This window comes from Paenibacillus xylanilyticus, from assembly GCF_013359935.1.
In the GTDB taxonomy this organism is placed as follows: domain Bacteria; phylum Bacillota; class Bacilli; order Paenibacillales; family Paenibacillaceae; genus Paenibacillus; species Paenibacillus xylanilyticus.
Genome location: NZ_JABMCB010000192.1, coordinates 288,358 through 346,028 on the forward strand (window position 1 = coordinate 288,358; position 57,671 = coordinate 346,028).

49 protein-coding genes (2 of these 49 only partly in view) are annotated in these 57,671 nt (G+C 47.8%); 35 read left to right on the plus strand and 14 right to left on the minus strand.

The genetic code is table 11. The features are described 5' to 3' along the window. Window positions 1-1,036: the beginning of a cation-translocating P-type ATPase gene (locus tag HP552_RS21215; RefSeq protein WP_175397377.1), read on the minus strand. It extends 1,616 nt beyond the left edge of the window; 1,036 of the gene's 2,652 nt are visible here — the first part of the coding sequence; its start codon is at window positions 1,034-1,036; its stop codon lies off the left edge, out of view. A 372-nt stretch (window positions 1,037-1,408) separates the two neighbouring features. Between HP552_RS21215 and hcp the strand changes: the two genes are divergently transcribed. The 3 genes from hcp (at window position 1,409) to HP552_RS35455 (ending at window position 5,371) form a co-directional block, all read left to right on the plus strand. Then, a complete protein-coding gene (gene hcp / locus HP552_RS21220; protein ID WP_175397378.1) occupies window positions 1,409-2,701 on the plus strand; it encodes a hydroxylamine reductase in 1,293 nt (430 codons plus the stop codon). Between the two features lie 220 nt (window positions 2,702-2,921). Then, entirely contained in the window at window positions 2,922-4,313 is a 1,392-nt protein-coding gene (locus tag HP552_RS21225) for a PTS sugar transporter subunit IIC (RefSeq protein WP_175397379.1), read from the plus strand. Between the two features lie 335 nt (window positions 4,314-4,648). Then, window positions 4,649-5,371, plus strand: coding sequence for a collagen-like domain-containing protein (locus HP552_RS35455; RefSeq protein WP_312884326.1), 723 nt, complete (start codon window positions 4,649-4,651; stop codon window positions 5,369-5,371). 526 nt (window positions 5,372-5,897) lie between these two features. Here the strand turns inward: HP552_RS35455 and uppS are convergent. Beyond that, complete coding sequence (uppS, locus tag HP552_RS21235; protein WP_175397381.1) at window positions 5,898-6,647, minus strand: undecaprenyl pyrophosphate synthase; 750 nt, start codon at window positions 6,645-6,647, stop codon at window positions 5,898-5,900. 441 nt (window positions 6,648-7,088) lie between these two features. Between uppS and HP552_RS21240 the strand changes: the two genes are divergently transcribed. Next, window positions 7,089-7,859 (plus strand): SDR family NAD(P)-dependent oxidoreductase, encoded by a 771-nt coding sequence (locus HP552_RS21240; protein ID WP_175397382.1) that lies wholly within the window; start codon window positions 7,089-7,091, stop codon window positions 7,857-7,859. Window positions 7,860-7,926: 67 nt separating this feature from the next. Here HP552_RS21240 and HP552_RS21245 read toward each other — a convergent pair whose 3' ends face one another. Continuing rightward, a complete protein-coding gene (locus tag HP552_RS21245) occupies window positions 7,927-8,571 on the minus strand; it encodes a TetR/AcrR family transcriptional regulator (RefSeq protein WP_175397383.1) in 645 nt (214 codons plus the stop codon). A gap of 163 nt (window positions 8,572-8,734) precedes the next feature. On the opposite strand from HP552_RS21245, the gene HP552_RS21250 reads away from it, so the two are divergent. The 3 genes from HP552_RS21250 to HP552_RS21260 all read left to right on the plus strand — a co-directional run bounded on the left by HP552_RS21250 (window position 8,735) and on the right by HP552_RS21260 (window position 12,535). Then, complete coding sequence (locus HP552_RS21250; RefSeq protein ID WP_175397384.1) at window positions 8,735-9,277, plus strand: CueP family metal-binding protein; 543 nt, start codon at window positions 8,735-8,737, stop codon at window positions 9,275-9,277. A gap of 196 nt (window positions 9,278-9,473) precedes the next feature. Continuing rightward, window positions 9,474-10,490, plus strand: a complete 1,017-nt coding sequence (locus HP552_RS21255) for an ABC transporter substrate-binding protein (protein WP_175397385.1) — start codon at window positions 9,474-9,476, stop codon at window positions 10,488-10,490. Next, complete coding sequence (locus HP552_RS21260) at window positions 10,487-12,535, plus strand: iron ABC transporter permease (protein ID WP_175397386.1); 2,049 nt, start codon at window positions 10,487-10,489, stop codon at window positions 12,533-12,535. The genes HP552_RS21255 and HP552_RS21260 overlap by 4 nt, the downstream gene beginning before the upstream one ends. A 77-nt stretch (window positions 12,536-12,612) precedes the next feature. On the opposite strand, the gene HP552_RS21265 is transcribed toward HP552_RS21260, so the two are convergent. Further along, the gene (locus HP552_RS21265; protein ID WP_175397387.1) at window positions 12,613-16,071 is read right to left on the minus strand and encodes an S-layer homology domain-containing protein; all 3,459 of its coding nucleotides are present in this window, start codon (window positions 16,069-16,071) and stop codon (window positions 12,613-12,615) included. 164 nt (window positions 16,072-16,235) lie between these two features. Here HP552_RS21265 and HP552_RS21270 point away from each other — a divergent pair, with 164 nt between their 5' ends. Continuing rightward, complete coding sequence (locus tag HP552_RS21270; protein ID WP_175397388.1) at window positions 16,236-18,329, plus strand: bacterio-opsin activator; 2,094 nt, start codon at window positions 16,236-16,238, stop codon at window positions 18,327-18,329. Window positions 18,330-18,483: 154 nt separating this feature from the next. On the opposite strand, the gene HP552_RS21275 is transcribed toward HP552_RS21270, so the two are convergent. After that, window positions 18,484-19,656, minus strand: a complete 1,173-nt coding sequence (locus HP552_RS21275) for an aminotransferase class I/II-fold pyridoxal phosphate-dependent enzyme (RefSeq protein WP_175397389.1) — start codon at window positions 19,654-19,656, stop codon at window positions 18,484-18,486. 165 nt (window positions 19,657-19,821) lie between these two features. Here HP552_RS21275 and HP552_RS21280 point away from each other — a divergent pair, with 165 nt between their 5' ends. Beyond that, on the plus strand, window positions 19,822-20,847 hold the full coding sequence (locus HP552_RS21280; RefSeq protein ID WP_175397390.1) for a leucine-rich repeat domain-containing protein: 1,026 nt from the start codon (window positions 19,822-19,824) through the stop codon (window positions 20,845-20,847). A gap of 79 nt (window positions 20,848-20,926) precedes the next feature. Here the strand turns inward: HP552_RS21280 and HP552_RS21285 are convergent, their stop codons facing one another. After that, the gene (locus HP552_RS21285; RefSeq protein ID WP_175397391.1) at window positions 20,927-23,215 is read right to left on the minus strand and encodes a helix-turn-helix transcriptional regulator; all 2,289 of its coding nucleotides are present in this window, start codon (window positions 23,213-23,215) and stop codon (window positions 20,927-20,929) included. A gap of 337 nt (window positions 23,216-23,552) precedes the next feature. Here HP552_RS21285 and HP552_RS21290 point away from each other — a divergent pair, with 337 nt between their 5' ends. The 7 genes from HP552_RS21290 (at window position 23,553) to HP552_RS35115 (ending at window position 34,717) form a co-directional block, all read left to right on the plus strand. After that, window positions 23,553-24,449 (plus strand): ABC transporter permease, encoded by an 897-nt coding sequence (locus HP552_RS21290; protein ID WP_246311009.1) that lies wholly within the window; start codon window positions 23,553-23,555, stop codon window positions 24,447-24,449. 13 nt (window positions 24,450-24,462) lie between these two features. Beyond that, window positions 24,463-25,332, plus strand: a complete 870-nt coding sequence (locus HP552_RS21295) for a carbohydrate ABC transporter permease (protein ID WP_260871059.1) — start codon at window positions 24,463-24,465, stop codon at window positions 25,330-25,332. A gap of 53 nt (window positions 25,333-25,385) precedes the next feature. Next, complete coding sequence (locus HP552_RS21300; protein WP_175397393.1) at window positions 25,386-26,945, plus strand: extracellular solute-binding protein; 1,560 nt, start codon at window positions 25,386-25,388, stop codon at window positions 26,943-26,945. A gap of 63 nt (window positions 26,946-27,008) precedes the next feature. Next, on the plus strand, window positions 27,009-29,285 hold the full coding sequence (locus HP552_RS21305) for an Ig-like domain-containing protein (protein WP_175397394.1): 2,277 nt from the start codon (window positions 27,009-27,011) through the stop codon (window positions 29,283-29,285). 29 nt (window positions 29,286-29,314) lie between these two features. Next, window positions 29,315-30,106, plus strand: a complete 792-nt coding sequence (locus tag HP552_RS21310; protein WP_246310994.1) for a glucosamine-6-phosphate deaminase — start codon at window positions 29,315-29,317, stop codon at window positions 30,104-30,106. Continuing rightward, window positions 30,103-31,266 (plus strand): N-acetylglucosamine-6-phosphate deacetylase, encoded by a 1,164-nt coding sequence (locus HP552_RS21315; protein ID WP_312884327.1) that lies wholly within the window; start codon window positions 30,103-30,105, stop codon window positions 31,264-31,266. Before HP552_RS21310 ends, HP552_RS21315 begins: the two co-directional genes overlap by 4 nt. A 10-nt stretch (window positions 31,267-31,276) precedes the next feature. Beyond that, entirely contained in the window at window positions 31,277-34,717 is a 3,441-nt protein-coding gene (locus HP552_RS35115) for a glycoside hydrolase family 3 N-terminal domain-containing protein (RefSeq protein ID WP_246310995.1), read from the plus strand. A 216-nt stretch (window positions 34,718-34,933) separates the two neighbouring features. Here HP552_RS35115 and HP552_RS21330 read toward each other — a convergent pair whose 3' ends face one another. Together HP552_RS21330 and HP552_RS21335 are read right to left on the minus strand one after the other, a co-directional pair. Continuing rightward, entirely contained in the window at window positions 34,934-35,653 is a 720-nt protein-coding gene (locus HP552_RS21330) for an SDR family NAD(P)-dependent oxidoreductase (protein ID WP_175397396.1), read from the minus strand. Between the two features lie 48 nt (window positions 35,654-35,701). Further along, window positions 35,702-36,064 (minus strand): winged helix-turn-helix transcriptional regulator, encoded by a 363-nt coding sequence (locus HP552_RS21335; protein ID WP_175397397.1) that lies wholly within the window; start codon window positions 36,062-36,064, stop codon window positions 35,702-35,704. Between the two features lie 199 nt (window positions 36,065-36,263). Here HP552_RS21335 and HP552_RS21340 point away from each other — a divergent pair, with 199 nt between their 5' ends. Then, entirely contained in the window at window positions 36,264-36,818 is a 555-nt protein-coding gene (locus tag HP552_RS21340; protein ID WP_175397398.1) for an NAD(P)H-dependent oxidoreductase, read from the plus strand. A gap of 22 nt (window positions 36,819-36,840) precedes the next feature. Here HP552_RS21340 and HP552_RS21345 read toward each other — a convergent pair whose 3' ends face one another. Next, window positions 36,841-37,194 carry a DoxX family protein gene (locus HP552_RS21345; protein ID WP_175397399.1) on the minus strand — a complete coding sequence of 118 codons (354 nt, stop codon included), beginning with the start codon at window positions 37,192-37,194 and terminating at the stop codon, window positions 36,841-36,843. A 141-nt stretch (window positions 37,195-37,335) separates the two neighbouring features. Here HP552_RS21345 and HP552_RS21350 point away from each other — a divergent pair, with 141 nt between their 5' ends. Further along, window positions 37,336-37,710: a winged helix-turn-helix transcriptional regulator gene (locus tag HP552_RS21350; RefSeq protein ID WP_175397400.1), complete on the plus strand. Its 375-nt coding sequence runs from the start codon at window positions 37,336-37,338 to the stop codon at window positions 37,708-37,710. Between the two features lie 85 nt (window positions 37,711-37,795). On the opposite strand, the gene HP552_RS21355 is transcribed toward HP552_RS21350, so the two are convergent. Beyond that, window positions 37,796-38,635, minus strand: coding sequence for a sulfurtransferase (locus HP552_RS21355; RefSeq protein ID WP_175397401.1), 840 nt, complete (start codon window positions 38,633-38,635; stop codon window positions 37,796-37,798). 99 nt (window positions 38,636-38,734) lie between these two features. Next, complete coding sequence (locus HP552_RS21360; RefSeq protein ID WP_175397402.1) at window positions 38,735-39,679, minus strand: DMT family transporter; 945 nt, start codon at window positions 39,677-39,679, stop codon at window positions 38,735-38,737. Between the two features lie 222 nt (window positions 39,680-39,901). Between HP552_RS21360 and HP552_RS21365 the strand changes: the two genes are divergently transcribed. From HP552_RS21365 to HP552_RS21375, 3 genes are all read left to right on the plus strand, one after another. After that, window positions 39,902-40,804, plus strand: coding sequence for a polysaccharide deacetylase family protein (locus tag HP552_RS21365; protein WP_312884328.1), 903 nt, complete (start codon window positions 39,902-39,904; stop codon window positions 40,802-40,804). 39 nt (window positions 40,805-40,843) lie between these two features. Further along, on the plus strand, window positions 40,844-41,497 hold the full coding sequence (locus HP552_RS21370; protein ID WP_175397403.1) for a YkyA family protein: 654 nt from the start codon (window positions 40,844-40,846) through the stop codon (window positions 41,495-41,497). Window positions 41,498-41,629: 132 nt separating this feature from the next. After that, window positions 41,630-42,532 carry a DUF8580 domain-containing lipoprotein gene (locus HP552_RS21375; RefSeq protein ID WP_175397404.1) on the plus strand — a complete coding sequence of 301 codons (903 nt, stop codon included), beginning with the start codon at window positions 41,630-41,632 and terminating at the stop codon, window positions 42,530-42,532. Between the two features lie 99 nt (window positions 42,533-42,631). Here HP552_RS21375 and HP552_RS21380 read toward each other — a convergent pair whose 3' ends face one another. Together HP552_RS21380 and HP552_RS21385 are read right to left on the minus strand one after the other, a co-directional pair. After that, window positions 42,632-43,804, minus strand: coding sequence for a mannitol-1-phosphate 5-dehydrogenase (locus tag HP552_RS21380; RefSeq protein ID WP_175397405.1), 1,173 nt, complete (start codon window positions 43,802-43,804; stop codon window positions 42,632-42,634). Between the two features lie 46 nt (window positions 43,805-43,850). Continuing rightward, the gene (locus HP552_RS21385) at window positions 43,851-44,519 is read right to left on the minus strand and encodes an HAD family hydrolase (RefSeq protein ID WP_175397406.1); all 669 of its coding nucleotides are present in this window, start codon (window positions 44,517-44,519) and stop codon (window positions 43,851-43,853) included. A gap of 518 nt (window positions 44,520-45,037) precedes the next feature. On the opposite strand from HP552_RS21385, the gene HP552_RS21390 reads away from it, so the two are divergent. The 14 genes from HP552_RS21390 to HP552_RS21455 all read left to right on the plus strand — a co-directional run bounded on the left by HP552_RS21390 (window position 45,038) and on the right by HP552_RS21455 (window position 56,920). Continuing rightward, the gene (locus HP552_RS21390) at window positions 45,038-45,970 is read left to right on the plus strand and encodes an ADP-ribosylglycohydrolase family protein (protein WP_175397407.1); all 933 of its coding nucleotides are present in this window, start codon (window positions 45,038-45,040) and stop codon (window positions 45,968-45,970) included. 66 nt (window positions 45,971-46,036) lie between these two features. Continuing rightward, window positions 46,037-47,272 (plus strand): MFS transporter, encoded by a 1,236-nt coding sequence (locus HP552_RS21395; RefSeq protein ID WP_175397408.1) that lies wholly within the window; start codon window positions 46,037-46,039, stop codon window positions 47,270-47,272. A gap of 343 nt (window positions 47,273-47,615) precedes the next feature. After that, window positions 47,616-47,828: a hypothetical protein gene (locus HP552_RS21400; protein ID WP_175397409.1), complete on the plus strand. Its 213-nt coding sequence runs from the start codon at window positions 47,616-47,618 to the stop codon at window positions 47,826-47,828. 119 nt (window positions 47,829-47,947) lie between these two features. Then, on the plus strand, window positions 47,948-48,844 hold the full coding sequence (locus tag HP552_RS21405; RefSeq protein ID WP_175397410.1) for an RCC1 domain-containing protein: 897 nt from the start codon (window positions 47,948-47,950) through the stop codon (window positions 48,842-48,844). A gap of 142 nt (window positions 48,845-48,986) precedes the next feature. Continuing rightward, a complete protein-coding gene (locus HP552_RS21410) occupies window positions 48,987-49,652 on the plus strand; it encodes a tetratricopeptide repeat protein (protein ID WP_175397411.1) in 666 nt (221 codons plus the stop codon). A 216-nt stretch (window positions 49,653-49,868) separates the two neighbouring features. Then, window positions 49,869-50,576 (plus strand): peroxide stress protein YaaA, encoded by a 708-nt coding sequence (gene yaaA, locus HP552_RS21415; RefSeq protein ID WP_175397412.1) that lies wholly within the window; start codon window positions 49,869-49,871, stop codon window positions 50,574-50,576. Between the two features lie 196 nt (window positions 50,577-50,772). After that, the gene (locus HP552_RS21420; protein ID WP_175397413.1) at window positions 50,773-51,288 is read left to right on the plus strand and encodes a hypothetical protein; all 516 of its coding nucleotides are present in this window, start codon (window positions 50,773-50,775) and stop codon (window positions 51,286-51,288) included. Between the two features lie 231 nt (window positions 51,289-51,519). Continuing rightward, window positions 51,520-52,080 (plus strand): DUF3885 domain-containing protein, encoded by a 561-nt coding sequence (locus HP552_RS35930; protein ID WP_446686456.1) that lies wholly within the window; start codon window positions 51,520-51,522, stop codon window positions 52,078-52,080. Between the two features lie 222 nt (window positions 52,081-52,302). Then, a complete protein-coding gene (locus HP552_RS21430; protein ID WP_175397415.1) occupies window positions 52,303-53,022 on the plus strand; it encodes an IS3 family transposase in 720 nt (239 codons plus the stop codon). Between the two features lie 46 nt (window positions 53,023-53,068). Continuing rightward, entirely contained in the window at window positions 53,069-53,416 is a 348-nt protein-coding gene (locus HP552_RS21435; protein ID WP_175397416.1) for a hypothetical protein, read from the plus strand. Between the two features lie 30 nt (window positions 53,417-53,446). After that, entirely contained in the window at window positions 53,447-53,626 is a 180-nt protein-coding gene (locus HP552_RS21440; protein WP_175397417.1) for a hypothetical protein, read from the plus strand. A gap of 203 nt (window positions 53,627-53,829) precedes the next feature. Then, window positions 53,830-54,528: an RNA polymerase sporulation sigma factor SigK gene (gene sigK / locus HP552_RS21445; RefSeq protein WP_095289757.1), complete on the plus strand. Its 699-nt coding sequence runs from the start codon at window positions 53,830-53,832 to the stop codon at window positions 54,526-54,528. 162 nt (window positions 54,529-54,690) lie between these two features. Continuing rightward, window positions 54,691-56,052: an amino acid permease gene (locus HP552_RS21450; RefSeq protein WP_175397418.1), complete on the plus strand. Its 1,362-nt coding sequence runs from the start codon at window positions 54,691-54,693 to the stop codon at window positions 56,050-56,052. Window positions 56,053-56,326: 274 nt separating this feature from the next. Next, the gene (locus HP552_RS21455; RefSeq protein WP_217506514.1) at window positions 56,327-56,920 is read left to right on the plus strand and encodes a GNAT family N-acetyltransferase; all 594 of its coding nucleotides are present in this window, start codon (window positions 56,327-56,329) and stop codon (window positions 56,918-56,920) included. Window positions 56,921-57,062: 142 nt separating this feature from the next. Here HP552_RS21455 and HP552_RS21460 read toward each other — a convergent pair whose 3' ends face one another. Continuing rightward, window positions 57,063-57,671: the 3' portion of an alpha/beta hydrolase gene (locus HP552_RS21460; RefSeq protein WP_175397419.1), read on the minus strand. The gene runs 231 nt beyond the window's last position; the window shows 609 of its 840 coding nt (coding positions 232-840); its start codon lies beyond the right edge, outside the window; the stop codon is at window positions 57,063-57,065.

The window sequence follows — 57,671 nt, forward strand, 5'->3', positions numbered from 1 at the left end:
CCGTCATCTTGTTTTGAGTAAGAGTCCCTGTTTTGTCTGTGCAGATAATGCTGGCAGAACCGAGTGCCTCCACGGCAGGCAAACGGCGTATAATGGCATGCTGCTTGGCCATTTTATTCGTTCCCAGTGACAGCACAATCGTCACAATGGAGGAGAGGGCTTCAGGAATGGCGGCGACCGCGACAGCAACGGCAAACATCAGAGCATTGATGATCGAAGGACCCAAGTTGTCCGTGCCTTCCGTTAACCAGACACGTCCTGCCTCAATGGCAAAAATAAGAATGGACAGACCCAGGATGAAGAAGCCCAGTTTTTTGCTGAAGGCTTCCAATTTGCGCTGCAGCGGAGTTTCTTTGGCTTCTGCATTTTCAATCAGTTCGGCGATTTTGCCTATTTCGGTTTTTAACGCGGTGCCGGTAATTACTAGAGTGCCCCGCCCATATACAACCAGTGAGCCGCTGAAGGCCATATTGCGCCGGTCACCGATGGGAGCTTCCTCCGGAATGGCATCCGCATGTTTTTCCGCTGCTTCGGATTCCCCGGTGAGCATGCCTTCATTGATTCTCAGGCTTCCGGATTCCAAAATGCGACCGTCTGCCGGCACGTAATCCCCCGCATCCAATAAAACGATATCGCCGGGAACAAGCTCCCTGGCCGGAATGGTCTTTTTCTCGCCATCACGGATCACTTTGGCTTCAGGCGCAGACATCTGCCTTAGGGCGTCGAGTGAGCTTTCCGCTTTTTTGGTTTGTACGACACTGATCACGGCATTCAACAGGATGACCAAAAAGATGATTAGTGATTCAATCAGATGTCCTAGTACAACCTGTACACCTGCTGCAATGAGCAGCACGATGACCATGGGATCTTTAAAGTTTTCGAGAAACAGCTTCCAAACAGGTGTTGCATTTTTACCTTTTAATTCGTTATATCCTTCTGTCTCAAGTCTTTTTGCAGCTTCGGAGGCAGTGAGTCCCTTCGCGGAACTATCCAACTCTTGAAGTGTCTCCTCTGCACTGTGTCTATAGTGTTGCAATTGACCAGCTCCTTGATTAAATGGATTTCTTCTGTGTATTACCCTTACGGGCAAAATATAGAATCGTTTCATTTCCATATTTTTTATGTTCACAGTATTTTTCATAAGGAGCTTAGATATGCCTCATTTTTAATTTTATTATTTTTAGTAATGCACAGAAATAATACGCATCACTGAAATGTTTATGGACCACGCCAGCGAGTCTGACAAATCAGATTGTTCTGGAGTGAAGATTAGAGGTTCATATGGTTTGTGAATTTTAAAATAAAGTGTGAAATGTTAGAACTGTGTCCGTCATCACACTTGGTCTCCCGAGGGTTTGTTACGCTATTACCAGCGAATCATTCAGAAACAGGTGTGGGAGGAATGGATATGTTTTGTTATCAGTGTGAACAGACACCAAGTGGCGGGTGTACCGTTGTCGGGGTCTGTGGTAAAAATGAAACCGTGGCCAGTCTGCAGGATACCATGATTTTTGCGTTAAAAGGCATAGCCGCTTATGCGACACATGCACGGCAGCTTGGATATCATGATCCGGAAGTGGATCGAATTACACATGAAGCCCTGTACATGACATTGACCAATTCGAATTTTAATGTTCAGGAACATCTGGATATGGCCATGCAAGTGGGAAACGCAGCGATCCGAATCATGGATGTGCTGGACCGGGCACACACGGAGAGATTTGGTATTCCAGAGCCCATCACCGTCACACAGAACCAGATTGAGGGACAATGCATTGTAGTGACTGGACACAATTTGTATGCACTGGAAGAGCTGCTTCGCCAGACAGAAGGGAAGGGTATCAATGTGTATACTCATTCCGAGATGCTGCCTGCTCATGGTTATCCGGCACTCAAGAAATATGCTCATCTGAAAGGTAATATCGGTAAAGCCTGGTACGATCAGCGCCGATTGTTTGAACAATTCCCTGGTGCCATTCTAGCGACCACAAACTGTGTTATGCCCATCAAAGGTACATATGCCGACCGATTCTTCTCGTACGAAGTGGCCGGACTGGAGGGTGTAGCCAAGATTATAGACGATGATTTCTCGCCCCTCATTGAACGTGCATTGTCGTTGCCTGCGGCTGATATACAGTCCGAGCAGGTATTAACGACCGGATACCACCATGAGACTGTCATTGGACTGGCGCCAGAGATTATACAGGCTGTGAAAGACGGACATATCCGTCGTTTCTTCGTCATTGCAGGCTGTGATGCACCGGGCAAAGGCGGAAACTACTATCGCGAACTGGCGACATCCCTGCCTAACGACACAGTGATTTTAACTACATCCTGCGGCAAGTTCCGCTTCAATGATGTGGACTATGGTACGGTCGGAGACACCGGTATCCCACGTTATATCGATCTGGGGCAGTGCAACAACTCTGGTTCGACTGTGAAAATTGCCCTGGCTCTCGCAGACGCTTTTGGTTGTACGGTGAATGAGCTGCCTGTCAGCATTGTGTTGTCGTGGTTTGAGCAGAAAGCGGTAGCCATCCTGCTTGGGCTGTTCAGCCTGGGCATTCAGGACATTCGTATTGGACCCAAACCGCCGGAGTTTATATCATCTGGTGTATTGGACGTATTAGTGGATTTGTTCGGACTGAAGTTGATTACAACTGCAGAGGAAGACATGAATGCCATGCTGGCATTGTCATAAGGGATTGTAAGGAGAATTAAATAAAAGGATATGGGGAGCCGGCGGAAGCGGGCTCTTTGTTGTACTATGAGAAGTTTAGGTCCATATACCTTGCCTAATTCGTAATGAAATGAAAGGAAAATTAGTTTGAATATCCTATTGAAGTTTGTTCATGGAAATGGGTATATAGAAAGGGCACATTATAAAACTCGGGTTACCGCAGCATAAGGAGAAGGTACATATGATGGACAGGAAAATGAAAGAGATCTTAAAACTCGCAGGTGGAAAGGAAAACATAAAGCAGCTCACACGGGAAGACCAAGTGACAAGAATGATCTTGGAAGATAGCAGAAAAGTGGATATGTCGGTTCCTGCTGCCACTGACCTTGATGCAACAATTCGTATAACAGGTGGAGAATGTTTCTTGACCCTTAGAGATGATTCCTCCGATTATTATCGTCTGTTAAGGGACATGAGCACAGGGGAGATATCGCATGATCACCCACAACGGGAAACAAAGCGTACATACCAAAAGTCATTGTCAATCTTACATTTCATATCTGAGGTGTTCAAACCGTTAATGCCTGCCATTCTGGGAGCCGCAGTCTTGAAGATCGTGCTGGCCTTCATTGCTTTGATTAACATTTACAACTCTTCGGACCTCTCATCATTGCTGCAGAGTCAGACGTATATGATATTCAAATCCATTGGAGACAGTGCTTTTTATCTGCTGCCGATCCTGGTAGCTGTGAGTACGGCGTATCGGTTAAAGAGCAATATGTATGTTGCTGCCGCCATCGGCGGATTGATGTTTCACCCGCAAATAAGCTATATCCTGTCGGGTGAAGAGGAAGTTCAATTTATGGGTGTACCAATGGTTTCGCAGGCTGCCTTTTTCTCTGCGACCCTCTGGATAATTATGACGATCTTGGCGGCGTCCTATGTAGAAAGAGTCGTTGAACGAATCAGCCCTAAGGGGCTGAAGGGAATTTTTGCTCCAGCGTTAACGTTCGGAATCTTCGTTCCATTGGTTCTGATGGTGCTTGGTCCAATTGGTGCATGGATTGACAAGCGGATGCCGGTTGCCGTCAATTCCTTGCTTGGTGATGCGCCGGTTGTAGCTGTGATGCTGCTTGGAGCAGTATTTGCATTAATGCTGCTTGCCGGATTACATTATTGGCTCTTTCCCCTGATCCTTAATGAATTAATGGTTAACGGGTTCTCCGTTATTATTCCTGCTATGCTTGTTGCCTACATAGCTCAGGCAGGGGCGGCACTGGCTGCCGGGCTGCGCAGCAGAGAGCCCGAGTTCAGAAAACTGGCTTTTTGGGCAGCAGGAACTGCCCTTTTGGGTGTGCCGGAGCCTGCAATCTATGCCGTCAATATGAGAAGGAGAGCTTCTTTTTACGCAGCACTGATTGGTGGCGCTATAGGCGGCCTGTATTTCGGGGTTTTGTCTGTAAAATCATTCGCCTTAAGCGAATCGGCAAGTCTTCTGGAAATCCCATCCTTCATGGAAGACGGCACACTGAATGTACTGCATACCTGTATAGGTTTGCTCCTGGCATTCTGTGCTTCTGGGCTGCTTGCATATTGGATGGCAGGCAGGGCAGCGAAAAGCAAACAAGTGTAAAAAACGATAGCCCACACCATATGGTGCGGGCTATCTCTGCGTTCTTGATTCGGATTTTCAATACAAAATGGTATTTGAGAATCATTAAAATGCCAGGGAGTTGGACATTGAACAGCAGAAGGATGAGATGTCTAGCAATAGTTTAATATAGAACTCTTTCTCATAATGGGCACTATGATTTTCTGGAATATAGTTAGTTGTCTATGCCTTCAGTGATTGTTACACATAGTATGTGGAGAAATATCACGGAGGTGAGTTGATTGATAAATCGTCATGGGAAACAAATTTGTAGACGTAAATTTAAAAAACATTTGCATTGTGGTGTTAAGGTAAAAGTGGTAAAGGTTAAACCTAAAGTTGTTGTTAATGCACCACAAGGTGCTCCAGGGATTCCTGGCCCACTAGGACCGATAGGTCCCAAAGGGGCGACAGGAGCTCAAGGGATACCGGGGCCGATCGGACCGCAAGGAATTCCTGGTATACAAGGACCAGTTGGTCCTGCTGGTGCGATCGGTGCGGTAGGCCCAGCTGGCCCCGTAGGTGCAGTAGGCCCAGCCGGCCCCGTAGGTGCAGTAGGCCCAGCTGGCCCTGCAGGTGCAGTAGGCCCAGCCGGTCCAGCTGGAGCAACAGGGCCTGCCGGCCCTGCAGGGGCTGGAATATCCGATTTCCTTAGTGTTTTTCGGGCAGATCCCGGCACAGGTACTGACACAGTTCCAGGAAACGCACCAATAACTTTAACCGGGGTTTTGTCTAATGTTGGAGGTGCATTTACCTTCGTGCCGCCATCCTCAACGATAACAATCAATGAAACAGGAAGTTACTTTATCTCTTTTTCCATTCATAATCAGGGCAATGCTGATTTCAACCTTACAGTGAATGGAACCCCCATTACACCAGTGCCATTCACCGGTAATGGAGGAGGACCCATATCTGCAGAAGTTATTATTACGGTCACAACAGTTCCAACGACGATCCAGCTGGTAAATGCGAATGCAACTCCTGCACAGTTGCATAACAATTTAAATACCACTGTGACAATACTAAAACTGACTCCTTAATTCCGATTCTCAATATAGTTTATGTCATTATAAAATAAAAGTTTATGTCTTTTATCCAGTCAATAAGTCTATTTATTCCGAATGGTAGTTTGAATTACCGTGGGCTGGGGAGCAGCGGGACGATGAAGTTAAAGAACATCGCCGCTGTTCTCTCTGTTTCCGAAGCCAAGCTCCCAAAGTCTTAGTAAGAGAATCAGGATGCTTGTAGCAACATGGGGAATTGAACTTGAACCAAGAAGGACAAGGACAAGCCTCAATAAACTCGGAGCAGAAATGCCCGGAAGGGGTCAGCTGGGATAATAATTTCAAGAACAGATGAGTATCCCAAGATTGCTTTTACGGGTGAGAAAGATACCATAGGATATGGTAAAGAGTTTGGAAATGTGACCGTGGATACTGCTGGATAGCTGCATTGGTATAAGCAGATGCTTGAGAGCCTCGGATGGGACGTTGAAATGATCAGAGGAGAGGGCATAGACCACACCCAATCGAAGCAGTCGATTACCTTTCTCTAGGTGTACTTGTCCTAAGCGTCTAATGCTCGCAGCTTGCGTTGTTGATAGTCATGGATAGCTGCATATAACAGTTGCTCGTTGAAGTCCGGCCACATCACATCCGTAAACCACAACTCAGCGTAGGCAGCCTGCCATAACAAAAAGTTGCTTAAACGTTTCTCTCCACTTGTTCGGATCAGCAAATCGGGGGCAGGATTGTGGCCTGTGTATAGAAACTTTTCAAATTCTGCTTCCGAGATCTTCGAGACATCATTGTGTTCTTCCACACACAGTTTGATGGCTTGAACAATATCGCTTTTTCCACCATAGTTCATGGCGAAGTAGACGGTCATTCCGCTATTGGCTTGGGTTAGATCAACCACTTTACGCATGGCTTCCTGTGTATCAAGGGGGAACTTGGATATATCGCCAATGAATTCGACCTTGATATTATTTTGATTCAATTCGAGAACGGTAGCATCCTCTACAAATTCAATGACCAGATTAATGATATAGTCAACTTCCTCTTTGGGTCTTTTCCAATTTTCCGTTGAAAATGCATAAAGGGTGAGAGAGGCGATTCCGTTCCGGTGGCACATGCTGATCGTTTCACGCATCGTCTGCATTCCCGCATAATGCCCGGCACTTCGGGGGAGTCCTCGTCTCGTAGCCCAGCGCCCATTTCCATCCATCATAATCGCAATATGTTTAGGGAGGTAACCGTTCCAGTCTATGGTTTTCCTGATATCATGGTCTTCCTTATGTACACAGAGCCATTTCAATGTATATTCCTCCTACATGATCCGCTTGGCGAACAGGTTCAGTCTGGCTGGATGTAATACATCGGATGTTTACTACGGTTTCCAGAATTTATAATGATTATATAGGAATGGATTGAAAGTTTAAACGAAAATTGTTAGAAAGGAATATGCCTGTATGCCCACATGGACTGGTCTTTTTGAAGAAAGAACACATTTGCTAGTCCTGTACCCGCGCCCTTCAGACCAATATTCGTAGATTGGATGTCAAAACAACATATCTCGTCCATATTGTGGATTATCATCTAGGAAGTAAACAGATCCCTATCTATCTATTGGTTATCCCACAAAAGCCTGCCCATTTGCTGATTGAAAGAGCTTTCATTTCATCCGTATACTAAAGGGGTCTACTAGTTGAATGCCTTCATTAGGCGTTCATCTTCAAATAGGAAAGGATGATATGAAATGGGCAGATTAACTGGAAAAGTTGCAATTATAACAGGTGCGGCGAGCGGCATGGGATTGGCAGGGGCTCAATTGTTTGCCAGAGAAGGGGCTAAGGTTGTCGCTACTGATGTGGCTATTGAAGCTCTGGAAGAGCAGGTGCAGCACATCGTGGCAAGTGGCGGAGAAGCCATCGCGCTTAAGCTTGATGTGTCGAGTCCCGAGTCGTGGAACGCGGTTGTGAAAGAAACAGTAGCGAAATACGGAAAAATAGATATTTTGGTCAACAATGCCGGAATTCATATAGCGAAGGGGATTTTGGAGGCCGAGCTGGAAGATTGGGAGAAGGTCATGTCCATAAATGGCACAGGGGTATGGCTAGGTATGAAAGCCGTTATTCCTTACATGCAAAAGAATGGACAAGGCTCTATTGTTAATACATCGTCCATCGCTGCCATTATTGGCGGAATTGCAGACGCGCAGGGCGCAGCCTATAGTGCTTCCAAAGGCTCCGTACGTTCACTGACCAAACATGGTGCACAGTGGTTTGCGAAAGACAACATCCGGGTTAACTCTGTACATCCAGGTGCTGTATTTACCGGCATGGTGGAAAAAGCAGGCATCAAGTCACAAGTGGAGATGGGTGAGCATTACAAAAATCTCGCGCCTTTGCCTCCGCATGCCGGAGAATCCATGGACATCGCGAATGCCTATCTGTTCCTGGCTTCAGATGAATCGAAATTTATTACAGGCGTTGAGCTCCCCGTCGATGGGGGCTGGATTAGCAACTAGACTACATGATAATATGGCAGCTATTCGGAGGTACCACTCTCATGTTGAATGAGAGCTGGTACCTTTTTTATATGGGCAAGCCTGGTTTATGATCATGGGCCAGGGCCAGATTCGAGCGGTAAACCTCATTCGAGCGATTCATACGAGTAAATTCCAATAGCTGCTCAGCCATGTAAGTGGAACTGTATTTGAAATTGCTCTGTACCCAGCCCGTAATAAGACCCAGAACGGCATTAGCCTGATAGCAGGCAAGGAGTTCCTTGTCGATCCTGGGATCTGGAGATATATCCGTTAAGTCCTGCAGATACAGGGTAATGAGCGTTTCATAGAGAGTGTCCCGAAATCCCATAGGCATATGGGAATGAATAAGCAAGGTATAAAAGCTGGAATTGACAAGAACATGGTCGAAGATTTTGATGGCCGAAGCGTTCAAATCCTTGATCTCAAAATCATGGTAATGCTCATAAGGAGCCCGGTAGGCGGCGATCAGGTCATTGATCACATCGGTCAAAATCTCACGCAGCAAGTCTTCTTTGTATACATAATGTTTGTAAAATGTACTGCGATTCAAATCGGCAGATTTGACAATATCGGTAATGGTAATGCTATCCAGCGGTTTGCGTGACATCCATTCCAGCAAGGAACCCTTTAGCGCCTGTTTGGATTTGTAAATTCTTCGATCTGTGTCTGATTCGGAAGCAGATTTATGCATTACACACCCTCCTTTGCTTATCAATAATATTTCTAATATGAAGCTGATTTTTTTTGCTACAAGACAAATATGTGAAAATCTGGTGACTTTAATGGTGTATATAGCCCATGGCGTGGCATTCTCCATTATAATAAACCAAAACGGACGAGGAGATGAACTCCAGTTGAGAAAAGGGATACTTATTGCTGCCTTATTTATTATAGTGGTTGGCTTAGGAATATATCTGATTGCTGACAATGTGCTAACCAAAGAAGCAGGTTCTCCTGGATCAACCAATGTCAAGGAGCTTGTATACGATATCAGTACGGGCAAAGTCGAGACAAAATCGGCCTCGATTAATGCTACCCAGTTGGTTGTAACCGGTAAGGATGATCAAACGACAACCTATAATCTGCCTGATGAGGAGTTCTTTCTTTCCATCGCACCGTATGTGGAGCAGACTCATCCCTGTGCCATCCATAGCTTGACCGGTTGTCAGGGCGAGATGAAGAACGAGGAGTTCCAGGTCACGCTCCATGATTCCGAAGGCAATACCTATATGAAGGATGAACCGATGAAGACCGGAAAGAACGGGTTTATGGACCTGTGGGTACCGAGGAACCGCACATACCTGATTCGGGTCGTACATGATGGGAAGGTCGCTGAATCTCAGCTTTCGACCTATGAACAGGATAATACGTGCATTACCACGATGGAACTGAAATAGCTGTTTCAAGAAGAGTCCAGGGCAGAACCTGGGCTCTTTTTTTGGTTCACCCAGATGGATACCCAAGGACATAACTAAATGCCAACGCATTATCGCTTTTTAATTGACAAAATGTGATTTCTGTCGCATAATCCAAAAAGGTGATAATGATAATTATTATCAGATCAATACATACAAACAGGGGAGATTACAGTACATGAAAAAAAGCTTGAACGGACTTCTATTATTGTTGGTTTTTGCTCTTACATTAGCAGGATGCGGTTCTGCAAGCACTACTTCGAACGGAGCATCTTCGGATGCAGGTGAAGGTACAGCCTCTGACAGCTCACAAACAGAAGCAGCAGCTGGTCCTGTAACGGTTAAGCACAAACGCGGGGAGCTTACGCTGGACAAGCCGGCAGAGCGTGTTGTTACATTGGAATGGACATATACCGAAGATGTGGTTGCACTTGGCGTTCAACCAGTAGGTAATGCAGACAATGCCAACTATAAAGTCTATGTAACATCCGAAGCAGGTTTGGATGACAGCGTAACGGATATCGGAACACGGAGTGAGCCGAATCTGGAAGCTATTGCTGCCTTGAAGCCTGACCTCATCATCGCTAATGCGGATAACAATAATGCGGTCTATGATCAACTTAATGCGATTGCACCAACGATGGAATTCGATCCTTACGATGGCGACGGCTATAATTATGACAAGATGACTGAGATTTTTAATAACATAGCAATTGCCCTTGGCAAAGAGGACAAAGCAAAGCAAGTATTGGATGAACTTGATCAGCATTATGTAGAAGCGAAAGAAAAACTGGCAGCTGCGGGTAAAGAAGATTTCCACTTTGCTCTGACACAAGCATTCACGTATCAAAATGCGGCCAGCCTGCGCATGTTTACCGATAACTCCGTCGTTATTGGCACACTGGACAAGATCGGCCTGGTTAACGATTGGCAGCCCGAAAAGCTGGAAGGATACGGTTTCTCCACAGTGGGGATTGAATCCTTATCCGATGTACAGGACAGCAACTTCATTTATATTACACAGCCGGACGATGACGTTTTTGGCACAGCCATGAAAGATAACTCGGTTTGGAACGGATTGAATTTTGTAAAGGAAAACCGCATATATCAACTGGATAGCACAACATGGACATTTGGTGGACCGATTTCCTCCAAAGTGTTGGTTGATGGGGTTGTAGAGGCGATTACCAAATGAGTTCGATTCAGGGAACTAGGCCAGCTATGAACTGGCGCACAATAAGCATATATGGGGGCGGTTTATCCGCTCTCATCGTGCTTTTTTTTGTAAGCCTTTGTTATGGTGAGGCAGCCATACCATTGCACACCGTTTGGGATGCACTAACGGGAAGACAGGATACATTAGAGCACAATATGATCTGGGATCTGCGAATGCCACGTACGGTGATCGGTATTATTGCAGGAGGGGCACTGGCTGTTGCTGGAGCACTGCTGCAAACGATTACCCGTAATCCACTGGCTGCGTCAGACACGCTGGGCATTAATGCAGGAGCCTATTTTATCGTGGTGCTGGGAGCCATTCTCTTTCCGGGCTTGCTGAGTCAATCTCCTTTTTTATTTGCTGCTCTGGGTGGTTTGCTGGCTGCATTCGCAGCTTATTTCATGGGCGGCGGACGGAAATCAAGCCCGGTTCGACTGGCATTGTCGGGTATGATTATATCAATGGTGCTTGGTTCCTTTACAAGCGCACTGCATATTTTCTTCTCCATGGAGACGCAGGGACTGTTTCTATGGGGTTCCGGAACACTCGTCCAGAATGACTGGAGCGGTGTCGCTTATGCTTGGCCTTGGGTGGTCGGCATAACCATTCTGGCGTTAATTTTGTCCAGACAGTGGGATATGCTGGAGCTGGATGAATCAACGGCGTCCTCATTGGGGCAAAAGGTTGGACTCGCTCGTGCCGGTGGTTTGATCATCGCGGTATTGCTGGCAGCAGTGATCGTCAGTGTCATCGGGCCAATCGGTTTCGTGGGTCTGGTAGCACCCCATCTGGTCCGGTTGAGTGGAGTACGTTCCAACCGATTGCTGTTACCAGGTGTTTTTATCTGGGGAGCGGCTCTCCTGGTTGGTGCAGATGTACTCGCCAAGATGGTACATAACTCCAGCATGGAGCTGCCGACAGGGGCCGTAATGGCAATTATAGGTGCGCCGTGGCTGATCTGGCTTGTTCTCACGCGCATGAAGGCAGCGAACGGGGGCATGTCATCTTCAATGAGCACGGGAGCACCTTCGCGTCGCTTTGCATTTGGCCCCATGGCAGTATTATTTTCGGTTATAACCGTAGCACTAATTTTACTTAGTACAATGTTTGGTGGTATGCGAATTCCACTGGCTGATCTGCTGCCGAGTCTATTCCGATCGGATGGGCTGTTCTCCGGGATCGTTCAGCTTCGAATTCCGCGTACGCTTGTTGCTGCAGGCGCAGGGGCAGCACTGGCGATCAGTGGTGTTCTTATTCAGATGGCAGTACGGAATCCACTGGCCGATGCTTCAATTGTCGGTGTGTCCTCTGGCGCAGGACTTGGAGCAATGATGGTCATCATTTTGTGGCCAGGTCTTCCAATTTATCTGCTGCCGATAGCGGCAATCATCGGAGCAGCCGTTGCTGCAATAATTGTATTCTCCCTTTCGTGGAAGAAAGGGCTAAACCCTTCTGCGGTAGTGTTGCTGGGGATCGCGATGTCCGCTATCGCTGGCGCAGGTATTCAGATTCTGATTGTCCGTGGTGCGGTTTACGGCAGCAGCGGATATATTTGGCTGACCGGAAGTACCTATGCCCGTACCTGGGAACAGGTGAAGACTATCGGCATATTCTTAGTTATTCTGGTTCCGGTGGCCTGGTGGTTGGCTCGCCGATTCGAACTGTTGGTATTCGACGACAATAGTGCCTCAGGACTTGGACTGGGTGTGCGCCGTACAAGATTGCTGGCCATGACCACAGGTGTCCTACTTGCAGCGGGTGCTGTCGCTTGCGTCGGGACCGTCGGGTTTATCGGCCTGATTGCACCACATATGGTTCGGCTGCTAACGGGACATAAGTTAAGACGATCGATGTTTTTGTCCGCACTCGCCGGTGCAGTTATGCTGGTGCTGGCTGATACGATCGGCAGAACGGTCATGGCACCGACAGAGATTCCATCAGGAATACTTATTGCACTCATTGGAACACCATACTTCCTTTATTTAATGTACCGCTCTAACTGGCGCAGAACGTTAAAGTAAAAACGAATTTCAGTCGCGAAATACGATTGAAAGCAGCAAAAAAGCCCGCTGATGCAGCGGGCTTTTTTGGTGTTTATTTATTGATCGCTTGGATAGGAGTCAATAAACTTCAAATATTGCAGCATTCGGTTCAATACACTCGCCGCCTGAGCTCGGGTCGCCATATCTTTAGGAGAAAACATGTGGGCTGGAGTACCTTCCATCAAGCCGGCTTCCTTTAAAATGGACACAGGTCCGGAAGCCCACTCTGAGAGAGTTGCTTGATCGGCTAGCCCAGCCAGTGTATCAATGTTCGGCTGAGACGTGATCCCTGCAAACTCCAATGCACGCACGATGACTGCGGCCATCTGTTCACGGGTAATCGATGCATCCGGTCTAAACAATCCATCACTAAAACCGTTGATTAAACCTGCAGCCTGTGCAGTGCCTACGGCTCCAGCATACCATTGCTCTGATGTGATATCGGTAAATACGGATGCTGTCTGTTGCTCAGGCAACCCCATGGAACGGACAAGCAATGCCGTGAATTCGGCACGTGTAACCTGTTTCTCTGGCGCAAAAGTTTCATTGTTTACACCCTCGACAATGAATTTGTTCGCAAGCCTTTCGACGTCTGAGCGTGCCCAGTGATCCTTCAAGTCCGCGAAGACATGATTTGAAGAGAGGACTGCAAATGTGCTGTTTTGAGGTGTAGCAATGATTGCTCGAACCTGCTGGGCGTCATTTGTGAACAGGGAAGGAGCAAAGTGCATCTGATGCCCTGTATCAATCCACACGGCTGTTGTTTTATCGGGATCAACCTGCCAAGGAAGTTGAAGGGTCCGTTTGCTATATCCGTTATTGAAGCCCTCTACCTGCTTCCCATCGATGTAAAGGATGAAATCCATGGGGCTGCCTATAAGTTCAAATCCCTGCTCTCTCGCGGCAGTAATCAGGGTGCTGACCGTGCCGGGAGAGGATTTTCCAATCCCTAGAGTAACCGTCATGTCATCAGCCAGTGAGGGTAACGTAAGGAGGGGCAGCTCATAGCTTCCGCCATTGACTTCAAAGGTTACGCTAGATCCTGCTTCCTTCTGCAGCATACTTCGCAGTAATTCTCCCGGCAGTTCCAGGAAAACGACAGGTAATTTCGTATCGAAGCGAATCAGCATTCCTGACCTTGCACTGTCGAATGCTTGCACAAGAAGAGCCGCATCAGGCTGGAGTCGAATCGCGGCCTGACCGTCAGGAGCGGTCTCTGTCAAAGCTTTTACCTGCATATCCAGTCCGTTAACTTCCAGCTTGGCTGCAGCTGAATTTGCGACTGGCGCCGGAGTACTTGAGGTACCGGATGTTGATCCAGATCCTGAAGATGGTGAGGATGATGGAAGAGGGACGGGTGACGGTTCAGGCTCAGGCTGCTGGACTGCAATGGGATTTAACGTAATCTTGTCCGTATCCACGGTCTGCTCTGCCAGTACGTCTACGCTATGTTCTGCGGCTTCATAGCCCTCTGCGCTTATGATGAGAGTTCGGGTACCGACAGGAACCTGATCCAGCTTAAAACGTCCCTGACTGTCTGTTAGTACACGAATACTATCCCCAGAAACGGAGGCACCCTCCAGTGGTGTCATTGCTGTACCATATACAGAGCCAGTAACGGTTCCCACCTGGGAAAATACAGTGATGGTTGCCGTTGCCGTAAGGGAGCCATCTTCGGATGTAACCGTAATAATAGCCGTACCTTCAGCCACAGGCTGAACCACCCCGTTCTCGTCAACGGTGGCGATAGACTCATCGCTGGTGCTCCAGTAGAGTGTCTGGTTGGTCGCGTCTTTCGGATCAAAGACAGCGATCAATTTAGCCGAAGATCCACCTGAGGTCATATCCAGTCTGGATGGCTCCAGATGAATACCACTGACAGGGACGAACTGGCGAATATGCTTTTGCTCCAGCACGAAGCGCTGCCACGCCTGAATGCGATAGTCTCCCTTATTTTCATCGTCTGTCACTTCAAAAAGGATCACAACCTGCCCTGGACTTGCGGCAGGAATATCGGTACCGGAAATATAGGGTACTGCATCCTCGGGCAACGCATCCCCAACCAATGGAGGATTAGTTCCCTTAGGGTTTAACACGTAGGCAAAGGTATGACCTTCTTGTATAGGAGCTATTGTAATGCTTGTTGCTCCTACTTCCAGTCCGGGCTGAACCGATACATCCGCAATTCCTGGAGCCTTCGTTACAACGACAAGCTGCATAGAGCGTTCAATTGTGGCTGTTCCGCCATCCGACAGCGAGAAGTTTACGGTGTACGTGCCAGATTGTGTCGGTGTCCCTTCCAGCTCACCGGAAGGGCTTAAGCTTAATCCTTGGGGAAGTCCGGAGGCAGTCCAGGTAAGTCCTGCACGCGCTCCGTCATAGCCCGCCAGAGCGGTAGAATAGGATTCATTCCGAACCGCCTGCGGCAGTTCGGTTGTCAGGATTTTGGGGCGCAGATAAGGATAACTGTTGTTGATCGCAGGATGAATGTTCCAGGTATCTGTAAAATCCCATCCTGTATAAGTAGCCTGCTGCTTCATTTCTCCTGTTGTTTTCCCATAGATCTCTACTGTGCTCTGATATGGATCACTTGCTCCCACACTCATACCCGTTGTCATTGTGTCGTAGTATGTATCCGTTATGTTTGTTTTGTACACATATCCACCGATCGCACCCCATCCAGAGTAAGATCTGGGATTCAGCGTAGAGATTTCGCCAGTCGAATAAGTATTTTTAACTACATTCCGTTGATCTGACGTGCTTAACTGATAACCTACAATTCCTCCAGCATACACATGGGAGAGGGGAAAGTTTTCGACAGGATCGTTACTTAGATTTCCGGTAAAGTAAGATTCGCTGATGCTACTCGTACTCAGGGAACCTACAAGTCCACCTCCATGTAAGTTGTAAGATTCGCTTATACTGATGGAAGCAGCAGAGGAAGAATGAGACAGAAGTGCATTGTTCAGTACTCCTACGATGCCGCCTCCAATGCTGACATCATTAGAGAACTGCCCGCTTATAATGGTTCCTTCGGTATAAACATAATCAATGCTTCCTCCGGATTGGTGGCCAACAAGTCCACCTGTATAGGTGCCCCCTTTTATATTTACCTTCAGGTTAATATTTTGAATGTGACCCTTGGCCTCCCCCAAGAAGCCGTTCAATAGTCGGGTGTCGTCGTCTATGGCCAAGCCTGTGATCCAATGACCCTGTCCGTCCAATGTCCCACTGAACGGCGCGTAATCGTTGCCGCCAAAAGGAATCCAGTTTATCCCCAACAGGTCGATATCCGCGGCCAGGCGAATGTTTTCCGTCAGATAAAGTTCCTGATTTTGGTTGATATATACGAGCTGCTCTCTGGTAGATACCTGGACCCAGCCGTTCTCAACAGGAGGGATGTCAGTTGGCCCGTCATGTTTTCCTTCTGCATTCACAGAGGTGTACACTCCCATATGTCCCGCAATTATGATGATGGCAAGCAGGATTTTCATCACGGTTAAGCTTTTCTTCATTAAATTTCACTTCCCCTTTAGTATCCAGTAATAAAATTTAGTTGTAACCGACAAGAATTGTAGAATCGTGACAATTCTGTGTCAATCAAAAACTAGTATAATATATTTAAAGTAACATGCTGTCTCGTTATTGTCTCAAAATTGAAACGGAAAGTAGTGTCTGCATGAATCCAAAATCAGAGAACAAAAATCTGCCTGCGCCATACATTGTCGGTTTTGCTCAGGAATTGCAGATGTTGACCAATTGGCTTGCTTCGTTTAATGTCGAATCGCAAATTTTTTCGATTTCGGGAATTGGAGGTATTGGCAAGACGACACTGCTCACGGAGATGGCGGCAGAGGCCAGGCGATGTTCAACAGTTACGTTGTGGTTGGACGGACAAATCTGCCTACAGACTCCAGGTGCTTTCCTGTCTCATGTGGAGATGAGTTTGGAGACGGAGTATGGCCGAACACGTCCGGCAGATACCCCACTTCTTGCACATGTTGTTGCAGAGTTGACCCATCAACGCACCGTAGTGGTAATCGATAATTGTGAAAAGATAGATCGGATTGATAGCTGGCTGTTATCCAGGCTGCTTCCCCTGCTTGCAGCAAGCGAATTCTTGCTTATTGTGGCTTCCCGGGCAGGGCTGCCCGTTCAGTGGAATACAAATCCTTTATGGGTCAATCGCATTCATTCATTTTCTCTGGAGCTTCTTACCCGTCAGGAAGTTCACGAATATGTTCAATCAAGCGGTTTGCCACTTCAAGTACAGAAGGATATCGTACATAAAATAGATGGGCACCCACTGCTGCTTGCGCTGACAGTGGATATGCTGCGCCGTAAGGGGAGGGAGCGAGAGGAGTACGAGCATCAGCTTCCCCGCATTTTGAGCGCAGAGATACTCAAGGAAGCGACCTCTCCCTATATGTACGAGGCTTTACAGATGCTGTCGCTGTTTCCGGCAGCGGATCAGACGATGTTGAATCAGTTGTTGGATCATCCTCTTAGTGCAGTAGATTACATGGCATTGAGTACGTTATCCTGTGTCCGCCCAGGAGCCGGAGGTCTTTCTCTGCACCAACTGGTGTCCCGGATGTTAAGGGAGGATTACAAGACGCGCGATCCCGGCCATTATCAGTTGATGCGTTCACGGGCACTGGAATTGCTTGCGGAGCGATACCCTTCCGTCAACAAGCTGCTGCAAATGCAGATTGCGGCTCACACGTTGGAGCTGTACCGTGAACAATTGCCTACCGCCCATTCTTATGCGGATTTCTCAATTGCACGTCAGCGGGAACAGGAACAGCAGATGGTGTTTGAGTCTGATGACCTTCCTTACCTGCAACGATTTCTCGCAGCATCACTATCACGTTCGGATTGGCAATCGGAGCTTATCGAGAACGGACAGTATTCCTCATTATTGGATGATATCGCCAAGCATGTGCCAGAGGGCATACGGGTTATACGGAATGCAGACAGGGTGCCTTTGGCATTCTGTGCTGGACTTTGGCTGCATGCCAAAACGGTGTCTATATTGGAGCAATATGCCCCTAATGAAATGAAAATGTTGGGTGAGGCAATCCACTTGGCACGCAGTCTCCCCCCTGAAGCAGCTGATACGATATGCATACTGCTAGCTGCGGTAGACGTAGAACAGGCGTCTTATCGCCCTGAGGAACTGGGTGGCATGCTGTTTCAATCCTGGCTAATTGATGCGATGAACGGGCTTCGTTCAATAATCCCCACTGCGGACAGACAGCTAAACACACTACTGCCTCATTTGGGATTTGAAGAGCTGACGATGACAGCTCAACCTAATGCTTGGGATGATATGCACATATGGGAACTGGATTTCAGGCAGGCGTCCTTTGAGGTCTGGGTTCGGCGTATTCTTCGACAAAAAGTCCAGACTTCAGGCTTCATCGCTCAGGAGGTACCTCGTGTCTTGTCCTGGAATGAAGTCAGACAAATGCTTCAACATATATATGATGATACGCTTCTTGAAGAGATGGCTACCTTAAAAGCAATGGGATGCGGAGGAGTAATGGTACGGGAGTTGGTTGTGAGTATCCTTTATGCTGATCAGCCAACCGATCCGCTTACTGCACTGGGGCAACGCATACTTAGAGAAAGCTACTTGCATAATAACTATCGCAAGACCGAGTTGGCAGAAGCTTTACATATGAGCCGTGCAACGTTCTACCGGCATTTGCGGCAGGCTTACAAACAATTGGGCCATGTGATTATGCAGAGATGGATGGAACTGAAATGAAAGGAAGGCTGTAGCCATTTTCAGATGATGCCGAACGGTTCAACTCGGTTCCTTCATACCTAATCCAGTGGATGAATTTTAACTATTATATCCAACTAAAAAACGCGAGCATGCTCCTAATCCAATCGGTTGCAGCTCGCGTTATTCACTTATCCTAGATTGCGATGAGAATCCCACTGTCTCCAACTGACGTCACTGCTCGGTGAAGATGCTCATTATCCTGCACCAGTGCAAGTCTGACATATCCTTCACCTGAAGGACCAAATGCACTTCCAGGCGTAACGATGACGCCCGCCCGGCCAACCAGATCCATGGCAAATTGCTCGGAACTGTCATAATGAGCGGGAATCCGTGTCCAGATAAACATCGTGGCATCAGGTTTCGTTATATCCCACCCGAGTCTGCTGAATCCTTCGCACAGAATGTCCCGCCGTTCCTCATAGATTGCCCGCACCCGTTCAACATCACTCTGATCACCTGTAATGGCAGCAATCGCTGCCTTCTGAATCGGGAGAAACATGCCGTAATCCATGTTGGATTTCAGCTTTTTCAACATGGATACGATCGTTGCGTTGCCCATGCAAAATCCGATTCGGGCCCCGGCGAGCCCGTAGGTTTTGGACAGCGAGTTGAATTCTACACCGACATCCATGGCACCAGGGAAGGCAAGAAAACTTCCGCATAATTTCCCGTCGAACACGAGCTCGCTGTACGCATTGTCATGGAGGACGATGATGTCATGTTTTTTGGCAAACGCGATCAGGTCCAGGTAGAACTGCTCCGGTGCCATTGCTGTTGTTGGATTGTTGGGATAGGAGACCAGCATGAATTTGGCTCTCTGCGCTATGTCCTCGGGTATCTCTTCCAGCTGAATGACATAATGATGTTCTTCCTTTTGAGGCATGTAATACAGCTCTGCTCCCGCCAGAAGCGGCCCGTCCGCGAAAACCGGATAACAGGGATCCGGAACAAGGACAAGATCGCCTTCATCCACGATGGATAATGAGATATGTGCCAGACCCTCCTGTGAGCCAAGCAGGGAGCATACTTCGGTTTTGGGGTCCAGATCGACATTGTACCTGCGTTGATACCACTCACTGACAGCCTTCAGCAGCTCACTCTGGTCATTGATGGCATAAGTATAATTCTGTACATCTGCTGCAGCCTCACATAAAGCCTGAATAATATGTTGCGCTGGCGGGGTGTTGGGTGCGCCTACGCTAAGATCGATGACGCCCAATCCCTGTTCCAGACGTTGTCTCTTAATTTCAGATAATCGGGTAAATATGCCTTCATTAAAATGGTTCATTCGTTTGGCAAATTGCATGCTGCGTATCCTCCAGTCTGTTCAAACGCTTATATCTATAATAGATGGGCGAGCAGCAAATGAGAAGAGACGCTTACGAACTCTGTTTATGTAGGGTAAATCGCACTTCTCATGCCGGTCTTCTTCATTTACAATTACAGGAAAACCAGATGGAGGGGATCCGAGATGAGTGAACCTTGGACTGCATCGATGAGTGGCGTTCCCTGGAACGCGGAGAAAATGGACAATGCCGTGAAGCAGCTGCGGAATCGGGCTACCGTTTCGTTTGTAGTCGGAGCAGATGGAATGGAAGATGTCGTGGACTTGGACGAGCGGGTGTTTTCCAAACGACCTGATCTGATCCTGAAGATTACGAATGTGGAGGAGAAGGGACGTTACACGGAAGAGTTTTTGAAGATGCTTGCGGGATTGAAATATGTTAGGGCTCTGGAATTGGATCTGAAACAGAAACAGGATTTGAATGTACTTGGTGCGCTGCAAGGAATGGAATTTCTGAATATACGGGCAGCCAAAACGCAATGTCTGGAGTTCATCCGGAACTACAAACAGCTGCAGTACCTCTCTCTTAGCGGGAAATTTGATGATTTGGCTCCGATTGAGGACTGTATTCGGCTGAGTACATTGGTGTTAAACTGCAACATCGAGACGCTGAACTTTGTTGTGGATCTGCCGTTCATCGAATACCTGGCCATCGATAATTGCGCATTAAATGGACCACTGGATGTGCTCGCTGACTCAAACATCCGCATGCTGAGATTGTCGTCTGTACGGAACCTGACCGATATTGATGAGCTGAGCGCATTACAGCGTTTGGATTTTCTGCACCTGTCACTGCCCAAAGTCGAGCGTCTGTGTGACTTTTCAAGTATGCATAACCTGCGTCAGCTGGAATTGGATTTTATGAAATCATTACAGGAGATCGACAACCTGTGGACTGCGGAGCAGCTAGAGATGTTGGAACTGAAGGAGATACATACAAGGATTAAGGCGGAAGACTTTTCGGGTTTATTAAAAATGGATTCTTTGAAGCAGATTGATTTCCGCTTTATTGATCACAGCAAAGGCCGTATTGCTGCCATGTACAGACAAATGACTGATGCGGGGAAAGGGCATCTTCTCTATGAAAATATTCCTGAAGAACACCGGATCCCCTCCATGGCTCATGTGCATCTGTCCAAATTTCTGATGTAGAAAAATAATGAACAAGCCCGCTGTCCGAGCGGGCTTTTTGTGTATTGAGCACCATCCAGCTTCTCTTTCTAGCGCTTGATTAGCCATGACCGGAGGAGAAGAACGGGTCATCACCCGCATGACGCTTGCGATACTCTCCGGGGGTCAGCCCGTATCGACGCTTGAACATACGGATGAACGAGTTCGCATTTTGATAACCGACCTGCATGGCGATATCCTGAATCCGCAGTTCCACATTCACAAGCAGTTCCTTGGCCCGTTCAACCCGCAGATTATTCAGATACTCGCTGAAGTTGATGTTGGTTTTTTCCTTAAAAATACTGGAGAGATACCCCGGGGTTAAATTCAACTTGTCGGCAACGATATTCAAATTAATATCTTCCCCATAGTGATGGTCCAAATAGTCCAGCACAAAGCTGATGACCGGATCGCGCGTTTCCGACTGACTGCGGACTGCCGCAAGTACTGGTTGAACGAGCTCCCGAAGCCATTGCCTGTACTGCTGCACGGAATGAAAACCCGCAAATGGCTCACCCAGTGGAGAAGGATGAAGCTCAGACCCCATGGAACTCAAATTCAGCTTCATCACGGTTTTGCCGATTTGTTCCACTGCGCCAAGAGCAAAGGTGCGGAAGTCCTCTGCAGCCGCATCCTTGTGCTGCAGCTGTTCCAGCTGGCGATCCACCCAAGCGAAAACGGCCTCCTCATTACCTGATTGCAGCAGATTGTGCAGCTCTTCCCCATAGGTTACCTTCACATGGAAGGCATTGGAGGAGGAAGCGCGCGGCTCTACAATAATCTGCGTTTCCCCATTCAGTCTCCGCTCTTTCAACAGGATGGACAGGTTGCTGTACGCATCGGTAAACGGGATTTCTCCGGAATATACTGGACTCACTGCGATGGTCAGGTAGAGGGATTCTTCGGTAGCGAGCAATTCCTTCAGTGTATCCAGCGCCTGTAGTATACCGCTCTGCGGACCCGGATCGAACATCAGCAGTAACAGCTGATCCTGCTCGGGCTGAAGGGCAACACTGTTGTTTTGGCTGCTGCTGAACAGGCTCTGGATCAGCTTCCATAATAATAGGGTATGCTGCCCGAATTCATCTGGCAGGGATTTGAAACCAACCTTAAACAGAATGGAGACATAGGGCTGCTCGGGTTGCCGAACATCCTCAAGCTCCGCCAGGTAGGAGCTGAGCGGGATATTTTTCACTTTATGGGTATAAGCATACTGGCGTACAAGAGAGTTCTTCTGCGCAAGGTCGCTTTGAATGTAGCGGTTATTCTCCAAAATAGAGCTCAAACGGTCACCGATCATGGCGAATTCCTTTACACTGCTCAACTTGTCTGGCCCGCTGCCGGAATCTCGGTCAAGAGCGGCAATGAGGCGCTGAAGCGGCTGATTTAATCGCAGGCTGAAAAACAGGGACGAGAGCACGCTGATCAGTACAGCGGCTCCGAGCAGGAGCGCCAGCAGCAGCTGCATGCCGCGCATTTCCGCGCCAATGACCGCGGCCTGGGTTACCTGGACATAGGTAAACCCGGTTTGCTTGCCTTTTTCATAGAAGTAATACTGATCCCCAACGCGTTCATGTCTGCTTCCCTCTGCAGGAAGCGGAGGATTATGCATTTCCTCTTCTGACGTAGAGAACAACAGACGCCCCTCATTGTCCAGAATGTAGAACGGATTATTACCGGCATCACCATAGGTGTCCTGCATGCGCTGCGGATTCAGCATAACGATGCCGTACACGTCCTCGTAAGGAATGGCTTTCATCATGACCGGCAGCAGTTGTCCGAGGGAGCGGGAAGAATGAACGGTGTTTTCCGTAAAAGCGGCCGCAGGCATTACTTTGAGGAACTGGTTGTTCATGGTTTGAGTTTTCCAGTAGTCCGGTGGATATTCCTTACTGTAATAATATTTACCGAACATATCGCTGGCACTGCTGAGACCTTCCTTCTCCAGTACATAGTCTTCTTGCTTGAAATAGAGGATGAAATTATCGATATGCAAAAATGGATTGGCATACAGGGTGGAGAGGTCCGATTTGACCTCTGTGGGAACATCGTAACGGCGATTCTCCTTAATGTGGCTCAAAATGCCCAGATTGGCTGTCCAGGTGTCCGATTGAGTGAGGGCCAGAATCATGTTCTGGGTCAGCCGAAAGTGGTTCTCATATCCTTCGACGGTCTGTGCAAGGCCCAATTCATTTTGTCTGACCATCTCCTGGTAAACTTTGTTGCTCAAGTACAGATGGGAGAACAAATTAAATGAAGCCAAAATTAGGATGACACTGAGAAAGCTCAGCATTAGCTTGGCAAACAGGCCATTCAGCGCAAATTTGCTTGTAAGCAGTCCCTTCATCATGACATTCCCCCTTGGATACAGCCGAAAATCGTTTGGTCTAATCCTATCATAGCGGCATAAAGCTGACACAAACAATATGCACTTTTACTGATTTATACGCGGATATCTGGAAAATAGGAGTAAAGGCGAAAAGTTATATAACATGTAGATAGCGCTTTCTTAGGATTAATCGTTATAATTCGGAGACAAACCCGGGACCTTCAGGGGAAGTTATCTGACATTCAAGTCGATTTGCAATCATCTCTAATAAAGAGGGGGCATGCTGATGGCTGATGCTGGCTTAATGCAAGACAAACTGCGAAAAAAAGTGAACCATCCACCTCGGCGGAAGGCGCGGATGGTCCGAATCTGGAACAAGAACAAGGCGCTATGGCTGCTCTTCCTGCCATGCCTCCTGTATTATTTGATCTTCCGCTATGCGCCGATGTTTGGGCTGGTCATTACCTTCAAGGATTACAATCTGTTCAAAGGAATTTGGGCCAGTGATTGGGTGGGATTCAAATATTACCGGATGTTTCTGGAGAATCCCGATTTTTGGCCCTTGATGAAGAATACGTTTCTGCTGGGACTATATAAGCTGGTGTTCGGCTTCCCGGCCCCGATCCTACTCGCGATTCTGCTAAATGAGGTGCGCAGGGCCGCATTCAAGCGTTTTGTGCAGACGGTCAGTTATCTGCCGCATTTCATCTCGAATGTGATTGTGGCAAGTATGGTGATTATGTTTCTGTCTCCGACCGGAGGACTGATTAACAATCTGCTGGCAGGGATCGGCATCGACCCCATCAATTTTATGAATGAGCCAGGATTGTTTCGTGGCATCTATGTTCTGTCGGAAATCTGGCAGCATATCGGCTGGGAGACCATTATTTATCTGGCTGCACTGACGACCATCGACCCGCAGCTGTATGAGGCCGCTGATATGGACGGAGCAAGTCGATTACGCAAAATCTGGCATGTCACACTGCCCGGTATATCACCCGCCATCGTCATTACGCTGATTCTGAATATTGGCAAAGTGCTGGAGATTGGTTTCGAGAAGGTCTTTCTGATGCAGAATCCGGCAATCTACGATACGGCGGACATTATTAGCACATATGTCTACAGGGTGGGCATGGTACAGGGGAACTTCAGCTATGGTGCGTCCATTGATTTGTTCATGGGAGTCATCAGTCTGATTTTCATTTATACGGCCAACTGGCTCAGCCGCCGATTAAGCGAGACCAGTTTATGGTAGAAAGAGGTGTGGCGTGAAATCATTCCAATTTTCCTGGTTTAACGTTGTGGCATCCCTGATCCTGCTGCTGGTTGTGGTGGTCACACTCTATCCGTTTCTTCATATGCTGGCGGTCTCCCTCAGCAGCAACGTAAACGTCATCCAAAACAATATTTCCTTCTGGCCCAAGGGCTTCAATCTGAGCATGTATAAACTGGTGCTGGGAGATCCGCAGATCTGGACGGCTTACCGGAATACGATCCTTTACACCGTGCTTGGCACACTGATCTCGCTGGTGGTCACCTCGACGGGAGCCTACGCGTTGTCCAGAAAAGACATGGCGCTGCGCAATAGCTTCACCGTGCTGATTGTCATTACGATGTTCTTCAGCGGGGGGATGATTCCGACCTTCCTGGTGGTCCGTTCCCTGAATCTGGTGGACACCATCTGGGGAATGGTTCTTCCAGGGGCGGTCAGCACCTGGAACCTGATTCTGATGCGCACGTTTTTCTCGGGCATCCCCAAAGAGCTGGAGGAATCGGGCCGTATGGACGGCCTGAATGATATCGGCATCTTCATTCGGATTGTCGTTCCGCTGTCGAAGGCGTCCTTCGCCACCATTGCCTTGTTCTATGCCGTGGGCATGTGGAATAACTTTATTTTCCCGCTGCTCTATCTAAGGTCTCCCGATTTGTTCCCGCTGCAGGTACTGCTGCGTAATCTGGTGCTTGCCGGCACGGCGAGCTCAGGCGATGTCACGTCAATTGGTGGAGATAACCTGGTGGTGGAAGAATCACTCAAATATGCGACCATCATGGTCTCAACCCTGCCGATTCTGGTCATCTATCCGTTTGTACAGAAGTATTTCGTTAAGGGAGCCATGGTTGGAGCGGTCAAAGGATAAATTTGGCAAAACAAAGCGATTGAATGAAAATTCGGATTAAGGGAGAGAAGCTTATGGGCAAATGGAAATCGGTAATACTTCCCCTGCTGGTTACAGTAACGATGATAGCGGGGTGCAGTGGAGGCGGCAGCGGTTCCGGCACGCAGACGGATGCTCAAGGGGGCAAGGGCGTAACGGATAACTCCAAGGGAACGGGAAAGACTTTTACGGCGCTGCTGGATAACAATCCCACGTTTCCTTATTCCAAGAGCTGGCCCGTTTGGGGCTGGTTGAAGGAGAAGACCGGCGTCACGCTTGAAGTACAGACGCCCTCCGGCAAGCTGGATGAGAGCCTGAACCTGGCGATTGCCTCCAAATCACTGCCTGATCTGATGTACATGCCGAATCGCAAGGAATCGAACAAGTTTGGACAGCAGGGTGCGCTGGTGGACTTGATGGAGCATATGGACAACATGCCGAACTTACAGGAATGGATGAAACAATACCCCGAGGAAGCGAAGGCTGCCCTCTCCGCCGACGGCAAGATGTATATGTTCCCCAATCAAGGCTTTGGTGAGACAAACCGCATGATCTGGATGTATCGCAAGGACGTTTTCGATAAGGAAGGAATTCAGGTTCCGAATACCTACGAAGAGCTTCATGCGGCCCTGAAGAAGCTGAAGGAGAAATATCCGGACAGTTACCCACTCTCCATCCGCTACGGGCAGATCCCGGATGAGATGAATGCGAATATGACGGTGAACTACGGAACCGGTGAGGGTGCCTACTATGATTTTGACCAGAAAGAATGGCGCTATGGACCGACCGAAGACAACTATAAAACGATGGTGGGAATGTGGAAAAGCTTCTATGACGAAGGCTTGGTTCCGCCCGACTTCTTATCGCTGCAAACAAAGCAGTGGCAGGATATGGTCTCTACAGGCAAATCATTCGTGACCATCGATTATATCAGCCGGATTGATTTCTTTAACAATGCCATGCAGCAGGAGAACCCTGAGTACGACATGCAGTTCATGGCACCTCCGGCCGGAATTTCCGGCGGCAAACAGCTGAATCCGTATTTTCATTATATGGAAGGCGGGTTGACGGTAGCTTCCACCTCCAAGAACATTGACGATGTCGTGAAGTACATGGACTTTTTCTATTCCGAGGAAGGGCGTACGCTCAGCAGTTGGGGCATAGAGGGCGAGACCTACGTAAAGGAAGGAGATGCGATCAAGTTCAAGCCGGAGTATAACGATGTCATTGAAATGCGCAAGCAGACGGGACTTCAGACCAGCGGCACCTATACCTGGATTGATTTTAATGCCCATTTGTCGCTGTTCTCGGATGCCCTGAAGCACGCTTATGAAGAAGCAGTGAAGTATGATCCTTCCTCCATGCAGCCAAGACCTGCGTTTACAGAGGCGGAAAATGAAATCATATCCATTACCGGGCAGGCCATCAAAAAACACCGTGATGAGAGCTTTGCCAAATTCGTGACTGGCTCCCGAAGTCTGGCGGATTGGGATAAATATGTAGAGGAGATTAACAATCTTGGCGTAGATCAGCTGCTGGGCACCTACAAGGAAGCGTATGACCGCGTTCTGAATATTCAGTTGAGCGCAAAATAGAGCGAATATATGGCACAGCAATCCTAGACCATTAGTACAGAATGGCAAAAGGAGGCTTCGCTTATGAAAAAGCAGCATCTGCGTGTGTACTCCGGATTCAGGTTAGCCATGGTTCTGTTGATATGTATGGTATCGATTGGGATACCCTTTCCTGGTAAGGCGGGAGCAGCCGGTTCAATCTCGCTGGACGCACCTGGGGGTGGATATGTGTCGGACGGAGGAATGGTAGAGATCGGGGGCAGTTATACCGACCTGTACGATATTCGGCTGTATGTGAACGGAACGTCTCAATACGAGGTGCTGATGAATGATCCGGACGGGGATGACAGCGGCACCTGGTCTTATATGCTGGATACTTCGGGATATAACGGAACTGTGGAATTGGTGGTTCGTGGGCTGGATACGACCTCTCGCTACGGGGTATGGGGTGTGCCTGCCATCCTTACAGTGGATAACCCGGCAGGTGCTGTCCCTGATGTAACGATTATAAGTCCATCTGAAGGTGTGTCGCTTAGCGGTCAGGTGGAGGTTTCGGTCCAGGCCAGCTCCCCAATCCCAATCACGATGGTCGAGATACGGGTGAACCGCGGGCCTTGGGAGGAGGCTGTTCAGCAAGGTTCTGCTTATGTATACACCTGGGACACGGCCGGACTTGGCGATCGGACGGTCAGCTTGGAGGCCAGAGCGACCAATGCACCCCAGCGGTACGGCTATAGCTCAACGGTGTATGCACAGGTTGGAAACGGGACGCATGAACAAACCTTGCCTTTGCCTGATCAGGACCGGTCCATGTGGATCTGGGAACCGGAAAGCTACAAGCTGCTTCTAAACCCCGGCTCACGGCAGGTGCTGGAATCGTTCATTACGGATACGCAGACATTCGGTCAAGAGCCGGTTCAGACGCTGTATCTCGCAGTGGGCAAATATGCGGGGTACAACGCACTGGAAGAGCAGGAGGCGGAGCTGCGCTCGTTCATAAGCTGGGCTCACAGCAAAAATGTGCAGGTGCATGCATTAATTGCCGGAGGCACCTCTCCGGCCTACATGGGCGCTTACGAGAAGTATCATGGTCATGCAGTGAGGGAAATGGAACAGGTTATCAATTACAATCTAGCAGCTGCAGATCCGGAGAAGTTCGACGGCATCAATGTGGATATTGAGCCGTACATTTCCCCCAATTTTAGAGATCCAAGCCGATTCTTGCAAAAGGAATACCTGGATGTTTTACAAAAGATGATTGATCGCCGGAATATTGCGGGTATCCGGCTGCCGTTCGGCCCGGCTGTGCCCAAGTGGTATGACACTTCGGAGCAAGGGGCTAATATTGTCTGGAACGGTTCCAGCAAGTGGCTGAGCGAGCATGTTCAGGATATCTCCGACTATATCTCCATCATGGATTACCGGGATACAGCAGATGGATCTGCCGGCATAATTTCCGGGGCTGCCGGAGAATTGGCTTACGCCGATCAGATCGGCAAGCCGAATTCCGTGGTAATTGGTGTGGAAACACTGGATATCGCGAATAGCGGCGATCCGGAGACGATCACTTTTTGGGAGGAAGGCCGCAGTCATATGGAAGCCGAGCTGGATAAGGTATACACAGCTTACGGGCAGAGCAGTGCTTTCGGCGGCATTGCCGTCCATCACTATGATTCCTATCGGGCCCTGCCTTCTTACTGGGGACCGGGCGGTGTATTTTGGACAGCTTCGGATGATCAGGAGGCCCCTTCTGCCCTTGCAGGAGTGCCGTTCGTTGAGGCGACTGATTATCAGACTGTACAACTGAAATATGGAATAGCTTCAGATAACATGGAAGTGGAGCGATATGTCATTTATCGAAGTACCGTTCAGGGTTTCACACCTGCCGCTTCGGAAGTGGTAGGACTCGCTCGTGGCCTGAATTACCAAGACAAGGGACTGCTCCCGGATACAACGTACTATTATCGGATTGGGGCCCGTGATTTGCAGGGCAACATCGGACCACTTACCGATGAAGTGTCGGCGACCACTGGAAGTACTATATTGAAGCCCATGATTGTCTCGGACATGAATCCGGTTTACAGCGGTTCAGGAGTAACCGTCAACATGAAGGTTAGAGATTACGCTACGGGCGAGGTACTGGCGGGGGCGAAAGTGGAGGGAAGATTCACTTATGCTGCGGGACGTTACACCAGCGGGATCACCGGACCGGACGGAAGTGTAACGCTGGCCTCGGAGACGGTGATGCCGGGAAGGCAGGTTGGTTTTGAACCACGAAGAATCCGTTATAACGGTTATTACTATGCGGGAGAGCATGATTTTCCGCAAACGACGCTGCTGATGCAAAATGCCGACAATTGACCATCGGGCAAGAAGCTGTGTGGAGGAGGATGAGGAGCATTAACGTAAATGGCATGATAAAGCCGTTGGAGTCGCGAGTTGTAGAGAGCATGTCTGTACAGGTTTATGAAAATCGAGATCAGATGGGGGCAGCTGCAGCTGCTGCGGTTGGAGCTGAGTTAAGACAGCTGCTTCAGGATTCGGGGCGCCGGGTCCGCATGGTATTCGCTGCGGCACCTTCGCAGAATGAATTGTATGAGGGGCTTGTGATGGAGCAAGGTATCGATTGGTCGCGCGTGTGTGCCTTTCATATGGATGAATACATTGGTCTGCCGGAAACGGCCCCCCAGCGGTTCGGACGATATTTGACAGAACGGCTGTTCAGCCGGGTCCAGCCTGGGCGGGTGGAACTGATCGACGGGTTGGGCGATGTGGAGCAGGAATGCCAGAGGTATGGAGAAATGTTATGTGTGGAACCCATAGATATCGTCTGTCTCGGGATCGGAGAAAATGGTCACATTGCCTTCAATGATCCCCCTGTAGCCGATTTCGAAGATCCGCTGCTTGTGAAAGCAGTGAAGCTGGATGATGCTTGCCGTCGTCAGCAGGTAAACGATGGCTGCTTTGCCCGGCTGGATGATGTGCCTGCGGAGGCGCTGACCCTGACTGTACCGGCGTTGATGGCAGGGAGCAAACTGTTCGGGATCGTGCCAGGGGCGTCCAAGCGGAGTGCGCTTGCAGCAGCTTTACATGATCCGGTCAGTACGGCATGCCCAGCTACCATCCTGCGTACACATCCCGGAATTACGATGTTTACGGACCGGGAAGCCTTCGGCCTGTGACCGCGCCGATTGTTGGGAGACACTACCGGACGGGGCTGCCCATTGAGGTGGGATTCAGAGAAAAGCACATTGCTGCCGTTACCGAGCTTGACATGACGCCTTCCACGGAACATCTTCCCTGGCTTGCCCCCGGTCTGGTCGATTTGCAGGTGAACGGCGGCTGGGGGCTCGATCTGAATACAGCTCCGCTGAATCCAGATACGGTATTGAAGCTGACGAGGATGCTGCAAAACCAGGGTGTTACAAGCTTTTGTCCGACGTTGATTACAAACAGCTCAGACCGGCTCGCCGAGGCAGCTTCCGCTATAGCGGAAGCTGTTCGACTGAACCCGGATGCGAGCGGGGGGATTGCAGGTATACATCTGGAAGGCCCATTTCTCTCACCGGAGGATGGCCCGCGCGGAGCGCATCCGCGGCAGCATATTGTTCCCCCGGATTGGGAGGCCTTCAGCCACTGGCAGGAAGCGGCTGAAGGGTTAATTCGCATCATTACTCTCTCCCCGGAGTGGCCCAATGCGGCTTCATTTATCGCCCGGTGCTGCGAATCGGGCATCCTTGTCTCAATTGGTCATACGGCGGCAACGCCCGAGCAGATCAGGGAAGCGGTCGCCGCAGGAGCCGTCATGTCCACGCATCTGGGCAATGGCACACATCTGTCGCTTCCGCGTCATCCCAACTACCTGTGGGAACAGCTCGCGGCAGATGAACTGTACGGATGTATGATCGCGGATGGTCATCATCTCCCGCCGTCCGTGTTGTCGGTAATTCTCCGAATGAAGAGAAATCGTGCTGTTCTGGTCAGCGATGCTGTCTCACTGAGCGGCATGCCACCAGGTTCCTATCGACTGCACATTGGCGGAGATGTAGTGCTAACCGCGGAAGGTCGACTGCACCTTGCCGGACAGCCACAGCTGCTGGCAGGCTCGGCGATGATGCTGCCGGAACAGGTGGGGTATCTCGTGGAAGCGAGACTGGTCTGCCTCGCCGATGCCTGGGATTGCGCTTCAGTGAATCCTGCCGGGCTGCTTGGGCTTGAACAGGCAGCAGGGCTTAAGGAGGGAGCACCTGCGGATCTGGTTAGTTTCACCATGAACGGTGGGAAGTTGAGTATGATGCAATGCTGGAAGAATGGCCGGTTGAGTCCACGGAGCAACGAATAGGAGGAGAGCGATGCAGAGCTTGATACCACAACCGAAGCAGATTGCAGCGATTGAGGGAGGCCCCTTGCGACTGGATGGCGAGGCAAGACTGAGTCTTTACATGGAGCAGGATGAATCGAGACTCGAAATCCATTGCCGCCGCGCATTTCCCGGGATGGAATATACATGCTCAAGGATAGATAAAGGTTATTGGCTTATTGTAGAACGTCTCTCAGGGAAGGAAACCCAGCAGGGAGACCACGAGGTCCATGGCGCCCATGAAGTAGATGAAGTACATGAAGTCTTGAGAGGACAAAAGAAGAGCCAGGTCATCTCTAATTTCAGTTCATTTACCGAAGAAGGTGAGGCAGACCTGGGACTAGCAGGACGCCCACAGGGGTACAGGTTGAAGGTTTCAGCCATAAGGGCGGAGGTCTGCGCCCAGGATGCCGAGGGTTTGTTTTACGGATTGCAGACTTTGGTACAACTGTGTGGATCGGATGGAGACATCCCGGCGGTGTCCATAACCGATTGGCCGGATACGGCTGTGCGGGCAATGAATTTGGATTTGCGCCAGACGTTCTCGAAGCCGGAACTGCTGACAGCATACTTGGCGGAATTTGCCCGTTATAAGACAAACGCGGTTCTGATTGAATATGAGGATAAATTTCCGTTCCAGGCGTACCCCGAGTTCGCACATTCGAAGCATGCGTTAAGTCGTTCGCAGCTGGAAGAACTGAAGCGTAACGCCCATGAGCACTTTATAGAGATTATTCCGCTTCAGCAGAGCTTCGGACATCTGGAATATGTACTTCGCCACAAAGCTTGGCGGCATCTCCGCGAGACAGAGCAGTCCACCGGGGAAATCTGCCCGTCACATCCAGAATCGTTTGGGTTGATTACCAAGCTGCTCGCAGAGATGATCGATGCGCATCCGGACTCGCGCTATATCCATCTCGGCTGTGACGAGGTCTACAGCTTATGCGAATGCGAACGCTGCAAAGTCGAGTTTGGAGGTGTGCGGGAACGAGCCTTTATCGCCTTTTTGAACCGTCTGATTGCATTTACGGCAGAGCGGGGGAAACAGCCGATTTTCTGGCATGACATGCTGGATAAATGTCCGCCAGAGGAACTGGCCAAACTGGATCAGCGGAGTGCGGCCATGATCTGGATCTACAACGGGCGTAATATCGAAGCAGAGGTTACTTCCCATGCAGATAAATTCAGGTCGCTGGGGATTGATGTCATGGGAGCTCCAGCCGTCCGCAGCTTTGACTGGGCGGAGCATCAGAATTATCCGGTGCTGTCCAACCGGACGGACAACTTGATTCAGTGGGCAGAGACGGCAGGCAAGCTGGATCTGGACTGCATCGTTGCCACCAACTGGACGGGGCCATTCAGCCTCGGTGTGCCCTATGGTATTTTCGAAACCACTTGGTACCCCATGCTGCTGCATGCGGATCTGGCTTGGAACCGCAAGGCGGATGCCTCAACCTTCATCGACCGATTCCTGGAACGCTTCCATGGCATTGATCCGGTTACCGGGCATAATCGGCTCGGCAATTATCGACTGGAGGATTATTACGAGGTGATCTGGAAGCTCCTGGACGAGGTGCGCGAGCATAAGGAAGAAGCGGAACTGATTGCGATTATGCATGATTATGAGGTGGCTACAGACCGTTCGCGAGCGATCCACAAGTATGCCTACCGCTGGGAGCTGTATCCCGGCGATGAGGCGGAGTGGCGTTCGCTGCAGAACAACTACACGAGAAACCGGCGCGGACGCGATAAGGTTTTTCCCCGCATGAAGGCTGCGCTGGAGCGTTACCAGTCGTCAGATATGGCAGAGCATTTTGTGAAATCCAGGTTTTATCTGCATGATTATTTGGAGCGCACGCTATATCATGAGCTGGGGCTGGATGCGACCTATGCGGAATCTGAACCGAAGACGATGAGTCTGGAAGACAAGATAGCCATGATGTGCGTAATAGGCACACCATCGACTCGGGCCGAGCCGGATTTTCGCGGCAGAATGGCGCAGCAGCGGTTTGGCGGAATAGGCATCTTTCCCCACAATGTCGAGAGTGAGCAGCAGACGCTAGCGCTACTCACAGAGGTACAGAACATAGCCGGAGAACATGGAAGGCCGCTGCCTTATTACGTTTCAGTAGATGAAGAGGGAGGCACCCTGTCCAAATTCAAAACCTTCTTCCCCTATATCCCGGGAAACCGGGCAGTTGGATTAAGCGAAGACCCGGAAACCGCCTATTTGCTTGGTAAATTCATTGGTAGTCAGTTGCATTCTCTCGGTATTCCGATGAACTGGGGACCTGTATTGGATGTGAACACGAATATAGATAATCCGGTCGTGGGTGTTCGCTCCTTCGGAGAGGACCCGCAGCTGGTAGCCCAATTCGGCCGCTCTTACATCCAGGGGATGCATGAAGCAGGTGTGGCCGTGACGGCAAAGCACTTTCCAGGTCATGGGCAAGTGAGCGGAGATTCTCATATCGTTCTGCCAGAATGTGATTTAACGCTTGAGCAGTTAATGGAAGGTCCATTGCTCCCCTTTGTGGAAGCAATTGAAGCTGGAGCGGATTCAATCATGATGGGGCATCTGGTGTTTCCGAACATCCCGGAATCTGGCGGACTTCCGGCTTCACTCAGTCCGTATTTTGCCTCGGAACTGCTGCGGAATAAGCTGGGTTTTGAAGGCGTAATCTGCACCGATGATATTGAAATGGGGGCTATCCGCAATCATTTCAGTCCGGATGAAGTAGGCGTACTGGCTGTTCAGGCGGGGAACGATATGATCCTGATGTGTCATACGCCAGAGTTTCAAAGCAGGGTGATCGCGGGTATTCTGGCCGCCGTACAGGATGGACGCATCAACGAGGCACGGATCGACGAGTCTGTTCTGCGTATCAAGCAACTATACGGTAAATTCCAACAGTACCAAGCGGCGGCCCAGCCCATTCCCAGAGAGCAGTGGAAGGAGCAGGCACTAAAGCTGGCACGTAAGACCGTGAAAGTCAGCCGGGACCCGCAAGGCCTGCTTCCGCTTAACCCTTCGCTGAAATATTTACTCATTCTGCCGCAGCAGGAGCAGCTAACCCGGGCCGATAACAGCGGTGCAGCCGAGATCAAGCTGGCATCCTTGTTGAAGGATGCAGGCATGGCAGTGGAGATGCGCTGCTGCGCAATGAAGCCTGATGCGGAGGAGATTGCATCATTGGTGCAGCAGGCTGCTACTGCGGATGTCGTTATCCAGGGTACCCTCAATGCCCATCTGTTCACAGGTCAGCTGGCGCTTGCCGAGGCACTGACTGCGGTTAAGCCATTGCTGAATCTGGTGCTGCGCAATCCCTATGATGACAAAGCACTACCACAGACAGCCGGAAGCATACTGCTGTGTTCGACCTCTGATTATTCACTGCGGGCGCTGGTGGAACGGATGACAGCTTCGAAGTGATTTGTCAGACCGGACTCGGACTGTATACAGGGTGGTGAAACGCAGCTAAGAGATTAAATGTCGTGTAGTCTCGCGACCTTCATCCTTGGAAGCAATTTAGCACTTTATTCCATAGTAAAAAGGTGAAAGCCCGCTATAATAGCGGGCTTTTGATATCAAAGCAATCTATTTTTCCTTGATATATGAGGGTTCTTCATGATTGGAGCGGAACTCCAATTATGCGTTTAAATCTGTTATTGCAGGAATATTAATTTCTTTTACGCAGGCTGCTTTGGACAGGCTGACAATGCATTTTACGATGGAAACCATATCCTGAAGGGGGATGCGTGTGCCATTATATTCAGCAAGTGCACGTTCGCTTCCCTCTTCATAAGGAATATCAGCTGCAAGCTCTCCGGGGTTGATGCATGTAACGGCAATGCCATCGTGTCGCGTATGCTCCCTCAAGGCCTCCGTAATTCCTCGAATGGCAAATTTGGAAGCTACAAATGAAACCTGAGTGTTATTCGAATTATTCAGACCCGCAGTCGAGCCGATCAGAATGATTTTGCCGGCTGTTGATTGCCGGAGATGGGGCAGTAGGGCCTGAATGCATACAATAGCCGACGTTATATTTACATGAATCAGATTAGAGATATCAGCAGGAGTGTCCTGATCAAACGTGTAATGATCCTCAAACCCTTCCTTTTCCCAAATGCCTACATTGTAAATGAGAACATCCAGTGTTTCGTTCTGAAGCGCGTCACTGACCACTTGGGCCGCATGGAGATCAGACAGATCTGCCTGTATCCATATGCGTTCTACGCCATCGCTCAGGTTCAAACTGTCAGGTCGGCTGCGAGACACTACCCAGACTTTATCGCCCTGCTCAGGCAGCCCCCTGACAAACGCATCACCTAATCCTTTACTAGCACCAAATATGAGATAGTTTTTCAATCTAACTGCTCCTTCTTTTCAAAGTGTCAAGTCCATGGGTATATCAGCTCAAAAAGCGGGTTCTTTATTTTCCAATAGTACAATGTCTTCTCCCTGCTGCTGCCTTAATGCTATATTCTCCCGTCCCCATCCACACATCACATCCACAATCCTGTTGGCAGTAACTCCATATTCCGTAAGGCTGTATTCGACTTTTGGCGGCATCTGTTGATACACATGTCTTCTGACAAGGCCGTCCTTCTCAAGCTCACGTAATTGCTGAATCAGGACCTTTTGCGAAATGCCGTTAATATTGCGTTGTAACTCACCTGTCCTTTTCACGCCTGACATTAATAGACATATGATTAGCGCCTTCCATTTGCCGCCAATGATTTCGAGTGTTGCTTCAATCCCCAGATTATATTGTTTCATACAGTTCACCTCGTTCCAGCTGCATCCTGATGATGCGGTATAACTGTTTATTTTCTCACAATATTGTTGATGACGTCCATACACACTTTGAGGTAACCATCTTACTTCATTGTGTGTATTTTCTTTTATTCAGGCTTATATGATAATGACCATATTCGAAAAAGAAGTCTGACCCTGAACCACGAAAGGAATGTTAACAATGAAAACACTCGTCATTCTGGCACATCCAAATATTGAGGTTTCAAGAGTGAATCAGCGCTGGAGAGAGGAACTGCTGCAACACTCGAGCGATATTACAATCCATGAGATTTATAAAGCGTATCCTGATTGGAACATTGATGTTTCCAGAGAACAGAAGCTTTTGGAAGCATATGATCATATCATCCTGCAGTTTCCGTTATATTGGTACAGCTATCCGCCTTTGCTCAAAAAGTGGTTTGATGATGTTTTTACTTACGGATGGGCGTATGGGTCAAAAGGCAATAAACTGCATGGTAAAAAGCTGGGTATAGTCATGTCAATTGGGGATAAGAAAGAAAATTACACGCCGGAAGGTTCAGTCTCCTTTACAGTAGATGAAGTGATTACTCCTTTCAAAGCCAGCATTAATCATGTAGGTGCAGTAGTATTACCGTATTTTGCAGTCTTCGGTGCATCATTCCAGGCTACTGATGAAGAGATTAACCAAAGTGCTCAAGATTATATCCGTTATATTTATGAGTACCAGAATGAAGTTGGAAACCTGTCTGATTAAAAACATATATAGAAGGTAAATCTTACAGTCTTCCAATTGCCACAATCAACGCCAGAACTACAAAAAAGATATTTACGCCGATCTCACGATACTCTGTTCGCCGAATATGAAACAGCATCCCGGACAGTGCGACCGCAGCCAAAGCGATTGCGGCGATCGGCGTAAGCACTGGAGCCATGTTCAGCGCCCACGGCAAAACAAGGCCCAGCGCTCCAAGTAGCTCCGCGATTCCGATCCAAACAACTAGACTTTTCGGCACATCATTTACCCAGGCCCATGTCTTTTTTGACGACTCGATACCAACGGTTTTCATCCATCCCGAATATACGAAGCCTGCCGCCAATATGATTTGTACGATCCATAACGTCACATTCATCTTTTCTTTTTCCCTCACTTGTTCTATTTTGATGTCTGCCTCTATACTAAAGTGAGAAAGCTCAATCAGGAAGTAGGCACTTAAACCTAACCAGGTAACCAAAAGTAAACCTTTGGCATAACCAGAAAGTGAGGAATAAGAATGACGGTGTATTGCAAATTCGGAACGGCGCTGGACATTCTCACGGGCAAATGGAAATCATTGATTCTTCTTCGCCTGCTGAACAACGGTACAATGCGGTTCAGTGAATTACAAAAAGCCATTCCGGATATTTCGAAAAAGATGCTGGCCCAGCAGTTGAAAGAATTGGAGTATCATGATATTGTGCATCGCGAAGTGTATGCAGAAATTCCGCCAAAGGTCGAATACTCGATTACGGAGTATGGACAACTCATGAAGCCCGTGCTCCAGACCATGAGCGACTGGGGAGTCGGACATATGCAGCATATGCAGAAGCTGTACGGTGAAGAAGATGAAGCAGAGGCAAACCCATCCAGCCTTCGGAAAATCGAATAAACGTTTCGGAATGAAACGCACGCTAAAAAAGCCCACAAAGATTGCGGGCTTTACTTTTTCTAAGTATACAAATAAAAACGAACGCTTAATCTTCTTCCCCTGTCGCCACCGGATTCTCCTCATAACTAATCCAATCGCTCCAGCTTCCGGAATACAACTTCACATTCGTGTATCCTGCTTCTTCCAGTGCAATCACGTTCGGGCAGGCTGATACGCCGGAGCCGCAGTACACGATAATAGGCTCATCCTTCGCCAGCTCCCCGAAACGTTCTTCCAATGAACTTACGCCAGACCAACGGCCCTCGGCATTCAGTACGTCCTTCCAAAAATAATTGGTTGCCCCCGGAATATGTCCGGCCTTGGCATCAATCGGCTCTTCCAGACCTGCGAAGCGGCGGGCATCACGAGAGTCGATCAGGACAGTTGATCCGTCCGTCGAAGCTTGTTGCACATCCTGCACGCTGGCGAGCATGTCCGGCTGCACGTTTGCTTCGAACGTGGAAGGAATCCGCACAGGCACATCCGTGGTTACCGGGAACTTGGCGTTTTGCCAAGCGGAGAAGCCCTCGTCCATCACATACACCTGTTCATGACCCAGATAACGAAGCAGCCACCATAACCGTGAAGCATTCATGCCCCCTTGGTCATCGTAGGCAACAATACGTGCATTTGAACCGATGCCTGCTTTCGAAAGACGGCTTGCCAGCTCCGCTGAATCAGGAAGCGGGTGACGTCCGCCATGAGCAGACACGGGAGCAGACAGATCCTGTTCCAGATCGAGATAAACGGCGCCTGGAATATGTCCGGCCTCGTAAGCTTGTCTTCCTGCATCCGGTTGACCGAGCAGGAATCTGCAGTCGGCTATGACCACATCCGGTTCGTACATTCTGGCGAGCAGCCAGCGCATGGATACAATGTTTTTCATGAAAATACACCGCCTTATAAAGAGTATTGGGTTCCGATTGAAGTCTGTAGGATCAGACTCCAATCGTTCTTTTGCCATGCTCATTGTTGATGATACAAGTTACACTGCCGTAGGTTCGGCAGGCCCTTTCCCACCTACAGGTGCATCAGCCGGAATAGGTTGCGGTTTGGTTTTGCCATAGCGAATGAAGATCCATACCCCAAAAATAATGACAACGCCGGCAATCATCTGCATCGCGCTGAGTGATTCACCAAGCAGCATCCAGGCCAGCAGTGAGGAGAATACAGGTTCACCGAGCACGCCCATGGATACCGTTGTGGCATTCATATACTGAAGCAGCCAGTTAAAGAGATAGTGTCCAAAGATCGTCGGCACGATGGCGAGCAGCAGGAAAATCCCCCACTCAGACGCTGCATAACCCCCGAACGGATGCCCCATGGCCAAGTTATATACCGCCAGCGTACATGCAGCGACGAAAAATACCCAGAAGTTATAAGAGAAGGCACTTAGTCCGGAGCGCAAAAATTGTCCAAGCAGCATATGGATGGCTACCGCAATCGTTCCAAGCAAAGACAGTAGATCACCTTGCAATGCCGTTCCGGCCAACTGGAAGTCTCCCGCCCCGATGGCAATGGAACCAAGCAGGGCGATGCCCATGCCGATAATCATCATGCGGTTAATCTTGGCTTTGAACAGCCAGACGGAACCGGCAAGAATCAATATGGGTTCAAGTGCGAGAATGACCGTGGAACTGGCGACGCTCGTAAGCCTGAGCGATCCCATCCACAGCAGGAAATGCAGGGCCAGCATCATACCGGATGCGAGCAGCAATCCCCATTGTCTGAAGTTTAAGCGCATCATCTCATGCCGGTATTTCCAGACAAATGGAAGCATCAGCAGATTGGTAAGAAACAGGCGGTACATGGCGATGACAGCCACATCTGCACTGGACCAACGCACGAAAATGGAAGAAAACGAAATTGCAATGATGCCGACAACGAACAGAAGTTCAATGGATCTGCCGGCACGAAACAAGCTTGTCATGAATGTAGCTCCTTCTTGAAGTCAAATGGCATAAATCAATTCATTATACAGGAGAATGCAGCCGTAGGAAAAGCGAAGAAAGGAAAATAGATAAGCAGATTGTAACCGGGCTTGTAACTATTCTGTCATTCACCAAGACCGCTTTTCTATTAATCTTCTATATAGAGACATGAAACGATATAATATACCAATAATCGGGAAATTAAGGAAGTGGCACTGGAAGTGAGAGTACAACAACAGGCAGCAGGAGAGAATGGCAGCATTGCGAGCAGAACAAGCCGAACGAAGACGCACAGACGAAGACGGATCCGGTATGGAAGATTGAGTGCGGCCTTGATGCTGCTTGCACTGATCGTTACCGGTTTAACATATGCATTCATTGGAATGACCCACTGGATTAAGGGCTATGTAGCACCGCCTCCGGTAGCTGCCATTGAGCAGCCAACCAAGCTGGGCATGATCGAAATGACCCCAGGTGTGAAGGAAGAGCCTGCACGGTTTCAGGGACAGGTTCGCAAGCTGGCATACATAACGTTTGATGATGGACCAAGTGAGTATACGGAACAACTGCTGGATATTTTGAAAGAACATGAGGCCAAGGCAACCTTTTTCATGATCGGACGGCAGTTGAATCAGCATAAGTCAGCGGTAGAGCGACTGGTCCAAGAGGGCAGCTACCCCGGACTGCACAGCATGACACATAACTATAACAAATTGTACAAAAGCGGCAGCTCGGCGAATTTTGTGAAGGAGTTCAAAAAGGAACAGAAGATGGTTCAGGATCTGATTGGCTTTACGCCGCATCTGATTCGTGCTCCCTACGGCAGCAGTCCGCAGATCGGAGAATCCTTCAGAGGCGATATTGCCGCAGCAGGTTTCAAAATGTGGGATTGGACGACCGATTCTCTCGATTGGAATCTTCCGGGTCAGCCGGACAAGATTGTGGCGCGTGTCAGCAACAGTGTTCACCGGGACAAGGAAGTGATCCTGATGCATGAACGGGAGCAGACGGTACAGGCCTTGCCGCGCATTTTGAAATTGCTTGAAGATCGGGGTTATGAATTCGAGGTCTACGACCCGAAAGCGCATTGGATAGCCAACTTTAGCGGAGATACCCGCTTGTAATTAGAGAAGATAATCAGATGCAAGAGAGGAGACGGTCCAGTGCGTACGTGGAAAAGGTCAGCTCTGGTGGCCGTCAGCCTGGTGCTGACGGTGCTCGCCAGTGCGTGTGGCCAGCCGCAGGAACCAGCGGCGAATCAGGTGAATCAATTGATTCTGAGTGACCAGGAGATGGCTCAAAGTCTGAAGGAACTTGCCCGTCATGAACGGGAGGACATGGAGCTATACACATCGATTTTGAGTAAAGGAAAAAACAAAAACAGTAACATTGAGTCGCTGCTGGATGAGGCTGAAGACCATATTGCCGAGCGGAGAAAACTGCTGACGCAGGCGGAAATCTTAATGAAACAGACGCAAGAGAAGATGCCTGCCGTGCGGGACTCGTTGGAACGATTGTCTTTTGAAAAAGAAGAGACGCTGGCTCAGGCTCAAACCGTCCTGGACCAGTATGAGGCAAGAGCCCAGACATTTGAGGATTTTGTATCCTCCTATCAGCAAAGTCTGGATGCCGATGAACAGCTTTATTCTTTAATGAGAGGCAGTGTGGAACCCAATCTGGTCAAAATCATGCGCGCAATCCGGGAACGTAATACTCAATATGTGCATCTCGCCGAGTTAAGGAAGCAATTCAATAAACAGACACAAGCGTTCAACGGAGCCAATGCCAAGCTCGTTCAAATGGAGCAAGCAAGTTAATGGATTTGCTAGATTTGAAGTAGGTCCATTCATCTATATGATTGAGCTGGCGGTCAGCCGTGTAAGTACTAGTAAGTAATCTGAAGCAACATGGACAAGCATCATTGCGTATAAGCTAACGGAGGTGTTCATATGCGAAATACAATGAATATTAGTGCATCATTACTGGTACTACTGATGGGATTCTCGCTAGTGGCCTGTGGTAACAGCAGTCCTGCAGCGCAGCCGCCCACCAATAATACAGGTGAACAGGCACCTGCACCGGAACAGAGGCCGGAAGACAGTGCGGCCATCGAAGCAGAAGGCATTCTGACAGGCTGGGCGGACCCGCACACGGTAGAGATCCGTGTCGAAGAGGTTCCCATGGCTTTCCAGGTTGAAGAGGATGTACAGAAATCCTTCGACGACATTGATGATGAAGATTCGGTACAATTCAAATATGTAGAGAGAACCATTGAAGGCGACAGCACAACCAAGCAGCTGGTGCTTACGGAAATCACCAAGATCGAAGCGGATGAACCGAACGGTTCGAATGCAGGCGGCAACGTTACATCAGATCGTCCCCAAACGACAGAGCTGGAAGTAACCGTGGAAGGCATGACGGAGAATCGTGCAGCCACACTTGCCCAAGGTAAGGGCTACTCCCTTTATGTGTTCGAACCCATGGCATTTGATGCAGAAGACAACGAATTAACGATGAAGATTGATCCCGACTACAACGTGGAAATCGAAAAGCTTCCTTCAGATTTCAATCTCGATGCGCTGAAGATGGATGCCAAGGAAGAGTTAACCGAAACGGGAGAGGTTAAGGAACTGAGCAAGGAAGAGCTGAGCAGCGGCCCGATGAAGGATGCAGGACTATTCATGATGGCTCAAAACGATAAAAAGACGCAGTATTTCATTGTAAAAGAACTGGATGGCAATGGCTTCATTTTCCACGTTGATGCACCTGTCGGTGAACCGTCCGAGGGATTTCTGCCCATGGCGTATGTATCCCTTAATTCCATCATGAATGAAGAGAATACCGCAAAATAATATGAAAGAGCCGGAAGGAACGAAGCATGGGCATAGGTTCCTCCCGGCTTTTTGCCGTGTCTATTGAGTTTGCAGGATCTGCCGTTTACCTGAGATGGTTCAGGTTAAAATGGTCGATTCCTTGTGCCCTTTGAGTTCCTCGTATCGGGCGACAACATGCTGATGGACCAGGTGTTCGTCGGGGATTCCCATGTGTTCACGAATGAAGGCGGAGGCGCCATCTTCACGAATCATGTGTTGGAGCTTCATGGCTTCCTCGTCCTGCTCATAATCGAAGAGCATCGCGGCCGCCATAGCGGAAGTAAGGTGGGGAATTTCAATTCCGTATTCGCTGGCCTGCATCGCAGGGCGAACAAGCCGGTCATAAGGCGATAGCTTGCGAAGGGGTGAGCGTCCGACCCGGGTGACCTGATCCGTCAGGTTGGGGTTGGCAAAGCGTTCGAGAATGGTGTCCATATATTTCCTGTGTTTATGGGGGTTAAAACCATGTTTCTTCATAAGCATGGCTCCCGTTTCCTCCATGACATGCCTGACCTCGGCACGAAGTGTTGAGTTGCTCATCACCTGCCTTATCGTCTTGAATCCATGGAGATATCCGAAGTAAGCAGCCACACAATGGCCGGTATTTACGGTGAACATCTTGCGCTCAATGTAAGGCTCAAGGGAGTCCACGTAGTGTACGCCCTCAATCTCCTTGAAGCCATCCAGCAGTGCCGGGCGATGCACAACCCATTCGTAAAAAGGCTCAACCGTGACCTGCAGCGGGTCCTTGTGGTCTTGAACCGGTACAATCCGGTCTACTGCTGCATTGGGGAACGAGACATAACGTTCTGCTTTGGTGCGGGTCTGTTCATCCAGAAACGGATATACCCGTTTCTTCAGGCGAGTACTGCCTCCAATGGCATTCTCGCAAGCGATGATATGAAGAGGTGTGTGATTGTTATTTTTCATGCGTAAATAAATGCCCTTCGCAATGGGTTCGGCAATATCTTCGAGTGCAGATACCCCAACCGCCGTAGTAATCAGATCAGCCGCTGCAATCTGCTCAGCCACAAGTTCCTGTTCGCCGACATGAATGGCGGTGACGTTACTGACAATGGTTGTATCCTGAGCTGCATTAGCGAGCGTAATGGGATACTCTTGCCTCTTTTGCAGCATGGAGATTTTATTCGGGTTACGTGCGACAAAGCAGACTTCATAATCGGAAGCGGACAACATATGACCGATAAAACCGCGGCCTATATTGCCCGCCCCAAAATGTACAGCTTTCATGTGTGAACTCCCCCTTTAAAGTTGAATTGCGAAATTCGTTTAGACCTTAGACGGTGGTGACGAGTGGTTTCGAAATCAAATCGTTAAATTCGAGGTCGGTCAGGCATGACAGCCGTTGGTGAGGCATATCGAAATCCAGTGTGCCGGTAATGGTATTCGAGATGACCACACAGTGAATACCAGCCGCAGCAGCTGCACGCGCGCCGTTAGGTGAATCCTCAATTGCTACGGCTTCGTCTGCAGTTACTCCAAGGGCTTCCAGTGCTTGATTGTATAATTCCGGGTCAGGCTTCACATTGGCCACATCGTCAGCTGTGCGAATCACTTCGAAGTAATCCTTCAGTTTCAGTTGTTCCAGATGTTGTTCGACCCAGTCCCGTTTGGAGCTTGAGGCAACGGCCAATTTTAAACCGGCTTGACGTGCCGCATCAAGGTAGTTCTTGATACCTGGTCTTACCTGCTCCTTGTTCATCAGTGCTGCATGCTGCAGCTGAACCGATTCCCTGAACGCTTCCCGATCGATCGGAAGATTCAAATCTGTGATGAGGTACTCATAGGGATTAAATGTTTTCAGACTGGTACCGATGCATTGCGAATACATCTCCAGGGTTAAGTCTACGCCGTGTTCCTTGTAGGCATCACGAAAAGCAACATACCATGCTGTCTCCGTATCAATAATCGTTCCGTCGAAATCAAAAACCAGTGCCTTAATCATAAATTTGTTCCTCCTGTTTCAGAATTTGTGTTGGGATAAAACTGAAAAATTCGCATATTCCCATTTGCTTCATTTGTAATGCGGCAGTTTAGTTTACACAAGTGCTCGATATAAATGATTTAATTGGAAAAAAATATGCGTTGAAGCTAATAAAACCGTAACATAGGACAAACTTAAGGGTCAAGCGCGTCATGATTGTTTACATTGAAAATTTGCACCTGGATGATGTGTTTTCAGAAAACAGAGAACAGGGTAAACCGTTATGACTTATACATGTAAGCGGTGTACTGAAAAAACAGTTTTCCCCGTATCGAAAAAATAAACTTTTTTTGCGATATAGGGAAACTCTGACCAATCAACAGTTTTCGACACTTTTATAATAGAAGAAAGGCAATCGAAAATTCGGAAGCGATGAAGAAATAAATTGCTCATGGTTTAAAATTCTTTACGACAGAACAGGCCATGTGGGAGAATGGAAGGAGTTTATTGAAAGTTTGGATGCAGAGGAGGGACCGAAGATGCTGCAAAAGGATCGCTTCGATGGATGTTTAATCGGGCTTGCGGCAGGAGATGCACTGGGAACGACTGTGGAGTTCAGCAGCCCGGGCACCTTTGAGCCTGTAACCGATATTGTGGGAGGCGGCGTGTTCGGCCTGGCTCCCGGACAGTGGACGGATGATACGTCAATGGCTCTATGTCTGGCCGAAAGTCTGGTCAGAAAAGATACCTTTGATCCAGCGGATCAGATGCGCAGGTACACGAACTGGTATCAGGTCGGCTATATGAGCAGTACCGGGACGTGCTTTGATATCGGCGGAGCCACGCGAAATGCACTGGAACGGTTCAGGGTGACCGAAGAGCCTTACAGCGGATCAACCGATCCGATGACGGCAGGCAACGGCTCAATCATGCGGCTTGCACCTGTCGCCATGGTTTATGCGAATCATCCGCAGGATGCAGTGCATCATGCAAAGCTGAGCTCCCGCACAACACATGCAGCGATGGAAAGTGTAGAGGCTTGCGAGGTGCTGGCGGCTATACTGGTTGCAGGACTGCGTGGAGCGGACAAGCATACCATGCTACTGCCCGAGACATGTCGTCAGTGGAGGAATGAGCCTTTGTTTTCTCCAGCGATTGAAGAAGTCGTGCGGGGATCTTATCGGCATAAGGAACCGCCTGAAATTCAGGGAAGCGGTTATGTCGTCCGTTCTCTTGAAGCGGCATTATGGGCGTTCCATAAGTCTTCCACATTTGAAGAGGGTGCGCTGCTGGCCGTCAACCTCGGGGATGATGCAGATACAACTGGTGCCGTGTACGGGCAGATAGCAGGTGCTTTTTACGGACAGAGTGGTATTCCCGCTCATTGGCGCAAGAAGCTTGCGATGCTAGAAACGTTCGAGGCATTAAACGAGGCGATGTGGCTGAAGGCAGCAGCAGGAATGTCATCATAGAGAATGAAGTAAGCAAAAGGAATAACAAAAGAGACAGAAGATGGAGACAGGAGAAGAGAACATCATATGAACAACACAGAACGACGTGCTTCGAAATCGGGTAAAGGAGGGGCGTTTCCGTTATCTCTTCTGTGCCTGACAGTAGGAGCATTTGCCATTGGCATGACTGAATTTATCATTATGGGATTGCTGCCGAATGTGGCTGCTGATCTGCATGTGAGCATTCCGCAGGCAGGACAACTAATTACGGGCTATGCACTGGGTGTCGCTGTTGGCGCGCCCATTCTGACCGTGTTTACCCATAAAATACCGCAGAAAAAACTGCTGGTATTGCTGATGTGCATTTTTATCATAGGTAACGCATTGTCCGTCATTGCACCAACGTATGGTTTGCTGATTTCGGCACGCATCCTGACGGCATTTGCACATGGTACGTTTCTCGGTGTAGGGTCACTTATGGCCACTCGTCTTGTGGCACCCGAGAGAAGGGCAGGCGCGGTATCCGTTGTACTTGCAGGCCTTACGATTGCCAACATTATTGGGGTACCTTTTGGTACATTTATTGGTCAACAGCTCGGATGGAGATCTTCGTTTGGAGCGATTACCATTCTGGGCATCATCTCATTGATCGGCATCATCCGTTTTATTCCGGTTATTTCGCAAGGTGAGCCGGCGAACCTCGGACAGCAATTCCGTAATCTGGTTCGTCCACAAGTATTATTAATACTGCTCATTGGAGCCATGGGCTGTGGAAGCCTGTTTGCAGTTTTCACTTATATTACACCGATGCTGGTGGATATCAGCGGCTTTGCGGAGCAGAGTGTAACATGGATTCTGGTGCTGTTCGGCGTTGGTGTCACGCTGGGCAACATGCTGGGCGGCCGACTGGCCGATTGGAAGCTGATGCCTTCCCTGATGGTGAACTTCGCCGTACTGGCTGTGCTCCTGGCCTTACTCACCTTGACGCTGGAGAATCCTTATTTGGCAGTCATTACGATCTTTTGCTGGGGTGTCGCTGCGTTTGGGATTATGCCGGGTCTGCAGATTCGTATTATGAATATGACTCGCGAAGCACCGCTGCTTGCGACCACATCGAGCCACTCTGCGTTTAATCTGGGGAATGCAGGCGGAGCCTATCTCGGCGGACTTGCCATTACCCATACGGGACTTATTTCAGTACCGCTGTACGCAGCAGCGATTGCTGCATTGGGCTTGCTCGGACTCTTTATAAGTCTGGCGATGGAACGCAAACAGCGTCTGCCAGAGATCCCGGACGTGGTGGAGACTGCGCCGCTCAGCTGAATATAAGTAGGTTGATGCAGCCTCCATTCCGCAAGAAGTTGTGGGGTGGAGGCTTTAGTTTTAATGTGGAGTTATAATAATTAGATTGATAAGGGTATCTAATAGTTTGGGAGTACAATGTATACATAAAGAAGGGAGTTTTCAAGTCGAGAAAGCGGATATCCCAAAAGAAACTACATATCCCTTCCACCAATCGTAGTGAAAGATTATACTGTGTATTTTAATGAAGAGATACTTGAACGAATGGCAAAAATTATAGCACAGGCAACGATAAGTTATACGGATTGAAATAGGTAGCGTATATATTTTACTGTTTCCACTCGGTATGGAAAGGATAGTAATTGTGAGAAAAATAATTAATTTTATTCTTGTCTTGCTGATCATTTGGGTAGCGCTACTTTATCCTTTTCGTTTGGCTTGGTTTGAAGGTGTACTTCAAATTCCTGAAGATCTTCATGATGTTTTTTTACTTTTCTTGTTCTTTGGATATCTTATTTGTTCATCTGGTATGGGGTTGCTTCTTGGCAAGATGTGTTTTAAACGAAAAGAAGAATAGTTACAGGCAAGCAAGGACTAATATTAGTGTGTTCTGGAGTCATATGCGGCACTAGCGATCTAAACGACCACGATAAGTACTTAAAAGAACAGATCTTGTTTTCAGGAAGGAGGCAAAGCATGGATTATGGTTCACCGAAAGAAGCGATGTTAAAGGTGAGACGGTGGCCTAAAAATACAATAGCGGCCGGGCGTCGCCATACCGTTGGGCTTACATCTGACGGCGTAGTGATGGCTGTGGGTGATAATAAAATGGGCCAATGTGATGTAAACGGCTGGCAGGGTATGATATCTGTTGCGGCTGGTAATGTTCATATGGCGACGAACACGGGTAATGCTCATACCATCGGACTTAAATCCGACGGCACGGTGGCGGCTATAGGTTGGAATAAGGACAACCAATGCGAGGTAAACGACTGGCGCGAAATTGTAGCGGTTGAGGCGGGTTGGCGTCGTACGATTGGTCTCCAATCAGATGGTACAGTGGTAGCAGTGGGCAGGAATAATGAAGATCAATGCAATGTTAGCGGCTGGAAAGATATTGTGGCGGTTGCTGCAGGTGACTGGCATACGATTGGTCTTCAATTGGGCGGCACGGTGGTGGGTGTGGGTAATAATCGGTATCGCCAACGCGAAGTAAGCGATTGGTGCAATATTGTAGCAGTCGCTGCGGGTTATCTCCATACCATCGGCCTTAAATCTGACGGTACGGTGATGTCTGTGGGTTTAAATAAACATAATCAATGCGAAGTAAGCGGTTGGGGTGGTATTGTGTCTATAGCCGCAGGTAGTAATCATACCATTGGCCTTAAATCGGATGGCACGGTGGAGGCTGTAGGCTGGAACAAGTATGGACAGTGTAATGTAAGTGATTGGCGCGATATTGTGGCGATAGCGGCAGGTTGTGCCCATACCGTAGGTCTTCAATCAGACGGCACACTGGTTGCTGTGGGTGATAATGAATATGGACAATGCGATGTAACCAGCTGGCGCGGCATCCAACTGCCCGGAAATTAGTTTTCTAAAATGTACAGCACTTAGGTTATGGGAGCACAATAAATAGAGAAGAAAATCACGGCACCATAATCAATGTAGATGCCTTCATGGGCAAGACTACTCGCCTTCTTGGTAACCAAATTAATTAGAAATGAGGACTTTGATGAATGATTTAGCCATTCAGAATATTGTTAATGGGTTAGTGAATCAGTCGACTGGAGAGTCCCTGGAAGAAGCAGAGAAGTTAATTCTTGACTATTTAAATAAGTTTCCTCAGGACGTAGACGCATGGGCAAGAGTAGTCTTATTGCAAACATTACCTCCTTTTGGAGATTATCAAAGAGCTATATCATTGCTAGATTCGGCAATGGAGTACCATGGTAATGTTTCATATTTCACAATACTTTCAAGCTTTTTCAGTGAATGGTTTATGGGTGGAATGAATGATTTTCAACTTGAAAATTTAATGCAATTAAAGAAAAACTCCAGTGATACACAAACGAAAGCCATTATATTGTATTTGATGGCATGGCATTACGAATCTACAAACAAAAATAAGTTTGTTACTCTTGTTGATCAATCCATTAAAACATGTAATTATCTTGTAATGAACTGGGTTGATTTAGGAAATTACTATTTACAAAATGGAGAAATGGATAAAGGAAAACTATTAATTCAGAGTGGATTGGCTAATGTTAAACTTATTTATAAGGAAGAAACATGTTACGAAGATTATGATTCACTAGATGTAATCAGGTTTATTAATGAACGAATTACTGGTGTCTTTATGACAGAGGGAAGATACAATTCAATTGTTAATTTAATTTAACAACCACCTTCTTATTTAAAGTACAAATAAATTTTGAACTTAAATTTTCAAAATGTAATGAACAAGCCAGTCCATGAGCGGGCTGGTTTGTTCGTGTTTAAGTCTTTTCAAAGGAACCATGACAGGGCGAGTGCGCTTTAACATTGGATTCGCCTGACCAATCCTGTACAATGAATAACGACAAAAACAACGGTAGATTAAAGATGGATCAGCACGATGAGAATTATCATATCACCAGCTAAAAAGATGAAGATCGATACCGATCTTATGGCTATCGCGCAGATGCCGCATTTTATAAACGAGTCGGAACAATTATTAAGTCTGCTTCGAAAGTTAACCTATGACGAACTTAAAATATTGTGGAAGTGTAATGATGCAATCGCCGAAATGAATATGGAGCGGATTCGAAGTATGAATTTAAAAGACAATCTTACCCCAGCCATCTATGCCTATGAGGGCATTCAGTATCAATATATGGCGCCGAGTGTTTTTCAAAAGGGAGAACTGGCCTATCTGCAGCAGCATTTACGCATATTATCCGGGTTTTATGGAATGTTACGGCCTTTGGATGGGGTAACACTTTATCGGTTGGAGATGCAGGGCAAGCTACAAGGTCCGGGATTCAAGTCCCTCTATCAGTTCTGGGGTAGCAAATTGGCAGATCAGCTTCAATCGGAAAGTAACGATATCCTGAATCTGGCATCCAAAGAATATAGCAAAAACATTACTCCTTTTCTAAGCGAGGAGGTTAAGCTCATAACTTGTGTATTCGGACAAATGGTTGATGGGAAGCTTGTTGAAAAGGCAACCTGGGCCAAGATGGCCAGAGGTGAAATGGTACGTTATATGGCAGAGCATCAGATTACAGATGTAAAGGACATCAGAAGATTTGATCGGCTTAACTTTGGTTATTCAGAAGAGTGATCGGATGAGAGCACGTATGTTTTCATACAACCAAAGGGAAAGCCTACACTGTACAGCGATTGGTCTCATACATATATTGTGAAGATTCTGTGGTCACGTGCGGTTAGTACTGAATATTTATATATATATCTTGCAAGGAAACCTGTATTCGTATGTCAATAATAACCCGTTAAAGTATGTGGATCCAAGCGGCAATATGGCAGAGCCTTACTATGCTCAAGAACTCAGACATATGCTGAAGGATGCTAAAGCGAAAGGTTTTAAAATAAACACTTCAAATTATAATCTGTATAAAAATACAATTCGAGATCGTTACGGCTTCAACTCTTTTTTAGATAAGAATCGGTATAATTACTTGTATGATATGGCATTGGGTAAAAGTCCTTATACTAAGTCTGCAGGTAATATTAGCTGGGCAACTGAACAGTTAGTAAGTGCGTTGATTAAAGGAAAAGAGGCAAAATATGTTGCAGCGCTTGCGCTAGGTTTTGCTGGTGGTAAAGTTAGCGGATCAAAAAAATCCACCAAAAATACCACAACATTGTGGGATATTAAGACGAATGCTAAAGCTACATTAACTTATAACTTTCACGGAGATAAAGTAAAAGCATATCAAGATAGTCATGGCTATTGGTGGGCAAAGGATACTACCGATCAAGCTGATCTGCATTCAAAGTGTTTAAGAAGTCAGGGAAAGAACTTCATTGGGTAGCTGACGCAGATAAGTACGGTAATTGGATTAAAGATAAACATAAGAGCCAAACAGGTACGGTAATAAAATTGAAATAGTTTGTCGATACAGTAAGGATATAAACTTGTTTCCTTACTGTATCGCATTGGAGGTCAGTTCATTGGACTTTAATCAACAATTAGATAAGTTATTAATCGAAAAATTCCAAAATTTGAAATTAAAAAAGCCTTTTTTTTTAACTTTAAAATTGCAATTAGATATGATTTGGGGGGAGATCTAACCAAGCAAAGTAGGATAGATAGAGTAACGCGTAGAGCATTTTCCATATTTAATGAAATCGGTGAATCCAACGATATAGTTTATTTAACCGTTTTTGTAGATAGCTGGAGTGAGCATCCTGTTTCGTCATTTGAAAATGATGTTTATGACAATTTTCTCTATTATTCAGGAGTCGAAATGAAAGACATTGAAAAGCGAGAACTAGAGTACCGTTATAAAGATCCGGATGAAGACGACGAAGAAACCATTACAGTGCAATATTGTACTAAAATAGAGCTTGAAAATTTAAAAGTGAAAGATTTATTTAGTGCCATTGCATATCGAGAAATTGCTCCTGAATCCCGAATTGTTGGTGATATTTATCTAATTAACGAAACAAAAAAATGCATATTTCATATTCATGACAGCAGAGGCATGGATGTTGTTGCAACAGATACAGATACATTACGTCCGGTTTACGAAAAGTTTAATGATTGGATATTAGACTTTGATCGGAACAAAATCAATCAAATCTTCCACGATCAAACCCAGTAAGACTGGATTTCTTTTAAGAGTGAGTAAGTCAGTCGTATATGAAATAAACTACTGAATTGATAAAACTGTTAAGGGCCAATTCCCAAAAAAGTCGCTACAATTGGTATTATGCCCTTTTAGTAGACAAGAGAAAAAAGACATCTGTTAAGATGGACTTAATCTTGCCTAATGGAAGGGATTTTTTCATGGCTAAAAAAAGGACAAACTTTCCGGCGGTCTCCCTTGGAATTAAAATTGGAGGCGGCCCGGCTGGTCAACGAAGAACATATGAGCATACGTGAAGTCGCGAAACGTTTGTCCCGCTCGTGCTATTACAAATGGAGAAAAAGCATGCAGGTGACAAATGAGCGTAGACAAAAGCAATATGAATTAGAATCGAATCTGCTTGCCATCCATCGCGTTCATCCCTACTCTGGTTATCTTCGAATGACGTTGGCTTTATGGAGAGAATTCCTTAGGGTTAACCACAAAAAGGTGTATCGTTTAATGAAACAATTAGGGATTGGTTCTGTCATTCGAAAGAAGCGTCGTTTCTTTGGGAAACAAGCTTCTGTGGTGAATCCGAATCGGCTCGAACGCCAGTTTCAGGCAGATAAACCACGAACTAAACTTGTTAAAGACATTACCTATATTCGTGCTGGAGAACATTTTGTGTACCTTTCTGTCATTCAGGATTTGTGTAATAACGAGACTGTAGCTTGGCATCTTTCCGAACGAAATGACCTCGCTTTGATTCATGAAACGCTGGATAGACTCTGTCAGCACACGGATCTGAGTGGCGTAATCCTAAACTCGAATCAAGGATTTCAATACACCTCTAAGCCATTCAACCATAAACTGAAACATGCTAGGAAGTCACTCCAGGCGTGGGAATTGCCTAGACAATGCTTGTATCGAGTCTTTCATCTCTCATATATAGACCGAGAAAATATACTTGAATGAGGCAGCAAACAAAGCGGAGGTTGAACAGCAAGTGAGAGGTGAATAGATGGTGGGATTCAATCTCAAAGCATTCTCTGAAAAAAATCATAAGCGTTCAAAGGGCATGTTTCTATCTTTTTTAGACATCGAGGCCAAAGAGCCTATGATTAGTGACATTATAATTTTTTTGAATTGCTCTAATATAGGAGAAGAAATTGAGTTAAAGGATCATTTTATCATTCGAGAGAATGATGTAGAAGTTCTTATTTTGAATGAAACGACAGAGATGTTTGCCCTGAATAGAGAAGAACGCAGGGTTCGTATAGATGTTGATTTATTACTATTTGTGCTGCATCAAAAAATGTCCTACGGGTTAGATCAAGTGAGAACGATTTTAAAAACGCATAAACTTTGATATCATTTTTCCCAAAGAGAAGGTGACAACGTGTACTACTATAAAGGCGCATTCAGAGGCGCGGATAATTTTATCTATTTCAAAAGCGATGTTCCATTAGCCGAGAGTGATGTCGTTATATTGGGAGAGAAAAAATATTTTATCGAGAGCATACAGAAAGAATTCCTGCTCCTTCAAAAGGTTGGGTCCATTGTTGATGTAAGTACGTGATACTCATGGCAAAAAATAGACTGCACAATCGCAGCATTAAGCATAGGTATTCCCCTAAAATAAAGATCCACTAAATCATCGCGGTAACATCCCCTTTTTCTAGTGTACGTGCACTTCTGGGCCTCCGCCTACATACAATAGATCGACCCTGTTCCTTCACGTGCTCAGGCCAGATCGTTGTAAAACTGCAGGAGGTGTCATCTGTGCCCGGATTGTTTACCGCAATTGCCCTGTTCATCAAAGAGTTAACGCTGCTCGTCTCGTATGTCAAAAATAATGCGTTTCCCCAGCCGCTGGCTGAGGACGAAGAAGCCAAACACCTGCGCCTCATGGCTGAAGGCAACGCCCACTCCCGCAATTTGCTCATTGAACACAATCTGCGCCTTGTTGCGCATATCGTCAAGAAGTTCGACAATACGGGGGAAGACCTGGAAGATCTGATTTCGATCGGAACCATTGGTTTAATCAAGGCCATCGAAAGTTTTCAGCAAGGCAAAGGAACCAAACTCGCCACATTTGCGGCCCGCTGTATAGAGAATGAAATTCTGATGCACCTTCGTTCCCTGAAGAAAACACGCAAAGACGTCTCCCTTCATGATCCCATCGGAACGGACAAAGAGGGAAATGAAATTACACTTATCGATATCCTTGGAACCGAAGCGGATGATGTCGTAGACAAGGTGCAGCTTAAGATTGAAAAAAGCAAAATTTACCGCAATCTCGACATCCTCGATGATCGGGAGAAGGAAGTTGTCATTGGACGATTCGGCCTGGAGGCAGGCGGGGAAGAGCGGACTCAGCGCGAAATTGCCAAGGAACTCGGCATCTCCCGTTCGTATGTATCACGGATTGAGAAACGGGCGTTAATGAAGCTGTATCATGAGTTCTATAAGCAAAAATAATCGTTGACCAGAACAGAGGGCGCCTTGTTATGAGAGGTGGCCTCTTTGGCATAAAAAAACATAAATGAAGGATAGGTATTCTGTTCACTTTATTATATGATGGGTTGTATACAAGTTTCAGCAACGTAGAGAGCATGTGCAGAAAGAGAGTGGTGGTTTACCATGCAGGAAGAGACATTAACACGAGGATTAAAAAACAGGCATGTCCAGCTCATGGCGATTGGGGGTGCAATTGGGACAGGCCTTTTTCTGGGCGCGGGCAAGACGATTCAACTGACCGGACCGTCCATACTGCTGGCCTATATCATAACAGGTGTGGTTTTGTTTTTGATCATGCGTGCATTGGGGGAGCTACTGTTAAGCAACCTGAAGTATCATTCCTTTGTGGATTTTGTGCGTGATTACCTGGGAAATATGGCAGCATTCATTACCGGCTGGACCTACTGGTTTTGCTGGATCTCCATCGCCATGGCGGACATTACCGCAGTAGGCATGTATACGCAGTTTTGGTTTCCCAATGTACCACAATGGATGCCCGGTTTAATTGCATTAGTGATATTGCTGGTCATGAATCTGGCAACGGTGAAGCTGTTTGGTGAAATGGAGTTTTGGTTCGCTTTAATTAAAGTAATCGCCATTCTGGCACTTATTGTTGTCGGTTTATATATGATATTTAAAGGTTTTACTACAGATCAGGGGACGGCAAGCTTCACCAATCTGTGGAGTCATGGGGGATGGTTCCCGAATGGCATGCATGGATTCATCATTTCGTTCCAGATGGTGGTGTTCGCTTTTGTAGGTATGGAACTGGTCGGACTGACAGCGGGGGAAACAGAGAACCCGGAGAAGGTTATTCCCAAAGCCATTAACCAGATTCCCATCCGTGTGCTGCTCTTTTATGTTGGTGCACTGCTGATTATTATGAGCATCTACCCATGGAACGCGATTGTACCGAGTGAAAGTCCCTTTGTGCAGGTGTTTGCAGCCGTAGGTATTGCGACAGCCGCCGGTATTGTGAATTTCGTGGTGCTGACATCCGCAGCTTCGGCGTGCAATAGTGCCATTTTCAGTACAAGCCGTATGGTCTTCTCCATGGCCAAGGATCGTAATGCGCCGGAGCCGCTTGCCCGCCTGAATGGCCGAAAGGTGCCTGCCAATGCACTGTTATTCTCCACACTGGTCATCCTGGTTGCGATTATTCTGAATTATGTGATGCCCGAGGGCGTATTTACACTGATTACAAGTGTTTCGACCGTTTGCTTTATCTTTGTCTGGGGGATCATGGTGATCTGTCACCTGAAATACCGCCGTACCCAGCCGGAACTCGCTAGTCGGAGTCGGTTTAAACTGCCGCTCTATCCATTTTCGAACTATCTGATTTTGGCTTTTCTGGCGTTTGTACTCGTAGTTCTGGCACTGGCCGAGGATACACGAGTGGCGCTGTTTGTCACGCCGGTTTGGTTTATCCTCATGGCGGGGATCTATCTGTTCAAAAAAAGAAGTGCAACCACAACGCAAGGTTAACGCGCTAATGGTTTTAATACGGATGAGGTACCTTGTACTAAGAAAGAAGTGAAAAACGAAAACCGTCCATCATTGATGGGCGGTTTTGATGTTTTAAAGTGACCATTTCTCATCTGAATGAAGTTATAACGTATTTCTAAATTGAATCGGATGCAGAAGCACTTCCGGCTGCCCTGTAAAAATGATTACGTTTTGCACCTCGAGGAGTCTATACTCACAGCTCATTTATCTATAGTATGTTTTATATAAAACCAGACGGAGGTGGACAGTTATCATGCAAGAAAAAGATGTTGTTCTGGAAGGGAAAAAGGTAACTCTTGTTCCGATGGAAAACAGCCACAAGGCGGAATTGATTCGTGTCTTATTCACTCCAGAAGTGTGGGAATTCACCTGGCGAACGATCCATACACCTGAAGAACTCGATCAAGTACTGACGCTTGCACTGGAGAATAAAAAGAATGGATCACAGATCCCCTTCACCATTATGGATCAAGCGACAGGAGCGATCATCGGAACTACCCGAATTGGCGATCTTGACATGGGTAACCGAAATGCAGAGATTGGATGGACCTGGCTTACACCTGACTATTGGCGGACGGGAGTAAACACGGAGTGCAAATATCTTTTGCTGCAATATTGCTTTGAAGAACTGAATTTAATGCGGGTGCAGTTCTCCGTAAGCGGACAAAATGTTCGATCGCAACGAGCCATTGAACGAATCGGAGCCAAGAAGGAAGGCGTATTCCGTAAGCACAGAATAAAGGCGGACGGCTCGATTCATGACAATATTTTTTACAGCATCATAGACAATGAATGGACGGATGTAAAAGAGAAACTTTTGTTTTTATTATCCAAATCATATACATAATCACTAGTGCTATTTCCAATGATGATACGCATCCGTGATGAGGCTGCCCCCAGGATGAAGTGAAGACCCGAAGTACGTTCCTGGGCTCGGTTCTCAAAACAGCCTGCTATTATAATCAACCATTAATCGATTCTAGCCAAGGTTAACTGGAGGGCTCGCTCTTTCTCCGTAACCACTCCAGAATAATCTCAACAGTTTCCATATATCGCTGACCCACAAGCAGTCCGGTATGGGTTGTATGCCACAGTCCGGCGTATTCCGCGTGAAGCTGCTTAGCGGTCAGCCTGCCTCGCAGCTCCTCTTCGTCACTGGATACGGCTTTGATGACCAAACTGGGGCATGTTATGGACTCACCGTTAATGGATACCACGTCTTTGGTGCCGAAGAACGCGGAGAATGTGCTGAATGCTTGTGACGATTCCATGGCCAAGTACTTGCATTGAAAAGCAATGTCCTCAGCCGACTCATCTATGCTGGTCTGCTCGTCGCGAACGGGAGCAGGAACGATGAGGCCAGGCGTTATGCGATCCGCTTCAGCATATGGCACGGAGCGAAGAATTTCCTGACTTAGACTGGAATCGATCACGACCAACCCTCGAAGGGGAGCGCTTTCTGCAAGCTTTTGACTAAGAATGCCACCCATGCTGAATCCAATGAGAATAGGCGGCTCTCCGCACTCGGTGATAATTTCCTGAATATCCTCCAGGTAATCTTCGAAGGTCACCCGGGTCATGTCCTGCACTCTGCTCTT

Coding starts and splice junctions, on each gene's coding strand:
- hcp (WP_175397378.1), top strand. CDS start 1,409: ATGTTTTGTTATCAGTGTGAACAGACACCAAGTGGCGGGTGTACCGTT.
- HP552_RS21225 (WP_175397379.1), top strand. CDS start 2,922: ATGATGGACAGGAAAATGAAAGAGATCTTAAAACTCGCAGGTGGAAAG.
- HP552_RS21240 (WP_175397382.1), top strand. CDS start 7,089: ATGGGCAGATTAACTGGAAAAGTTGCAATTATAACAGGTGCGGCGAGC.
- HP552_RS21245 (WP_175397383.1), bottom strand. CDS start 8,571: ATGCATAAATCTGCTTCCGAATCAGACACAGATCGAAGAATTTACAAA.
- HP552_RS21255 (WP_175397385.1), top strand. CDS start 9,474: ATGAAAAAAAGCTTGAACGGACTTCTATTATTGTTGGTTTTTGCTCTT.
- HP552_RS21260 (WP_175397386.1), top strand. CDS start 10,487: ATGAGTTCGATTCAGGGAACTAGGCCAGCTATGAACTGGCGCACAATA.
- HP552_RS21265 (WP_175397387.1), bottom strand. CDS start 16,071: ATGAAGAAAAGCTTAACCGTGATGAAAATCCTGCTTGCCATCATCATA.
- HP552_RS21270 (WP_175397388.1), top strand. CDS start 16,236: ATGAATCCAAAATCAGAGAACAAAAATCTGCCTGCGCCATACATTGTC.
- HP552_RS21275 (WP_175397389.1), bottom strand. CDS start 19,656: ATGCAATTTGCCAAACGAATGAACCATTTTAATGAAGGCATATTTACC.
- HP552_RS21280 (WP_175397390.1), top strand. CDS start 19,822: ATGAGTGAACCTTGGACTGCATCGATGAGTGGCGTTCCCTGGAACGCG.
- HP552_RS21285 (WP_175397391.1), bottom strand. CDS start 23,215: ATGATGAAGGGACTGCTTACAAGCAAATTTGCGCTGAATGGCCTGTTT.
- HP552_RS21290 (WP_246311009.1), top strand. CDS start 23,553: ATGGTCCGAATCTGGAACAAGAACAAGGCGCTATGGCTGCTCTTCCTG.
- HP552_RS21300 (WP_175397393.1), top strand. CDS start 25,386: ATGGGCAAATGGAAATCGGTAATACTTCCCCTGCTGGTTACAGTAACG.
- HP552_RS21305 (WP_175397394.1), top strand. CDS start 27,009: ATGAAAAAGCAGCATCTGCGTGTGTACTCCGGATTCAGGTTAGCCATG.
- HP552_RS21310 (WP_246310994.1), top strand. CDS start 29,315: ATGAGGAGCATTAACGTAAATGGCATGATAAAGCCGTTGGAGTCGCGA.
- HP552_RS35115 (WP_246310995.1), top strand. CDS start 31,277: ATGCAGAGCTTGATACCACAACCGAAGCAGATTGCAGCGATTGAGGGA.
- HP552_RS21335 (WP_175397397.1), bottom strand. CDS start 36,064: ATGAAACAATATAATCTGGGGATTGAAGCAACACTCGAAATCATTGGC.
- HP552_RS21340 (WP_175397398.1), top strand. CDS start 36,264: ATGAAAACACTCGTCATTCTGGCACATCCAAATATTGAGGTTTCAAGA.
- HP552_RS21345 (WP_175397399.1), bottom strand. CDS start 37,194: ATGAATGTGACGTTATGGATCGTACAAATCATATTGGCGGCAGGCTTC.
- HP552_RS21350 (WP_175397400.1), top strand. CDS start 37,336: ATGACGGTGTATTGCAAATTCGGAACGGCGCTGGACATTCTCACGGGC.
- HP552_RS21355 (WP_175397401.1), bottom strand. CDS start 38,635: ATGAAAAACATTGTATCCATGCGCTGGCTGCTCGCCAGAATGTACGAA.
- HP552_RS21360 (WP_175397402.1), bottom strand. CDS start 39,679: ATGACAAGCTTGTTTCGTGCCGGCAGATCCATTGAACTTCTGTTCGTT.
- HP552_RS21375 (WP_175397404.1), top strand. CDS start 41,630: ATGCGAAATACAATGAATATTAGTGCATCATTACTGGTACTACTGATG.
- HP552_RS21380 (WP_175397405.1), bottom strand. CDS start 43,804: ATGAAAGCTGTACATTTTGGGGCGGGCAATATAGGCCGCGGTTTTATC.
- HP552_RS21385 (WP_175397406.1), bottom strand. CDS start 44,519: ATGATTAAGGCACTGGTTTTTGATTTCGACGGAACGATTATTGATACG.
- HP552_RS21390 (WP_175397407.1), top strand. CDS start 45,038: ATGCTGCAAAAGGATCGCTTCGATGGATGTTTAATCGGGCTTGCGGCA.
- HP552_RS21395 (WP_175397408.1), top strand. CDS start 46,037: ATGAACAACACAGAACGACGTGCTTCGAAATCGGGTAAAGGAGGGGCG.
- HP552_RS21405 (WP_175397410.1), top strand. CDS start 47,948: ATGGATTATGGTTCACCGAAAGAAGCGATGTTAAAGGTGAGACGGTGG.
- HP552_RS21410 (WP_175397411.1), top strand. CDS start 48,987: ATGAATGATTTAGCCATTCAGAATATTGTTAATGGGTTAGTGAATCAG.
- yaaA (WP_175397412.1), top strand. CDS start 49,869: ATGAGAATTATCATATCACCAGCTAAAAAGATGAAGATCGATACCGAT.
- HP552_RS21420 (WP_175397413.1), top strand. CDS start 50,773: ATGGCAGAGCCTTACTATGCTCAAGAACTCAGACATATGCTGAAGGAT.
- HP552_RS21435 (WP_175397416.1), top strand. CDS start 53,069: ATGGTGGGATTCAATCTCAAAGCATTCTCTGAAAAAAATCATAAGCGT.
- HP552_RS21450 (WP_175397418.1), top strand. CDS start 54,691: ATGCAGGAAGAGACATTAACACGAGGATTAAAAAACAGGCATGTCCAG.
- HP552_RS21455 (WP_217506514.1), top strand. CDS start 56,327: ATGCAAGAAAAAGATGTTGTTCTGGAAGGGAAAAAGGTAACTCTTGTT.